The organism is Bacillus sp. 2205SS5-2 (assembly GCF_037024155.1).
In the GTDB taxonomy this organism is placed as follows: Bacteria; Bacillota; Bacilli; order Bacillales; family Bacillaceae_K; genus Bacillus_CI.
Map to the genome: position 1 here is coordinate 1 of NZ_JAYKTS010000027.1, position 57,671 is coordinate 57,671.

Annotated in this window: 51 protein-coding genes and 1 pseudogene; 41 read left to right on the plus strand and 11 right to left on the minus strand. The window is 38.2% G+C overall.

The features are described 5' to 3' along the window. The 5 genes and pseudogenes from U8D43_RS16060 to rarD form a co-directional block, all read left to right on the plus strand. A pseudogene (locus U8D43_RS16060) lies at nt 1–263 on the plus strand (IS1634 family transposase); the annotation flags it as partial. 182 nt (nt 264–445) lie between these two features. Continuing rightward, nucleotides 446–616: a hypothetical protein gene (locus U8D43_RS21180; protein ID WP_503627666.1), complete on the plus strand. Its 171-nt coding sequence runs from the start codon at nt 446–448 to the stop codon at nt 614–616. A 602-nt stretch (nt 617–1,218) separates the two neighbouring features. Continuing rightward, nucleotides 1,219–2,805: an acyl-CoA synthetase MbcS gene (gene mbcS, locus U8D43_RS16065; protein WP_335872203.1), complete on the plus strand. Its 1,587-nt coding sequence runs from the start codon at nt 1,219–1,221 to the stop codon at nt 2,803–2,805. A gap of 71 nt (nt 2,806–2,876) precedes the next feature. Next, complete coding sequence (locus U8D43_RS16070; protein ID WP_335872204.1) at nt 2,877–4,472, plus strand: amidohydrolase; 1,596 nt, start codon at nt 2,877–2,879, stop codon at nt 4,470–4,472. A gap of 125 nt (nt 4,473–4,597) precedes the next feature. Continuing rightward, on the plus strand, nt 4,598–5,500 hold the full coding sequence (rarD, locus tag U8D43_RS16075) for an EamA family transporter RarD (RefSeq protein WP_335872205.1): 903 nt from the start codon (nt 4,598–4,600) through the stop codon (nt 5,498–5,500). A gap of 504 nt (nt 5,501–6,004) precedes the next feature. On the opposite strand, the gene U8D43_RS16080 is transcribed toward rarD, so the two are convergent. Continuing rightward, nucleotides 6,005–6,805, minus strand: coding sequence for an NAD kinase (locus tag U8D43_RS16080; RefSeq protein WP_335872206.1), 801 nt, complete (start codon nt 6,803–6,805; stop codon nt 6,005–6,007). A gap of 189 nt (nt 6,806–6,994) precedes the next feature. Between U8D43_RS16080 and sppA the strand changes: the two genes are divergently transcribed. The 5 genes from sppA to tpx all read left to right on the plus strand — a co-directional run bounded on the left by sppA (nt 6,995) and on the right by tpx (nt 10,985). Beyond that, a complete protein-coding gene (gene sppA / locus U8D43_RS16085) occupies nt 6,995–8,002 on the plus strand; it encodes a signal peptide peptidase SppA (RefSeq protein WP_335872207.1) in 1,008 nt (335 codons plus the stop codon). Nucleotides 8,003–8,015: 13 nt separating this feature from the next. Next, a complete protein-coding gene (locus U8D43_RS16090) occupies nt 8,016–8,561 on the plus strand; it encodes an RDD family protein (RefSeq protein WP_442893620.1) in 546 nt (181 codons plus the stop codon). Between the two features lie 477 nt (nt 8,562–9,038). Then, entirely contained in the window at nt 9,039–9,734 is a 696-nt protein-coding gene (locus tag U8D43_RS16095) for a DUF2953 domain-containing protein (protein ID WP_335872208.1), read from the plus strand. Between the two features lie 16 nt (nt 9,735–9,750). Further along, complete coding sequence (gene ytfJ, locus U8D43_RS16100; RefSeq protein ID WP_335872209.1) at nt 9,751–10,188, plus strand: GerW family sporulation protein; 438 nt, start codon at nt 9,751–9,753, stop codon at nt 10,186–10,188. Between the two features lie 296 nt (nt 10,189–10,484). Further along, nucleotides 10,485–10,985 carry a thiol peroxidase gene (tpx, locus tag U8D43_RS16105; protein WP_335872210.1) on the plus strand — a complete coding sequence of 167 codons (501 nt, stop codon included), beginning with the start codon at nt 10,485–10,487 and terminating at the stop codon, nt 10,983–10,985. 247 nt (nt 10,986–11,232) lie between these two features. On the opposite strand, the gene U8D43_RS16110 is transcribed toward tpx, so the two are convergent. Further along, complete coding sequence (locus tag U8D43_RS16110; protein WP_335872211.1) at nt 11,233–11,400, minus strand: hypothetical protein; 168 nt, start codon at nt 11,398–11,400, stop codon at nt 11,233–11,235. Then, the gene (locus U8D43_RS16115) at nt 11,351–11,635 is read right to left on the minus strand and encodes a hypothetical protein (RefSeq protein ID WP_335872212.1); all 285 of its coding nucleotides are present in this window, start codon (nt 11,633–11,635) and stop codon (nt 11,351–11,353) included. The genes U8D43_RS16110 and U8D43_RS16115 overlap by 50 nt, the downstream gene beginning before the upstream one ends. Nucleotides 11,636–11,731: 96 nt before the next feature. Here U8D43_RS16115 and U8D43_RS16120 point away from each other — a divergent pair, with 96 nt between their 5' ends. The 4 genes from U8D43_RS16120 (at nt 11,732) to U8D43_RS16135 (ending at nt 16,678) form a co-directional block, all read left to right on the plus strand. Further along, a complete protein-coding gene (locus U8D43_RS16120) occupies nt 11,732–12,718 on the plus strand; it encodes a class I SAM-dependent methyltransferase (protein WP_335872213.1) in 987 nt (328 codons plus the stop codon). 252 nt (nt 12,719–12,970) lie between these two features. Then, on the plus strand, nt 12,971–14,158 hold the full coding sequence (locus U8D43_RS16125; RefSeq protein WP_335872214.1) for an acetate kinase: 1,188 nt from the start codon (nt 12,971–12,973) through the stop codon (nt 14,156–14,158). A gap of 357 nt (nt 14,159–14,515) precedes the next feature. Beyond that, on the plus strand, nt 14,516–15,367 hold the full coding sequence (locus U8D43_RS16130; protein WP_335872215.1) for an EcsC family protein: 852 nt from the start codon (nt 14,516–14,518) through the stop codon (nt 15,365–15,367). 756 nt (nt 15,368–16,123) lie between these two features. Continuing rightward, nucleotides 16,124–16,678 (plus strand): hypothetical protein, encoded by a 555-nt coding sequence (locus U8D43_RS16135; RefSeq protein ID WP_335872216.1) that lies wholly within the window; start codon nt 16,124–16,126, stop codon nt 16,676–16,678. Nucleotides 16,679–17,051: 373 nt separating this feature from the next. Here the strand turns inward: U8D43_RS16135 and U8D43_RS16140 are convergent, their stop codons facing one another. Then, complete coding sequence (locus U8D43_RS16140) at nt 17,052–17,378, minus strand: hypothetical protein (protein WP_335872217.1); 327 nt, start codon at nt 17,376–17,378, stop codon at nt 17,052–17,054. Nucleotides 17,379–17,537: 159 nt separating this feature from the next. On the opposite strand from U8D43_RS16140, the gene U8D43_RS16145 reads away from it, so the two are divergent. Together U8D43_RS16145 and argH are read left to right on the plus strand one after the other, a co-directional pair. Continuing rightward, entirely contained in the window at nt 17,538–18,749 is a 1,212-nt protein-coding gene (locus tag U8D43_RS16145) for an argininosuccinate synthase (protein WP_335872218.1), read from the plus strand. Continuing rightward, nucleotides 18,746–20,128, plus strand: coding sequence for an argininosuccinate lyase (gene argH, locus U8D43_RS16150; protein WP_335872219.1), 1,383 nt, complete (start codon nt 18,746–18,748; stop codon nt 20,126–20,128). Before U8D43_RS16145 ends, argH begins: the two co-directional genes overlap by 4 nt. Before the next feature lie 68 nt (nt 20,129–20,196). On the opposite strand, the gene U8D43_RS16155 is transcribed toward argH, so the two are convergent. Further along, a complete protein-coding gene (locus U8D43_RS16155; protein ID WP_335872220.1) occupies nt 20,197–20,643 on the minus strand; it encodes a universal stress protein in 447 nt (148 codons plus the stop codon). A gap of 108 nt (nt 20,644–20,751) precedes the next feature. Between U8D43_RS16155 and U8D43_RS16160 the strand changes: the two genes are divergently transcribed. Next, nucleotides 20,752–20,901, plus strand: a complete 150-nt coding sequence (locus U8D43_RS16160; protein WP_335872221.1) for a hypothetical protein — start codon at nt 20,752–20,754, stop codon at nt 20,899–20,901. A 52-nt stretch (nt 20,902–20,953) separates the two neighbouring features. On the opposite strand, the gene U8D43_RS16165 is transcribed toward U8D43_RS16160, so the two are convergent. Continuing rightward, nucleotides 20,954–22,279, minus strand: a complete 1,326-nt coding sequence (locus U8D43_RS16165) for a purine-cytosine permease family protein (protein WP_335872222.1) — start codon at nt 22,277–22,279, stop codon at nt 20,954–20,956. 222 nt (nt 22,280–22,501) lie between these two features. Between U8D43_RS16165 and ald the strand changes: the two genes are divergently transcribed. The 5 genes from ald to U8D43_RS16190 all read left to right on the plus strand — a co-directional run bounded on the left by ald (nt 22,502) and on the right by U8D43_RS16190 (nt 27,269). Further along, nucleotides 22,502–23,623, plus strand: coding sequence for an alanine dehydrogenase (gene ald / locus U8D43_RS16170; protein ID WP_335872223.1), 1,122 nt, complete (start codon nt 22,502–22,504; stop codon nt 23,621–23,623). Nucleotides 23,624–24,634: 1,011 nt separating this feature from the next. Continuing rightward, entirely contained in the window at nt 24,635–25,318 is a 684-nt protein-coding gene (locus U8D43_RS16175) for a metal-dependent hydrolase (RefSeq protein WP_335872225.1), read from the plus strand. A 109-nt stretch (nt 25,319–25,427) separates the two neighbouring features. Beyond that, nucleotides 25,428–25,667, plus strand: coding sequence for a hypothetical protein (locus U8D43_RS16180; protein ID WP_335872253.1), 240 nt, complete (start codon nt 25,428–25,430; stop codon nt 25,665–25,667). A 77-nt stretch (nt 25,668–25,744) separates the two neighbouring features. After that, nucleotides 25,745–27,052, plus strand: coding sequence for a DRTGG domain-containing protein (locus U8D43_RS16185; protein ID WP_335872226.1), 1,308 nt, complete (start codon nt 25,745–25,747; stop codon nt 27,050–27,052). An 82-nt stretch (nt 27,053–27,134) separates the two neighbouring features. Next, on the plus strand, nt 27,135–27,269 hold the full coding sequence (locus tag U8D43_RS16190; RefSeq protein ID WP_335872227.1) for a hypothetical protein: 135 nt from the start codon (nt 27,135–27,137) through the stop codon (nt 27,267–27,269). A 376-nt stretch (nt 27,270–27,645) separates the two neighbouring features. On the opposite strand, the gene U8D43_RS16195 is transcribed toward U8D43_RS16190, so the two are convergent. Further along, nucleotides 27,646–27,951: a YtpI family protein gene (locus tag U8D43_RS16195; protein ID WP_335872228.1), complete on the minus strand. Its 306-nt coding sequence runs from the start codon at nt 27,949–27,951 to the stop codon at nt 27,646–27,648. A 97-nt stretch (nt 27,952–28,048) separates the two neighbouring features. Between U8D43_RS16195 and U8D43_RS16200 the strand changes: the two genes are divergently transcribed. Beyond that, nucleotides 28,049–28,996, plus strand: coding sequence for a DHH family phosphoesterase (locus U8D43_RS16200; protein ID WP_335872229.1), 948 nt, complete (start codon nt 28,049–28,051; stop codon nt 28,994–28,996). Nucleotides 28,997–29,180: 184 nt separating this feature from the next. Here U8D43_RS16200 and ytrI read toward each other — a convergent pair whose 3' ends face one another. Genes ytrI through U8D43_RS16215 form a run of 3 tightly spaced genes read right to left on the minus strand, consistent with a single transcriptional unit; the run spans nt 29,181 to nt 30,275 of the window. Next, complete coding sequence (gene ytrI, locus U8D43_RS16205) at nt 29,181–29,687, minus strand: sporulation membrane protein YtrI (protein ID WP_335872230.1); 507 nt, start codon at nt 29,685–29,687, stop codon at nt 29,181–29,183. Next, nucleotides 29,687–30,019, minus strand: a complete 333-nt coding sequence (gene ytrH, locus U8D43_RS16210) for a sporulation membrane protein YtrH (protein ID WP_335872231.1) — start codon at nt 30,017–30,019, stop codon at nt 29,687–29,689. The genes ytrI and ytrH overlap by 1 nt, the downstream gene beginning before the upstream one ends. 52 nt (nt 30,020–30,071) lie before the next feature. Beyond that, nucleotides 30,072–30,275, minus strand: a complete 204-nt coding sequence (locus U8D43_RS16215) for a hypothetical protein (RefSeq protein ID WP_335872232.1) — start codon at nt 30,273–30,275, stop codon at nt 30,072–30,074. A 403-nt stretch (nt 30,276–30,678) separates the two neighbouring features. Between U8D43_RS16215 and dnaE the strand changes: the two genes are divergently transcribed. The 8 genes from dnaE to U8D43_RS16255 all read left to right on the plus strand — a co-directional run bounded on the left by dnaE (nt 30,679) and on the right by U8D43_RS16255 (nt 42,009). Next, nucleotides 30,679–34,035, plus strand: a complete 3,357-nt coding sequence (gene dnaE / locus U8D43_RS16220) for a DNA polymerase III subunit alpha (protein WP_335872233.1) — start codon at nt 30,679–30,681, stop codon at nt 34,033–34,035. Between the two features lie 350 nt (nt 34,036–34,385). Beyond that, a complete protein-coding gene (gene ystJ / locus U8D43_RS16225; protein WP_335872234.1) occupies nt 34,386–35,627 on the plus strand; it encodes an NADP-dependent malic enzyme in 1,242 nt (413 codons plus the stop codon). Between the two features lies 1 nt (nt 35,628). Continuing rightward, on the plus strand, nt 35,629–36,243 hold the full coding sequence (locus U8D43_RS16230; protein ID WP_335872235.1) for a FadR/GntR family transcriptional regulator: 615 nt from the start codon (nt 35,629–35,631) through the stop codon (nt 36,241–36,243). Between the two features lie 155 nt (nt 36,244–36,398). Beyond that, on the plus strand, nt 36,399–37,247 hold the full coding sequence (gene accD / locus U8D43_RS16235) for an acetyl-CoA carboxylase, carboxyltransferase subunit beta (protein ID WP_335872236.1): 849 nt from the start codon (nt 36,399–36,401) through the stop codon (nt 37,245–37,247). Nucleotides 37,248–37,261: 14 nt separating this feature from the next. Next, nucleotides 37,262–38,239 carry an acetyl-CoA carboxylase carboxyl transferase subunit alpha gene (accA, locus tag U8D43_RS16240; RefSeq protein ID WP_335872237.1) on the plus strand — a complete coding sequence of 326 codons (978 nt, stop codon included), beginning with the start codon at nt 37,262–37,264 and terminating at the stop codon, nt 38,237–38,239. A 294-nt stretch (nt 38,240–38,533) separates the two neighbouring features. Then, a complete protein-coding gene (gene pfkA / locus U8D43_RS16245) occupies nt 38,534–39,493 on the plus strand; it encodes a 6-phosphofructokinase (protein WP_335872238.1) in 960 nt (319 codons plus the stop codon). A 32-nt stretch (nt 39,494–39,525) separates the two neighbouring features. Continuing rightward, complete coding sequence (pyk, locus tag U8D43_RS16250; RefSeq protein WP_335872239.1) at nt 39,526–41,286, plus strand: pyruvate kinase; 1,761 nt, start codon at nt 39,526–39,528, stop codon at nt 41,284–41,286. A gap of 336 nt (nt 41,287–41,622) precedes the next feature. Then, on the plus strand, nt 41,623–42,009 hold the full coding sequence (locus tag U8D43_RS16255) for an FxsA family protein (RefSeq protein ID WP_335872255.1): 387 nt from the start codon (nt 41,623–41,625) through the stop codon (nt 42,007–42,009). Between the two features lie 407 nt (nt 42,010–42,416). Here the strand turns inward: U8D43_RS16255 and ytvI are convergent, their stop codons facing one another. Further along, a complete protein-coding gene (gene ytvI / locus U8D43_RS16260) occupies nt 42,417–43,535 on the minus strand; it encodes a sporulation integral membrane protein YtvI (protein ID WP_335872240.1) in 1,119 nt (372 codons plus the stop codon). Nucleotides 43,536–44,092: 557 nt separating this feature from the next. On the opposite strand from ytvI, the gene citZ reads away from it, so the two are divergent. From citZ to coaE, 10 genes are all read left to right on the plus strand, one after another. After that, complete coding sequence (gene citZ, locus U8D43_RS16265; protein WP_335872241.1) at nt 44,093–45,211, plus strand: citrate synthase; 1,119 nt, start codon at nt 44,093–44,095, stop codon at nt 45,209–45,211. 212 nt (nt 45,212–45,423) lie between these two features. Continuing rightward, the gene (gene icd / locus U8D43_RS16270; protein ID WP_335872242.1) at nt 45,424–46,692 is read left to right on the plus strand and encodes an NADP-dependent isocitrate dehydrogenase; all 1,269 of its coding nucleotides are present in this window, start codon (nt 45,424–45,426) and stop codon (nt 46,690–46,692) included. 80 nt (nt 46,693–46,772) lie between these two features. Beyond that, on the plus strand, nt 46,773–47,714 hold the full coding sequence (mdh, locus tag U8D43_RS16275) for a malate dehydrogenase (protein WP_335872243.1): 942 nt from the start codon (nt 46,773–46,775) through the stop codon (nt 47,712–47,714). 881 nt (nt 47,715–48,595) lie between these two features. Beyond that, a complete protein-coding gene (locus U8D43_RS16280) occupies nt 48,596–49,072 on the plus strand; it encodes a MaoC/PaaZ C-terminal domain-containing protein (RefSeq protein WP_335872244.1) in 477 nt (158 codons plus the stop codon). A 158-nt stretch (nt 49,073–49,230) separates the two neighbouring features. After that, nucleotides 49,231–49,944: a winged helix-turn-helix domain-containing protein gene (locus U8D43_RS16285; protein WP_335872245.1), complete on the plus strand. Its 714-nt coding sequence runs from the start codon at nt 49,231–49,233 to the stop codon at nt 49,942–49,944. After that, on the plus strand, nt 49,941–51,710 hold the full coding sequence (gene pnpS, locus U8D43_RS16290; RefSeq protein WP_335872246.1) for a two-component system histidine kinase PnpS: 1,770 nt from the start codon (nt 49,941–49,943) through the stop codon (nt 51,708–51,710). Before U8D43_RS16285 ends, pnpS begins: the two co-directional genes overlap by 4 nt. 514 nt (nt 51,711–52,224) lie before the next feature. Further along, nucleotides 52,225–54,852, plus strand: a complete 2,628-nt coding sequence (polA, locus tag U8D43_RS16295) for a DNA polymerase I (protein ID WP_335872247.1) — start codon at nt 52,225–52,227, stop codon at nt 54,850–54,852. 17 nt (nt 54,853–54,869) lie between these two features. Continuing rightward, the gene (mutM, locus tag U8D43_RS16300) at nt 54,870–55,694 is read left to right on the plus strand and encodes a DNA-formamidopyrimidine glycosylase (RefSeq protein WP_335872248.1); all 825 of its coding nucleotides are present in this window, start codon (nt 54,870–54,872) and stop codon (nt 55,692–55,694) included. Nucleotides 55,695–55,772: 78 nt separating this feature from the next. Beyond that, nucleotides 55,773–56,399, plus strand: coding sequence for a sporulation membrane protein YtaF (ytaF, locus tag U8D43_RS16305; protein WP_335872249.1), 627 nt, complete (start codon nt 55,773–55,775; stop codon nt 56,397–56,399). Nucleotides 56,400–56,591: 192 nt separating this feature from the next. Further along, nucleotides 56,592–57,194 (plus strand): dephospho-CoA kinase, encoded by a 603-nt coding sequence (gene coaE / locus U8D43_RS16310; RefSeq protein WP_335872250.1) that lies wholly within the window; start codon nt 56,592–56,594, stop codon nt 57,192–57,194. Nucleotides 57,195–57,671: the final 477 nt, after the last annotated feature.

The following is a 57,671-nucleotide window of genomic DNA, read 5'->3' on the forward strand; positions in this document are numbered from 1 at the left end:
TGCTTGAATATCGAATCCGTGCTGAAATGAAAAAGCAGGAAGAACCCTTGATCCTCATGGGAAAACGGAAACTGTTTGAACCGACCGGACAAGCACTGTTAGAACAATTGAATGACGTTCGTATCATCGTCATCCGACAAGGATTGGAAACCATGAGGTACCTGCCAGACAACATCCAAGAACAAACCAAGCGAATTGTGTGTTTAGCCGGGTATGACCCCTCGATATACGTGTCGAAACAGGAAGAATCAGTAAAGAACTAACGTGAAATTCAGCCAGACCGTTCTGGACATGTCAAATACAGCCGACAATTGAAGAAAAAAAGGAAAATTTGTCGGCTGAATAGAAGAATTAAACGTTTTTAAAAACTTAATCTAAAAAATTGGCTAAGTCTAGATCTGACCTGCGAAATGTGAGATATATGTTATAATTCAAAACAGAACATATGTTTGTTTTGGGAGAATTTGATGATTTCGAGAACCTACCAACTAAATCGATCGTTCCGACTGTCGAAAAATGGATGCATAGCACAAAATCAAACCCTCTACCGAAGTATGAAGAGTTCAATCAACAGTATAATAAGTTCCTTTTTACCTCATCAAGTCGAATTAAATAAAACATCTATACAAGGTCAAAAAGTGTGTCCGGTGGATCTTAAAGGATCACGAACTCTGCCGTTTGTTCAATTATGGAGGCAAAAGGCACTGTCTTAGCACGGAAATTTATTAACCAGTCAACTGAAAAAAACAGCCTGTTTTGCATGACAAATTAACTCCGCAAAGTACAACGAGAATCAGGTTAGGAGCTACACCTAAATTATTGGAGACAAATAATAGGGCTCCAAAAACATGTCATTTACCAGACATCACATGAGATGGGTAATTTCGCTAGAGAACATTGTTGTGAAGTGATTGTCTTTGTGTAGCTCAATAAAATCAGGGTACCTAAAAGGTTTTGGTGAACAAAAAAGCTTCGTTTCAAACTACGCTATTGGCGTAAAACAGTTATCTAAAACAAAGTAGAAGAAATCATTCATTATGCAAGTATGCGAATTTCTAGAGTGAACCCTCGTAATACCAGTGCATTAGCGGTTGATGGAATTGGAGAAGTAGAAGTTATCCATCAAAATCTATTGATTTAGTTGGAGAGGTTCACAAAGTATAAATAATTAGTATAATGAAAAGTGTAAATATTTTCTTTTTGAGGGGGAAGTTAGGGATGAAGAGGGAAGAATTGATTGCTCCAGAAAAGTACAATATTATTCATGCAATAGAGAAATATGCACTTCAAAAAGACAAGGTCGCCGTAAAATGGGAAAATGAACAGGGAGTAAAAAAAGAAGTGACGTATGAAAATCTGTTTTCGAATGTGAATAAGGTTGGAAACATCTTTTTATCATCCGGGCTTCAAAAAGGCGATGTGCTATTAATTATGGTGCCAAAGTTGATTGAAGCGTATGAAATTTATTTGGCAGCATTGAAGACAGGGATGGTCGTTATTCCAAGTTCGGAAATGCTAAAACCAAAAGACTTACAATATAGAATTCAACACGGTGATGTTAAGGGAATCGTTTGTTATGGCCCTTATGCTTCACAATTAGAAGGTGTTGAGGGAATAGAGGGTTTTGAAAAGTTTATCATTGGAGAAGAAAAAAAAGGCTGGCACGACATAGATGCATTAAAAGATAATTCATCTGATACACTCGCTTGTGCAGTAACATCTCGTGAAGATATGGCGTTTTTATCATATACATCTGGAACGACGGGAAATCCAAAGGGTGTCGTACATACTCATGGCTGGGGATATGCTCATCTACGTACAGCTGCAAAAAATTGGCTCAGCATTGATGAAGGAGATACGGTTTGGGCCACAGCGGCACCTGGGTGGCAAAAGTGGATTTGGAGTCCATTTCTATCCGTGCTAGGTTCTGGTGGGACTGGAATCGTTTATCATGGAAGGTTTGAGCCTCGAAAATATTTAGAGCTATTAGACGAATATGAGGTAAATGTTCTTTGTTGTACGCCGACTGAATACCGGCTGATGGCTAAAGTTGACACGTTAGATCGATATAAACTCCCACATTTACAAAGTGCTGTTTCAGCTGGGGAACCCCTAAATCGAGAGGTTATTGATACCTTTCAAACTCATTTTAACGTTCAAGTACGTGATGGATACGGTCAAACCGAAAACACACTACTTGTTGGTATCATGAAAGGCATGGAGATTAAGCCAGGCTCAATGGGAAAGCCGACACCTGGAAATAGTGTCACGATAATAAACGAAGAGGGAATAGAGTGTGGAGTTGGGGAGGTTGGAGATATTGCGGTCCATATAGATACTCCAGCATTATTTAAAAATTATTATAAAGACCCAGAACGAACAGCCATTCAGTTTAGGGGCTCCTATTATATAACCGGAGATAAAGCAAAGCAAGATGAGGAAGGATACTTTTGGTTTGAGGGGCGAGGAGACGATATCATTATTAGCTCTGGCTATACCATTGGTCCTTTTGAGGTGGAAGATGCTCTTGTAAAACATAAATTTGTTAAGGAATGTGCTGTTGTAGGAAGTCCAGATATGATCAGAGGATCAATCGTTAAAGCCTATATTGTCCTACAAGAAGGAATTGATGAGAAAGACGAAACGTTGATCCAAACCCTTCAGAATCATGTGAAGAGTTTGACGGCTCCTTACAAATATCCACGGAAAATTGAATTTGTTAGAGAGCTACCAAAAACAACCTCTGGCAAGATTCGTCGAATTGAATTAAGACAAAAAGAGCAAGCGACTTTCAACAAATCTTAAATTTCGCTACAATAAAGAAAAAAGTGCAGGCAGTGTGAACTGTCTGCCTTTCATCTGTGAGGGATAAAAACATGGGAATACTTTGGCATAACGGGAACATTTACACAATGATACAAGAAGGAGACCGAGTAGAAGCGGTCTTTACCGAGAACGGAAAGATAACGGCAATCGGTTCCAAACAAGAACTTCAACAAGCGTTCAAAAAGCGGATTACAGAAGAAAAAGACTTGCAAAGAGGAACTATGATACCTGGCCTAGTCGATAGTCATATGCATCTTATTGGTTACGGGGAGAAGTTGTTGCGTTTGGATTTATCTCATATGAAATCCAAAAAACAAGTGTTAGCGGCTGTTGCGTATCGTGTATCGAAAACGGAAGGAAATGAGTGGATTATTGGAGAAGGTTGGAATGAAAATCTTTGGGAGGAGGCTGATATAATCGTAAGGTCAGAGTTAGATCGAATTGCACCAAACCATCCTGTCTTATTAAAACGGACATGTCGACATGCCTTAGTAGTGAATTCGAAAGCTTTGGCGATGGCAAAGATAGATGAAAGTGTCGTTGAACCAGAAGGTGGGATCATTGAGCGTGACGGAGCTAACCTGTTGAACGGTCTCTTTAAAGACAAAGCCCAAAATCTAATGATAGATGCCCTTCCCCCGGTATCAAAAGAATATCTCGAAAGAGCCTTAAGAGAGGCTGTTAAGAGTTGTTGGAGTTTTGGATTAGTAGGAGTACATACGGAGGACATGAGCTATTATGGTAGTTTTGATCAAACCTATGGCGCCTTCTGTCAAGTGATTGAAACTGGAGATTACCCTTTTAAAGCTCACTTGCTTGTGCATCATGAAGTGATTGATGAATGGAAAAAAGAAGGACATAGCTTTTTATCGGGTGGAGAGTATTTAGAATGGGGAGCAATGAAAATTTTTGCAGATGGAGCATTAGGAGGTAGAACGGCTTTATTAAGCCACCCTTACCAAGATGATCCTTCCACTAATGGGGTAGCGATTCATTCTTCAGAAGCATTGGCGCAGTTGGTAAAAAAGGCTCGCAACTTAGATCTTCCGATAGCCGTCCATGTTATTGGCGATTTAGCCTTTCAATTATCATTAGAAGCGGTGAAAAAACACCCAACGAATTCTCTCAGGCGAGACCGCTTTATTCACGGACAAATTTTACGAAAAGAATTGATTGAGGAAGCAAAGGAACTGCCTATGATTATTGATATTCAACCTCAATTTGTTTCGTCTGATTTTCCATGGGTCGTTAATCGAGTGGGCGAAGAAAATATGTCCTATAACTATGCTTGGAAAACTCTTCTAGAAGAGGGGATTACTCTTGCTGGAGGATCGGATGCTCCAATAGAAGATAGTAACCCACTTTTAGGAATTCACGCAGCCATTAGTCGAAGTGTTGATGTAGAAGGAAAATCAGTCATCTTTCAACAAGATGAGCAACTTTCACGATATGAAGCAATTAGTCTTTATACTAAAGGGAGTGCATATGCGTCGCATCATGAAAAGGACAGAGGCATGATTTCTGTAGGCTATTCTGCTGATTTTACAGTCTTTGAAAAAAATCCGTTCTGTATCCCTCTCGACGATATTCCAGGTCTTGCATGCAGAATGACGGTTATTAATGAACAGGTTGTGTACAAAAAGTAGTTATGGACTTTCTACTCCCTGCGTAAAATAACACATTTATTTGGATAAGATAACTAGTAGGCTAATAAGTCATAATGATACGCAGGATTGGTAGTTTTTTCGAACGCATTAGGGGGGACCTTTGGGTGAAGAAAGAGAAAATAGGGGTATTGTCTACCGCGTTTTCTTATTTTTTATGGGGGATATTGCCGGTATATTGGAAATGGTTACAGCATGTAGGAGCTGATGAAATTTTAGCAAACCGAGTTTTTTGGTCGTTTTGGTTTATGATTTTATATTTATTCCTATCTAATCGATGGAATGGGTTTAGAAAAATCATTCAAGAATTTCGAGAAAACCGGAGAATGCTATATGCACTAGGGATAGCTTCCATATTAATCAGTATGAATTGGTTTATTTACATATTTGCAGTAAATTCAAATCAAATGGTGGAAGCGAGTTTAGGTTATTATATTAATCCGCTAGTTAGTGTTTTGTTAGGAGTGTTTATTTTAAAGGAAAAGTTAAACAAATTTCATCTTGTTTCTTTTCTTCTTGCTTTAACTGGTGTACTAATCCTTACGATTTCCTATGGATCGTTCCCTTGGATTGCCTTTGGTTTAGCCTTTTCTTTTGGCTTATACGGGTTAGCAAAAAAAGTGATAAAAGTGAACGCCGCAATAGGCCTCACGCTCGAAACGCTAATCATTGTTCCAATTGCCTTTTTATACATGCTATATCTAGGTGTAAGTGGGGAATCATTTTTCATTTCTGATTCTTTTGGCACAACTCTTTTACTTGTTGGTGCGGGAGCGGTTACTGCAATACCCTTACTACTCTTCGGGAAAGGGGCGCAAAGCATCCCTTTATATATGGTAGGTTTTCTACAATACATTGCGCCAACTATTACATTGTTACTAGGGGTAATTGTATATAAGGAAAAGTTCACACAAATTGACTTTATCGCCTTTTTGTTTATATGGTCTGCGTTAATGGTCTTTACGGTTTCGCGATTAAAATGGTTTTCCGTACAAACCGAAAGAGCGTGAAGAGGTTGAAAGAAATAAGGTAATTTTCATTTCCTTTTAGCTTTTTTACTATGAATTTTTAGTTTGAATGGAATAATTTCAAGTAAGTGAAGTAAGGAAGAAAAGACAGAATTTTCGAAGGCGATGCCACAGTTTTTTTCGGTCGTTCACTTGTGGCGTTAAGCTAAGGTAGCTAGGGACTCGGACATTTGTCAGCCCACTGCGTGAATCGAGATTCACTTCGTGTTCTGCCAGATGTCTGCCGTCCCTGAGCAGCCACTTTCGCTTTTGTCCATCCAGCTACAGTGGCTTGAGGCTAGGGGTAAATGCCACAACCCGCCGGAAATCAGGATTTCCTCTGGGTTGCGTCATTTACCTGCCGCCTCAGAGCAGCCACTTTCGCTTTTGTCCATCCAGCTACAGTGGCTTGAGGCTAGGGTTAAATGCCACAACCCGCCGGAAATCAGGATTTCCTCTGGGTTGCGTCATTTACCTGCCGCCTCAGAACAGCCACTTTCGCTTTTGTTATAAAAATGTTCTTTTTACTTTTTCCCAGAAGGAGTTGTCTTTTAGTTTGACGGTTTTGATGATTTTCCCGCTAAGGCCGACTTCGATGTTGTGGACGTGCTGAATGCTTAAGGCTTCGTTGTCCATGCCCATTGTTGGGTAGTCATTGCCGTCTTGGACCACTTTCAGTGTAAGTTTTCTTTTGTCGCTCAAAATAAACGGCGATCCGAGTGTACGGTAGCGATTGTTATTGAGAGAAGCGATTTCGCTCACTTGCATACAAGGGAGCATTGGGTCGACAACAGAGCCATTTAGAGATTTATTATAGGCAGTGCTTCCAGTGGGGGTTGCAATCAACATGCCGTCTCCCCTGAAAGTTTCAAAATGGAGGTTGTCTATGAAAACATCAATCAAAAATGTCTTAATAATGCCAGAACGGAGACTAAATTCGTTTAAACAATAGAAGGATGTTTGATCATCAATCTTAACCTCGATAGTTGGGTAGCGACGCACTTCTATATTTTCTTCAGTCATTGCACTAATCATTTTTTGTTTATCATCAAGGTGAAAATCACAATACATGCTTAAACTTCCTGTTGTAGAAATACCAGCATATAAACAATCTTCTCGAAAGCCGGTTTTGCGAACAGCTTGCAAAAACGTGCCGTCTCCGCCAACACTAACAATAATATTTGCTTCATCTGGGGTGTCCAAAATATTAAAATTGTATTTTTGTGCTAAGTCTCTAAGTGTGTCAAGATGTGCCAGTGTGTGATTATCCCGATTTGTATAAAAATACAAATTTCTTCGATCTGCCATGTTTAGTCCTCCGTCTTTGTAAGATTTCTTTCAAAACGATGTCTAAGTTTGTTAGACTATTGTAGGAGTACTTGAAAATATATGTGGAAATGACATTTTTTTCTCCTACGGTATTATTTTACCACGAAGTTGAAACAGATTCGAAAGGGAAACGTATATGTAGACGATAATAAAAAGGAGGAAATACATATGAATGGAAAGCGTTGGGTGGCATTAGGTTTAGCTCTAGGATTAATGGTTATTTCTACAGGAGTAAGTTTTGTTTCATCTCTATTTTGGGGGGATGTATCAGCAGGGTTTGAAGAAATTTTTTCCATGGAGGAAGAGTTTGGTGAAACGATCATTGAAGAAGGAAATTCTTCAAACAAAATTGCCGTACTAGAAGTTGATGGTGTGATTCAAGATACTGGCGGAGCAACTTCATTTTTTGAAAGTCCAGGGTATAATCATCAATTCTTTTTAGATCAACTTGAGAAAGTAAAAGAAGATTCATATGTGAAGGGAATTGTTTTACGAGTGAATACTCCTGGCGGTGGCACTGCCGAAAGTGCGCAAATTCATGAGATGCTCGTTGAAATTAAAGAAGAAACTGAAAAACCAATTTATGTCTCGATGGGATCGATTGCCGCTTCTGGAGGATATTACATTTCTGCCCCTGCGGATAAAATTTTCGCAAGTCAAGAAACCTTAACGGGTTCATTAGGAGTTATTTTACAAAGTGTTAACTATTCTGGGCTTGCAGAAAAGTACGGAGTTGAATTTGTCACAATTAAAAGTGGTCCTTACAAAGATATTTTAAGCCCATCAAGGCCCGTTTCAAATGAAGAGAGAGAGATTCTTCAAGCAATGATTGATAATTCATATGATGCCTTTGTAGAAGTCATTGCAAATGGAAGAGGAATGAAAGAAGGAAAAGTCAGAGAATTGGCAGATGGTAGAATCTATGACGGTGTGCAGGCGAAAGAAGTCAATTTAATCGATGAGTTTGGATACTTAGATGATGTAATTGATGCGATGAAAGCTGATTTTGATTTAGGAAATGCACAAGTTGTTCAATATGAAGACAGCGCAGGCCTTGGGTCTCTATTTGAAATGTCCGCACAAAAAATAGGTGGTACTGATTTCGAGATGACGGCGCTGATGAAAATGTTAGGAAATCCAAACGCACCTAGACTTTTGTATTTATATTCAGAATAAGGAGGAATGAGACATGTCAGATGAACAAAAATTTGAACAATATGGTACTCGCCCTCTAGAAGAAGGACTTGAAGTAAGGGATGAAATGAGTATGAAGCATACATCAAAACCGTTTAATACCTTCGTGTACGCTGGTTTTTGGATGAGGTTCTGGGCCTATCTTATCGACCTAATTGTGGTAGGTAGTCTTAATAGGATTGTGGTATATCCATTTTTTCGCCTATTGGATTTTCCTCTAATAAAAGAAGGGATGTTCTCAGGAATTGCGTTAGTAACGGCGATTACATTTTACGCATACTTTGTTTTAATGACTAAATATTATCAACAAACGCTTGGTAAAATGGTACTTGGTTTAAGAGTAAAAGCATTAAAAGAAGAAAGCATTACTTGGGGAACAGTTTTGTTTCGAGAAATCGTCGGCCGCTATCTTTCTGTGACAACTTGGATTTTGTATGTTGTAGTTGCCTTCACAACTAAAAAACAAGGGATACATGATTTGCTTGCAGATACGACTGTGATACAAGAAAGGCATTCTTATGTTGTTCAGGGACAATCATAAATCGAAAATAAAACAGCGTTGAACAACTCAACGCTGTTTTATTTTGTCTATCAACGCTAATAGCCTAGTAGAACAAAAGGTGAGAGCGTTTGTTTTCAATTGCCTGTATCATTTTCCTTCATACAGATAGGTGAATATCCACTTTTTTTAGGCTGTTTTCACATTGAATGGTGCTTCTCGCAATTGTATATATTCTGTTTATAGGATAGGTTTCCTTGCATCTTCTCGTTTATTTTTGTACTAATTCCATACTAGAATGGAATATTGCATCGAGAAATAGCTTGAATAATAACCGTGTATAGGAAATGAGCTTTATTTAATGTTCATAAACCTGTAAATATTATTTAATTTTCATAGTACTCGCATTTTTTTTTGGATAACATTCTAAGGTAAAACCCCTTTTATCCACCTCCATTATTATTAATGTTTATATCTTCTTTGATTCGTTCATAATGACTAATTGAAGGAGGGGAGGGCATGTATTGGATTATAGGAATTCTATTGGGATTAATGATATTGATTGTTCTGGTTTTTTGGACGAAGCTAACGATCTATCTTTCGTTTTATCATGGAAATGATAACGATGATTTTTCTATAAATATAAAAGCATGGGGTGGATTAATTCGATATAAAATCGAGATCCCATTAATTAAGGTAGATGACGATTCCCCTTCTATTGTTGTAGAAGAAGTGAAAAGTAAAAATGGTAATGGGGAACATGCGACAAAAAATGAAACGAGTCAAATAACACCGAAGGATCTTCTATCAAGTCTTCATGATATGAGAGAACTATTACTGCACATAGTGGGATTCCATAAAATTGTCAGGAGTTTTTTAGCGAAAATAAAGGTGGATAACTTAGAATGGCAAACGCTTATTGGGACAGGGGATTCCTCCTCAACTGGGATAGCAGTTGGGGGGATTTGGAGTGTTAAGAGCACCATTGTTAGCATTATGAGCAAAGCTATGAAACTCCAGTCGATGCCTGTCTTAACGGTTCATCCTTCGTTTCAACAACCAATTATTCAAACCAAGTTTACATGTATGATTCAATTTCGAATCGGACAAGCTATATTAGGAGGAATAAAGATTATTCGCTATTGGCGGGGTGGAAAAGCTCGTTTTAAGACGAAGCCACTTTCTAAGTTTGCCGATGAAAAACAATCAGTCTAAGCAAGGAGGAAGAGAGATGTCAGATCATCCAATTGAAGGGTTAATGACCACTGCAATGGAAAGCTTAAAAGAGATGATCGATGTAAACACGATTATTGGTGATCCGGTGGAAACACCTGATGGAAGCGTGATTCTCACGGTGTCAAAGGTAGGGTTCGGTTTTGCTGCTGGTGGAAGCGAATTTGTTATTGAGAGTAAAGATAGCAAAAATGGTGGCGGGACTTCCAAGCAACCATTTGGAGGAGGAAGTGGGGGCGGAGTTTCTATTACGCCGATTGCTTTTCTCATTGTGAATGGTCAAGGAGTGAAAATGCTCCATCTTGATGAAAACACGCATCTGCTAGAGAAGATTCTAGATCTTGCTCCTGGTGCATTTGAGAAAATACAAGGTATGATGAAAAAGAAAGATGATCAAGGAAATGAAGGGCACAAAAAACAGGATTTAGATGTTTAAACAAAGAGGTTCTCTTTTTACAAAAGAGAATCTTTTTTTGAGAGGCACTTTACGCATACTTTGCTGCTCTAGTATATAAAAACGGGTGGAAACACTGCTTTCATCCATTCTTTCAGGTGAAAAATGATGCGAAAAGACCCCCGAAGTGTAATTCATCAAAAATTAATCTCTATTGCGAGAACAGCCAATATTAAGAGAGCTTTATTTATTTTGGAATAAAAGCGCGTAATATTTGCAAATGTGTAACATGGTTCAGTAACATAGAAGATGAATAATGAATGAAGGAGGCGGTTCCAATGGCAAACATTACATTTAAAGGGAATAAGGTAACTTTACTAGGAAACGAAGTAAAGGTGGGGGATCATGTACCAGAATTTACGGTATTAGCAAATGACTTATCACCTGTATCATTGAAGGACTCAAAAGGGATGGTTCGTTTAATTTCCGGTGTTCCCTCAATTGATACAGGCGTATGTGATGCGCAAACTCGTCGTTTCAACGAAGCAGCATCTTCAATCGACAATGTTCAAGTGTTAACAATTTCAATGGATTTACCATTTGCTCAAAAGCGCTGGTGTGCTGCAAATGGCCTTGAAAATGTACATGTTTTATCTGATCATCGAGATGCATCTTTTGGAGAAGCTTTTGGGTTACATATTAAAGAGCTTCGCTTATTAGCTAGAGCGGTTTTTGTAATTGATAGCAATGATATTGTTCAATATGTTGAGTATGTGAGTGAAGCAACTGATCACCCAAATTACGATGCTGCAGTAGAAGCGGCTAAAAGCGCTAAGTAAGGCAAGATGATATAGAATATAATGAAAAACCCCGAGTAACCAGGGGTTTTTCTTATTTATAAAGTGTTTCACAACAATACATGTTTCGTATTAAGATAGATTTCTGTCTATCTTATCGTGGTTTTTTGAAAGGCTCTTTACGCATAGATTGTGGCTATTTCATCTTATTTTTGATTAAGTCGCCCATTTCACTGTTGATTTCCATCAAAAATAGACGGATCCAGCTGCAGTGGCTTGCGGCTCGGGGTCAAATGAATAACCCTCCAGTGATGCAGACATCACCTCCGAGTTCTTCATTTGCCTGACGCCGCAGGGCAGCCACTTCCGCTTTTCGTGATCCAGCTACAGTGGCTTGCGGCTCGGGGTCAAATGAATAACCCTCCAGTGATGCAGACATCACCTCCGAGTTCTTCATTTGCCTGGCGCCGCAGAGCAGCCACTTCCGCTTTTCTTGATCCAGCTGCAGTGGCTTGCGGCTCGGGGTCAAATGAATAACCCTCCAGCGATGCAGGCATCACCTCCGAGTTCTTCATTTGCCTGGCGCCGCAGAGCAGCCACTTCCGCTTTTCTTGATCCAGCTGCAGTGGCTTGCGGCTCGGGTCAAATGAATAACCCTCCAGTGATGCAGACATCACCTCCGAGTTCTTCATTTGCCTGACGCCGCAGGGCAGCCACTTCCGCTTTTCTTGACTATTTTCAATTGGCATGTAAAATTATAGATTAACAGGAAATGAAGAAGGGGTGAGATGATGACATCATCAGTAGAAGTATTATTTAGCATTCTAGACGAAACAGCTCACATCATCCAAGAGGAACTATCCATTACATACTTAGAAGCAGTGGCAGAGAGTGCGGAGAACCTATTTCATGATGGAGTTCTTCAAGATGAATTAAGTGATTTGTCAAAGAAGCGATTGGATAAAAAATATCACGAGGTCACTTTAGAACAATTTCATGTAGAAGAAATTAGAAAATCCTACCAACTTGCTATATTAAAAGGAATGAAAGAGAATGTTCAATCTAATCATCAAATGACACCAGACTCCATTGGTCTCATGATGAGCTATTTAATCGGGAAATTCTTTAGTGGGAAACGTTCCTTTTCGATACTTGATCCCGCTGTTGGTACGGGAAATTTATTATCCACCATCCTAAATGGACTTGCCCCAATTGAAATACAGGCAACAGGTGTGGAAGTAGATGATCTTTTAATCAAATTAGCATACTCAGGGGCAAACCTTCAAAAGCAACAAGTCCAATTTTTCAACCAAGATTCAATAGAGGGTTTATTTATAGATCCTGTTGATGCAGTTATTTGTGATTTACCTGTTGGGTATTATCCGAATGACGTTCGAGCTGCCGAGTACGAACTAAAAGCTGAGGAGGGTCATTCCTATGCTCATCATTTATTAATTGAGCAAAGTATTAAACATACGGTACCAGGTGGATATTTGTTCTTTTTAATTCCCAATGGACTTTTTTCTACAGAGTACTCCGAGCAACTTCATTTATTTTTGAAGGAACATGCGCAAATCCAAGGGATTCTCCAGCTACCGCTGTCAATGTTTAGTAGCGAGCAAGCAGCAAAAAGCATTTTTATCCTTCAAAAAAACGAACCGAATATAAAAGCACCCAAACAAGTATTGCTAGCGGATTTACCGAAGCTCTCCAATCACCATGCGATGGAAAATATGCTTGTGAAGTTAGAACAATGGTTTAAAGAGAATAAATAATGAAGTAAAAAAACGCCTCTCTCAACAAAAAGAGGGGTGTTTTTTGTTGAGAAAAAAGGGTAGGAAAGTGAGTATGCAGGCCTATAATAATCAGAATACATTTAATTTTTTAATGTAAACGGTGTCATTGGAGGTAGTAGTTGAAAAACGGTGATTACAGTGATTTAATGAAAAATTGAGAGATATATTCGTGCTTGAATGAACAGACTATTTGTGAATACGTTAGTTTAAATAGAAGGAGCGGTTTAATATATGGCAAAGGTTATCGCAATTAATGCAGGAAGTTCTTCATTAAAGTTTCAATTATTTGAAATGCCTGAAGAAACGGTCATCACTAAAGGAATCATTGAACGAATTGGACTGAAAGAATCAATCTTTACGATTGCAGTTGATGGAGAAAAACAAAAAGAAGTTAAAGATATCCCGGATCACTCTGTTGCGGTCAAAATGTTGCTCGATAAATTAACGAGCTCAGGAATTATTGACTCACTTGATGAGATTGAGGGAATAGGTCACCGGGTTGTACACGGCGGTGAAATTTTCAATGACTCAGCCATTATTACGGATGAGGTTTTAGCAAAAATCGAAGAGTTATCAGATTTAGCTCCTTTGCATAATCCAGCTAATATTACTGGTATTCTCGCATTTCAAGATGTGCTACCAAACGTGTCTGCTGTCGCAGTCTTTGATACCGCTTTTCATCAAACGATGCCAGAGAGCTCATACTTGTATAGTCTTCCTTATAATTATTATAAAGAATTCGGTATACGTAAATATGGTTTCCATGGTACTTCACATATGTATGTGTCACAACGTGCAGCAGAGATGCTTGGACGACCGATTGAACAGCTTCGTTTAATCTCTTGTCACCTTGGGAATGGAGCAAGTATTGCAGCCATTGAAGGTGGAAAATCGATTGATACATCTATGGGCTTCACTCCACTTGCTGGGGTGACAATGGGAACCCGATCAGGAAATATCGATCCAGCGTTAATTCCTTATATTATGGAGAAAACAGGGAAAACAGCGGATGAAGTGTTAGACGTGTTAAACAAAGAATCCGGTATGCTAGGTGTATCAGGCTTCTCAAGTGACTTACGTGATATCGAAATTGAATCAGAGCAAGGAAATGAGCGTGCAGAACTAGCACTTGAAGTGTTCGGTAATCGAATTCATAAATATATCGGTTCTTATGCAGCTCGTATGTGCGGAGTTGATGCGATTATTTTTACCGCAGGAATTGGTGAAAATAGCGATGTGATTCGTGAGCGTGTATTACAAGGACTCGAGTTCATGGGAGTGTACTGGGACCCGGCTCGTAACAAAGTACGTGGAGCAGAAACGTTCGTGAACTACCCACATTCACCTGTCAAAGTTTTGATTATTCCAACAGATGAAGAAGTGATGATTGCACGTGATGTGACACGATTAACGCATTAAACAAGGGTCATTTTGTCTATTTTTCTGTATTTGATATATTTCTAATGTATTAAAGATTTATCTCAGTAATTACGTTTAAATAGATTCAAAAAGAGGAAGCAAAATTTCTCTACTTTAGAGTTTTGGGACTTATACGAATAGCAACACTCTTTGCGAAAATAGACTTTAATCAACAAAAACCTTCCTCAAAAACAGAGGAAGGTTTTTGTTGAAAAGTAAGTAAGAATAAATGATAAAAAGGTTAAATATCTGCCTCGAGGGCTCTTGACAATTCTTATGTTAGTGTTTTAGAAGATGAGGAGAATCTGGTTATTTGTGTTATACTTGACAGTAAATAACATGAATGGGGGAGTCCATATGAGCTTGTCCGAAAGAGAAGAGAGAATTCTTGGAGAACTAGAGCGTTGGGAAGAAAACTTATATGATCATGAAACCAACGATTTAGAGAATACATACGATAAGTGGATTGAATCAACCTTTTCAGCGTTACCACTGGAAATAACGGAGAAGATTTTTAAAAACCTTGATGGATTTCTTTTTCATTTACACTCACTTTTACAAGGATCTCAAATGCAAAATGATGCGAGAGAAAGTATTCTCTCAACAGCAAGAGCCTTTCATGAAGATATTGAAACTATTGAGGACCTACGTTATCTAGCGATTGATCAACTTCATTATATAGCAGAGCAACATGCAGGACGACACCGGGTGTATTCATTTCTTCAAGGAGGTATTACTGGCACGGGAGGGTTTGTTGCATTAGGTAGTGATTTTCCAGCTATGGCCGTCTTAAATTTGAGGAGTATTCAACTAATTTCCATGTCATATGGATACGACGTCCAAACACCATATGAAATGATGACTTCCTTGAAAGTTTTTCATGTAGCCACGCTCCCAAAACGGCTAAAAGGGTATGGTTGGGAAGGATTGGTTGAGGACTTAAACCAAAATGAAAAGTACTTTTTCGATGGACAAGAAACATTTACGGATTACTCTTGGCTAGAAGGGCCGTTGAAGCAATTAACTAAAGGAGTAGCCATTTCATTGTTTCGGAAGAAAAAGTGGTCGGGACTTCCATTACTTAGTATGGCAATAGGTGCTGGAGCCAATTATCAATTAAGCCGAAAAGTGACCGATTTTGCAGAGAGATATTATCAATACCGTTATTTAAATGAAAAAAAAGAGTTGTTAAATCAATCAACTGACTAATTTGAGAATCGCTATTCTGTCTTTCTTTGAGGAGGGGTAGCATCATTATTTTATTCGCAGTATACCATTTCAAAGGATATATTTTGGTAGTAGGCTCTTTGTATGAAAAAAGGCATATTTAGGAATCGCGAAATTAGTAAGTTTGCTCCAAACATATCGGTTTTATACCATTATTGGGGTTGAAATTACTTTTTTTCATGATAGGCGGTGGCGGCGTGACGTAAGCGCTGCCATCGAGTTTTTCGTGTAGCTAGTGGCTATTGAATACAATAGTCAGTTAAATCATCCCTTTTTTCAGTTATTTCTCGCGAAAAAACATGAAGAGATGCACCGAAACCTATCCTTTGAACGGAAAATAAACTGTTGCGATAAGCTTTTTTCATAAACCTTGTTGTTCCTGACGCAAAAAACAGGCAATAAGGTTTTTTGTGTTAGTTCTTATCTTATATTTGAAAAACAATGTATTCGTTAGGATAAGAGCACGAAGTCATAAAACGGAAGAATTTGTTTCTTATCGTGAGGATATATTAAGCACGATTGTTAATATTCTCTATAATTCACTCCTTCACATCTCACTTTTGGGTCTTTTGTTGTCTCATTTTTCTAGCAGCAGGGTCTCGGATTTTTAATCATTAGCGTTAGTAGGAAAATCAATATTACTATGTACCGCAGATTTTCCGTCCGTTCTTATTGACAAATTCGTGTATCTGTCCTAACATCTTTTGATACTAGACATAAAGAAAGAAGAAAAAACACATGACTAAGCAATACTATGTACATGAAGAAAAACGTCAACAATTGAAAAAATATCGATACACCATGCTGACACTTATAAGTATGTATATCCCATTTTTTATATTTATAAATCATTATGAATATACCTTTTGGGGACACATCAGTTTCCCTTTTATGATATTAATTGGAGCTATGATCCTTACTGTTCCTATTATATTAAACCCTATTCTTTTTCAAATTGGAGAGCATAGAGATACAGATCCAAAAACGATAAGAATCGGAGCGATTTTACTATTAACCCTTTGCTTAGTATTTCTAGGGAAATCAACATATGACGGGGTAATGGATATTCCCCTCTATCAAAACAACGAGTATGAAGTAGTTGTTGGTAGAGCAGTTATAGAAGTCACGACAGGACGCTACTCTACTTCAACACTAACCGTTCAAGGAATCGAATTTCGTAACATCCCCTACCATTTTACAGAGGCAGATTCGGGAAGAAAGGTAACCGTTGTCTATTACCCACATAGTAAATATGTAGTTAAATTGATTAAGCACGGGTATGTGGAGAAGTAGAAAGAAATAGGACTAGGCGACGATTAAAAGAAGTTCTTTCAGCAAGCACCTGCTGGATACTGTCGATTTTTAAAAAATCAAGTCTCTGCTAAACGTATTGTTGGTTGGAGCTAAAGTAGGAGACTCTTGCGTAAATCAATAGCTGTGTTTAACAGAACTTTTCGAAGAGTTACATTCTTTGTGAAGGTTTTTTTCTATACATTGTTGCTATTTAATTTAATTTTAGATGGAATCCTCTATATTGCTTGTAATTCACATCAAAAATAAACGAAATGATGCCCCGAAACAGAGCTTTATCATCAATTATAGATTGGTTCGAAAAGCAATAAAGTTTGCCAAAATATCCATATTAATATATTTTCGGTTTGTAGTTTCATTGATCTTGATCTTTTCTGAGACTAATAAAAGGTTGAGTTCGGTACCAGAGCCAGAGATCATTCACTTTAGAAGCTAGACTTGCAATTTCCTCGTTAAGTAGACAAGACTTTTCAAAATCCATCTCATTATTTAATTCTTCTTGTTTTTGATTAATGTCAACTTCAAACTCATTCATTTTATCTGGAATTCTCCCTCGACATTTCTCCCAAAACTCTAAAATTCCTTGTTGTTCAGCAAGTGTAAAATTTGAAAGCATAATCTCCTCATTTGGAAGATTTATTTCTAATTGGTGGTGATACGGAAACAGTTTAGAAATTTTCAATTCATGCACCTCCTCCATCTATTGTAGTATACAAGCCACATAAGGAACAATATATATTAATAGAATAGTTGAATATATTCACCATTCCTGTTATTATCATGGAAAATAAGAATAAAAATACATAATTATTTATTTTTATTCAAAAATAAAGGTGGAGGTATGAGGATGAAAAAGAAGGTTGTGCTTGCCTATTCAGGTGGCCTAGATACGTCAGTGGCAATAAAATGGTTAATCGAACAAAATTTTGATGTCATTTCATGCTGCTTAGATGTAGGCGAAGGAAAAGATTTATTATTTGTAAAAGAAAAAGCCCTCTCCATTGGAGCCAGTAAATCATATGTTTTGGATGTCAAAGAGGAATTTGCCTATGAGTATGTCTTAAAATCCCTTCAAGCACAATGCCTTTATGAGGGTAAATACCCGTTAGTTTCAGCCTTATCAAGACCGTTAATTAGCAAGAAGTTAGTTGAAATTGCTGAAAAAGAAAAAGCTTCTGCCGTTGCTCATGGATGTACGGGAAAAGGAAATGATCAAGTTCGATTTGAAACATGTATTAAGGCCTTAAATCCCGAATTACAAGTGCTAGCCCCCGTAAGAGAGTGGCATTGGTCGAGAGAAGAAGAAATTCAGTATGCTAAAACACAGCAAATTCCGATTCCAATTGACCTAGAAAGTCCCTATTCAATTGACCAGAATTTATGGGGGAGAAGCAATGAATGCGGGGAATTAGAGGATCCGTGGAAAACCCCTCCAGAAAATGCCTATGAATGGACTAAACCACTTGCTGAGACCCCAGACGTTGCAGATGTCATAGAAATACAATTTCAACAAGGAGTGCCTATATCATTGAATAATAAGGTGCTATCATTACCTACCTTACTCGTAGAATTAAATAAAATGGCAGGAATGCACGGTGTAGGAAGAATCGATCTTGTTGAAAATCGACTCGTAGGCATCAAATCTAGAGAAGTGTATGAGTGTCCTGGAGCGATTACACTACTGACTGCGCATAAAGAGCTTGAGGATATTACAGTTGAGAAGGATCTTGCTCATTTTAAGCCAATTATTGGAATGAAATTAAGTGAATTAATTTATAATGGGTTATGGTTTTCTCCTTTACAAGAAGCGTTATCGTCATTCCTCGTGAAGAGTCAACAGCAGGTTACTGGAACTGTTCGGGTGAAGTTATTCAAAGGACACTGCGTCGTTGAAGGGAGAAAATCACCTAATTCGCTATATAACGAAAAGCTTGCAACCTATTCCAAAGGAGATTGTTTCAATCATGAAGCAGCAAAAGGGTTCATTGAGTTATGGAGTCTACCGACCAAAGTATATGCCCAAGTCAATAATAAAGTGGGAGAAAGAATATGAAAAAAATGTGGGGGGGGAGGTTTGAGAAAACACCTGAAGAATGGGTAGAGGAATTTAACGCATCGATTTCCTTTGATCAAACTCTTTGGCAAGAAGACCTTGCTTGTAGTTTGGCTCACGTGAAGATGCTCGCATCGACCGGAATTATCACTACCGATGAAGGAGAAAAAATTCAAGAAGGCCTGCTTCACCTACAGAAAAAAGGAGAACAGAATGAGCTACATTTTTCTGTCTTTCTTGAAGATGTTCATATGAACCTTGAGGATTTACTCATAACCGAAATTGGTGATGTAGGAAAAAAACTTCATACAGCTAGAAGTCGTAACGACCAAGTTGCTACCGATCTGCATTTATATATTAAAAAAATTACGCACGAAACGATGGAGATTATATCAAACTTGCAAAAAGAAATTCTCACATTAGCTCAACAGCATGTATATACGATAATTCCTGGGTACACCCATCTTCAAAGAGCACAGCCAGTTTCGTTGGCACATCATCTTTTGGCATATTTTTGGATGTTTTCAAGAGACCAGGAGAGACTGAACGATTCCTTGAAGAGAGTAGATTGTAGTCCATTAGGGGCAGGAGCATTAGCGGGAACCACTTTCCCCATTGATCGAAATATGACAGCAAGGGAGCTGGGGTTTTCAGCGATTTATCCAAATAGTATAGATGCTGTGAGTGATCGAGATTTTGTAATTGAATTTTTAAGTCATGCAAGTCTCATAATGATGCATTTATCCCGTTTGTCAGAAGAACTTATACTATGGAGTTCTCATGAGTTTCAATTCATCGAATTAGCAGATGCTTTCTGTACAGGAAGTAGCATGATGCCACAGAAGAAAAATCCCGATATGGCAGAGCTTATTCGAGGAAAAGCGGGAAGAACCTATGGAAATCTGTTTACACTATTAACCGTATTCAAGGGACTACCTTTAAGTTATAACAAAGATATGCAAGAAGACAAGGAACCATTATTCGACACAGTTACAACCTTGCAGGGCTGCGTGAAAATTATGACCGGTTTGATTGAAACAGTAAAAGTTCAAAAAGAGAAACTGGCTGCCGAAGTAGAAAAGGATTTTTCAAATGCAACGGAACTGGCCGATTATTTAACAGCAAAGGGAATTCCTTTTCGGGAAGCACACGAAATAGTCGGGGGCATTGTATTATTCTGTGTGAAGGAACAACTTTTCTTACAGGATGTTCCGTTAAAAACTTACCACCTTTTTTCCTTGTGCATTGAAGAGGATATCTATGAAACGCTATCTCCGAACAGTACTGTGGCGCGGCGGAATTGTGTAGGTGGTACAGGATTTGAGGCTGTTCAATGTCAACTAGAAGAAGCGAAAAAAAAGCTAATGAATGGAATCTGATTTTCGAGAGACGTCAAAGAAAAAGGTAGAACCCAAAACGGTTCTACCCTTACCTTTTGAATGATAAACTACTCTTTTTCTGTACGAACGATTAATACGTCACAAGTAGCAGAACGAGTGATATGCTCGGATACACTACCAATAAAGAAACGCTCAACTGCATTTAGACCAGTAGCCCCACAGACAATGAGATCTGCTTCAACTTTATTTTTCGCATCTTTGGCAATAATCACTTTAGGTGAACCGTAGTCCACTAATGCTCCGACTTTGCTAACGCCTGCTTCAGTTGCTTCTTTCTTGTATTGATCCATCAATTCTTGAGCGTATTTTTCTGCACGTTGCCCAATTGTTCGGTCATATGCCTCAATCGTTGCAAAGCTTCGTGTATCAATGACATGAATCAAAGTTAAGGATGCATCATTTCGTTTAGCAATTTCAATGCTCTTTTTAAAAGCCCATTCTGCTTCTCGTGAACCGTCCACCGCGACTAAAATATTCTTGTAGGTTAAATTCATTTTTCATTCCCCCTTCACCTCTATTTTACTATATTTTCCCTCTCATAACTGTTAAGAAATTTCGAATAATAATAATGATTTCAACAAAAAATTCTGGAGGAGACAACTATGAAGAAAAAAGACCCAAAAGAAAATTTTTCATATGACGAACATGCAATTGATCAAGTGAGTCAACAAATTATGAGTGCGTATACGAGCGGAGTAGTAGGCGAGCCCAATGCCAACTTTGAACAAGAGGAACAGGAAAAATATGAATAAAATTATTGGAACCCGCTAAAGGACAGCGGTTCTGAACAAAAAACATCATGTCTTAGAGAGATGATGTTTTTTGTTTACTTGAAGCAAGAATGAAGTAGAGTCCACATGCGACAAAAAACGCAAAGAATCCAGGTGACCAGCCTTCTGGTAATACTAAATAAAGAAGAAAGGCAAAAATAACGGTTACAAGTGCAGATATATTCCAATGATAGGACCCATTTTGTAACACGTTCAAATCAGTTGCAGAAATTTGTTGCTTTTTAACAAATAGATAATTAATAATGATAACGGCTGAAATCGGAATAACAAGCGCTCCTAATAGTGAGATAAAGATTTTTGCCTCATCAACTAAAACAGGAAAACAGCTGATTGTAATGCCGGTTACCCCAAACAGAAGGGATGCTTTTACTCTTCCAAGGGAAGGAATTGCGTTTAATAAGCTAAACCCACCCGTATATGCATTACTAAGATTAATTGAAATCATGGAAACGACACTACATAAAGAAATAAGTAAAAGGAAAAATGAAGAGCTTGTAATTTCACTACTGGCAATGAAGGGGTTGCTACTTTCAAACAGAGTAGCAGAAAAAGAAGCTAAAACTGCAGTCATCGTGAAACCAATCATATTACCTGAAAACAGTCCCCAAAATGCATGTTGTTCTGATTTAGCATAACGAGCAACATCAGCAGAAGCACTAACGCCTGACACATATTGAACGAAAGCTAAGCTAGCAAAAAAGAAAAAAGCTGGGATTGATAAAGCTTGTTCCTTTGGGAAGATAGATAAAGGTTGTTGAATTCCTTTTTGAATAAAAAGAAAGAGCATCAAGAATTGACCAATAATTAAGATCGGCATAAACCATTTTGTAGCTTTTTTGACTGCATCAAATCCAACTAAAGCTAGGACGGTCATAATAAAGGCTAATAAAAGTGCTAGTGGAACAAAAGGAAGAGTATTCCCTGTCATTAAGTGATAAAGAGATTGAAGAACGAACGTGCCCCCAATTGTTTGGACACTAAACCAATAGAGAGAAGTAACGGCTCGAACGGGTGAAGCGATGAATCGAGTGAATCTTGTACCAAGCATTGTACGAATCACATACTGTGCTGGTAAGCCATATTTCACTCCTGGTAGAGATAAAAGTGAAACGAAAAAGAAGGCTGAACCTGCCCCGAGAATAGTGGCGGAAACTGCCCCAAAAAAGGAGAGTCCACCTTCTAGCACAGCGAGTGCAGGAACGAGAAAATTTCCAGAGTTCACTGAAAACGCAAGTTGAATGATGAAATACTCAAGCCATGTCGTTTGTTTCATATGCTGGGGAACGGATTCTAAACCAAATCGTTCAAACATTTGTTTTTCTACTTGTGAAGTCGGCATGATATTCTGTCCTTTCCGAACGGATCCTCTTTATTTTACCTATGATTAGAAAGAAACTAAACTATTTTCATATTTTAGAGGATATTTGTGAATGAATCTGATAGAATGTAAGTGCTTACAATAAAGGATTAATAATTATTCCTTAACTCGAACAAGAGTGGTATAGCATGGTTGACATTTTATTTTTTTTATTAAATGGTAGATTTATAGGAGGTTTCAATTATGCGAATTGGTGTACCGAAAGAGGTAAAAAATAACGAAAATCGAGTGGCTATGACACCATCAGGTGTGATGAACTTATTGCAATATGGTCACGAAGTATATATAGAGACAGGTGCAGGGGAAGGCTCTGGATTTACCGATGAGGACTATTTGCTAGCAGGGGGAAGTATTGTAGATTCCCCAACAGAAGCATGGGCTATGGAGATGGTAATGAAAGTGAAAGAACCACTTCCAAGTGAGTATGGATATTTCAGAGAAGGACTAATTTTATTTACGTACCTCCACCTTGCGCCAGAACCTGAATTAACAAAAGCCTTAATTGATAATAAAGTAGTGGGAATTGCATATGAAACCGTTCAACTTCCAAACCAATCTCTTCCATTATTAACTCCGATGAGTGAAGTTGCCGGTAGAATGGCCTCGCAAATTGGAGCACAATTTTTAGAGAAACCCCATGGTGGAAAAGGAATTCTTTTATCAGGTGTACCTGGTGTTCAACGTGGGAAAGTTACCATCATTGGAGGCGGAGTCGCAGGAACAAATGCAGCTAAAATGGCTATAGGATTAGGGGCTCAAGTAAGTATTATTGATTTAAATCCTGAACGCTTACGTCAGCTAGATGATATATTTGGTACTGATGTAACGACATTAATGTCCAATCCGTTTAACATCGAACGAGCAGTAGCAGAATCTGATCTTGTCATTGGAGCAGTTTTGATTCCAGGTGCAAAAGCACCGAAGCTCGTATCAGGTGACATGATTAAACAAATGAATCCTGGATCAGTTGTGGTTGACATCGCCATCGATCAAGGGGGGATTTTCGAAACGACTGATCGAATAACAACACATGATGATCCTACCTATGTTAAAGATGAAGTAGTCCACTATGCCGTGGCTAATATGCCTGGAGCTGTCCCAAGAACATCTACAATTGCTCTAACAAATGTAACAGTACCTTATGCTGTACAAATTGCAAATAAAGGATACAAGCAAGCGTGCTTAGATAATGTAGCACTTTTAAAAGGTATCAATACACTTAGTGGGTACGTTACGTATCAAGCTGTTGCAGAATCACATGATCTAGTGTATTCAGATGCGAAGACATTATTAAATCAACAATAGTAAAAAAGCCACTTCAAAATTGAAGTGGCTTTTTGTGCTTTAAAGGTGGAGAGAGGATCTGATTTGAGTCACCATCGCTAAGAAAATACTAGAATTTCTCTCTTTCAATAAGGCTCTTTTCGTATACAATGTTGCTCTTGACACTAAGAAAAAACAGGCAGTAGGGTTTTTTTGATTGATTTCTTCTTTTTTATCTAGAAATGAAGAATTTTTTTATTAGGAAAAGAGCACGATATCATACTAGTCAAGGGATTCCTTTTTATTCGAAAAGCCAAAATCTTTGCGGAAACAGCCTTCAATAAGGCTCTTTTCGTATACAATGTTGCTCTTGACACTAAGAAAAAACAGGCAGTAGGGTTTTTTTGATTGAATTCTTCTTTTTTATCTAAAAATGAAGAATTTTTTTATTAGGAAAAGAGCACGATATCATACTAGTCAAGGGATTCCTTTTTATTCGAAAAGCCAAAATATTTGCGAAAAAAGCCTTCAATAATGGTCTCTCCTTCACGAGCACAGATAGTATCCAAGAGCAAACGTGGAAACTAATTTTCGAGAATCCCCTTCATCACCTCTTCTGTTGTTAGTGGAATACGGTGTAGTGATTATCTTTTTAATTAAATTCCTGCTAAAATTAAGGATTCCATAAACGGTAAAAGCCAATAGCAATGATGGATACCAAACATTCATAATTTAGCGCTCCTCACCAATGCATTAATATATCATTTTTACAGAAGGCTGTTTTCGCAAAGATTGTGGCTTTTCGCACCGAACTATAAACGTTTATATAGCTTTGTTTCGGGCATCAGTTCGTCTATTTTTAATGGAAATCAACAGTGAAATGGGTGATTTAATCAAAAATTAGATGAAATAGCCACAATGTATACGAAAAGAGCCTTACAGAAAGAGAGCATTTTTTTGATGACACTGAGGAAAATAACGCTAATGAAAGGCAGGAATATTAAGAAAAAAAATGAAATACTCTTTGTAGGGAAAAATAGGAGGTTGAATGTATTGAAAATTTCGTACCATGGTCATGCGGTTGTGAAAATTGAAACAGCTGGAATGAGCATCATAATCGATCCGTTTATTCGAGGAAATGATTTAACAGACTTAAAGGCAGAAAGGGAAGCTCCCAATTTCATATTGTTAACCCATGGTCATAATGATCACATTGGCGACACCGTGGAATTAGCTGAAAGAGCCTATGCGCTTGTGATTGCTAATCATGAAATTGCGACTTATTTAGGCACTCAAGGAGTGAAAAATACCCACGGAATGCATATAGGTGGGGCGTATAATTTTGAATTTGGAAAAATAAAATTAACCCAAGCATTTCATGGTTCCACTTATATAACGGAAAAACAAGAAATGATTCCACTCGGAATGCCAGCTGGGATTTTATTTATGGCTGAAGGAAAAACCATTTACCATGCTGGAGACACAGGGTTATTTTCTGATATGAAATTAATTGGAGAACAGCATAAAATTGATCTAGCATTTTTACCAATCGGAGATAATTATACGATGGGTCCAGAAGATGCAGCCTTAGCAGCTGAGTTTCTTCAAGCTAAAAAAGTCGTCCCAATTCACTACAACACTTTTCCTCCCATTAAACAAGATCCACATGCCTTCCTTGAATTATTAAAGGAGAAGAATGGTCGAGTAATGAATCCGGGAGATGTCCATTACCTCTAATCAATCTGAGAGATTCCTACTTGGGGATTTCTCTTTTTTTATTTCATATGAAAAAAAACAAAAGACGAGCATACATATAATAACAGAAGGAAAGGAGTAGATTTATTTGATGCAGCGCTATTTATTATGTTTGTTGCTAGCGGGGGTCATGATGTATTATGCGGCCCCAAGGTTAACGTTAAGCACAACGAATACTGAAGGGATATTTTCCATCACCTGGATCGCGTTTGCCTTGCTCGTCATTGCTGGCAATTTATCTGCCTTGCTCTTTAGCAGCACCAATAGCGAACATGTTAAAAAAACGACTCGTCGGAACAGACGCGAACAAAAAATGAAATCACTAGGATGATAACGAGAAATTGAATCCTCAGGCTTTTCACTTTATAATAGGAGTAATTCATAAGCTCGGTTTGGAAGGTGAGAAGTTTGGCAACAAAACACGAACAGATTTTACAATATATTGATTCACTTCCGGTAGGAGAAAAGATCTCTGTAAGGCAGATCGCCAAAAATTTAACGGTTAGTGAAGGAACAGCGTACCGAGCCATAAAAGATGCTGAAACGAAAGGTTACGTGAGTACGATTGAACGGGTAGGAACTATTCGGATTGAACGCAAGAAAAAAGAAAACATAGAAAAGCTTACGTATGCTGAGGTCATTAAAATTGTTGAAGGACAAGTACTAGGTGGCAGAGCGGGTTTGCACAAAACCTTAAATAAATTTGTCATTGGAGCGATGAAGCTAGATGCGATGATGAGGTACACTGGGACTGATAATCTATTGATCATCGGAAATCGAACGAAAGCACATGAACAAGCGTTACTTGCCGGTGCAGCGGTCTTAATCACAGGTGGTTTTGATACAGAAGATAATGTAAAGCGTTTAGCGGATGAATTAGAGCTTCCGGTTATTTCGACAAGTTATGATACTTTTACTGTCGCAACCATGATTAACCGTGCCATTTATGACCAGTTGATAAAAAAAGAAATTGTCTTAGTTGAAGATATATTAACACCGATAGAGGAAACGGCATTTTTAGCTTTAGAAGACGATGTGGCCAAATGGCATCAGCTCAAATTGACCACTTCACATAGCCGTTATCCAGTAGTCGATAGAAATAAGAAAATCCTCGGAATGGTTACTTCCAAAGATATATTAGGGAAAGCCCATGAACTCAAGATTGAAAAAGTAATGACAAAGCCTCCTATTACAATCAATATGAAGACAAGCGTAGCTTCAACTGCTCATATGATGATATGGGAAGGAATTGAAGTTCTTCCCGTTGTCAATGATCAACATAGACTGCAAGGGATTATTAGTCGACAAGACGTATTAAAAGCATTACAAATGATTCAGCGTCAACCACAAGTAGGTGAGACAATCGATGATACGATTACAAACTCTTTACGAGTGAAGGATGATAATAATTCAGAAGAGTGTTATACGTTTCAAGTGTCCCCGCAAATGACAAATGGACTTGGAACAGTATCGTATGGAGTGCTAACAACCCTCTTAACAGAAGCGGCGAATCGTGTATTGAAGTCATTAAAAAAAGGAGATTTAGTCGTTGAAAATATCACGATTTATTTTATTAAACCAGTACAAATGGAAAGCAGCATTGAGATTCATCCAAAAGTCTTAGAAGCCGGAAGAAAATTTGGAAAAGTAGACGTAGAAGTATTCAACGAAGGAACCATAGTAGGAAAAGCCCTAATGACCTGCCAATTTATATAAGAAAAGCGAAAGTGGCTGCCCAGGGACGGCAGGCATCTGGCAGAACACGCAGTGAAGCCAGCTTCACGTAGTGGGCTGACAAATGCCCGAGTCCCTAGCCACAGTAGCTGGATCAAGAAAAGCGAAAGTGGCTCGCCCAGCAGCGGCGGGCAAATGTTATCCAACGGAGAAGGTCCTGACCTTTGGAGTTGGATGTTATTTGTCCCATAGCTGCTAGCCACAGTAGCTGGATCAAGAAAAGCGAAAGTGGCTGCCCAGGGACGGCAGGCATCTGGCAGAACACGCAGTGAAGCCAGCTTCACGTAGTGGGCTGACAAATGCCCGAGTCCCTAGCCACAGTAGCTGGATCAAGAAAAGCGAAAGTGGCTGCCCAGCAGTGGCGGGCAAATGTTATCCAACGGAGAAGGTCCTGACCTTTGGAGTTGGATGTTATTTGTCCCATAGCTGCTAGCCACAGCAGCTGGATCAAGAAAAGCGAAAGTGGCTCGCCCTGAGGAGGATAAAACCACCATATCTGCTATCTACACCATTCAATTCAAAAATAAAGCAGAAATGCTCTCAAAAAAAGAGCAATCATTGATTGCCCTTGGTGGTTAGGAAAGTCTGTTTTTCTCATACTCTTGAATATAAAGGGGTAAGTAATGTTGATACAATTTCCAGCCACCCCAAATGCTAATCGCACCTGTGATAAAAAATAAAGCCGCAATGAAATAGGTAACTGTTGTTTGGTAAAGGTAAATTTGGTTCAAGCCGAATAGCGCAACAAATACCCCTAAAGCCATACTCGATTTACCTGAAATAAATTTCTTCTCCATTGGTAAATTTGATCGGATACTTTTTATTTTATAATATACATAAAAAGATAAAGAGAAAATAATAAAAATAACAAGCACTTGCATATCTGAATCCTCCATTTTCGCACTAATATTCGTCCTTATTGTAAACCTTTAGGACCAGAATGCCAAACAGAAACTAAAAAGATTAAAGGAGAATACAATGAAATCTCAAATCTTAGATACTATTAAACAGTACGATACGATCATTGTTCATCGTCATGTTCGACCAGATCCTGATGCTTACGGGTCACAAGGAGGGTTGGTAGAAATATTAACTTCGTCATTTCCAGATAAAACCATTTACGCCGTAGGAAGAGAAGAGGAATCTCTTCAATATTTAAGAAGGCTGGATAATATATCTGATGAAGTGTTTTCTGGGGCTTTAGTTATTGTTTGTGACACCGCCAATGCAGAACGAATTTGTGATGAACGATATACGATGGCCGACAAAGTAATTAAGATTGATCATCATCCAAATGAAGATCCTTATGGAGATGTTTTATGGGTTGACACATCGGCAAGCTCATGCAGCGAAATGATTTATGAGTTTTATTTGTTTGGTCAAGAACAAGGCTTGGTGCTGACAGATGAAGGTGCAAGATTGCTTTTTGCTGGAATCGTTGGTGATACAGGACGCTTCTTATATCCAAGTACAACTCAAAAAACCTTTGATGTCGCCGGTGAGCTTATCCGTTATAATTTTAATCGAAATGAACTATTTGATGAGATGTATGAAATGGATGCGAAGGTGTTAAAGCTTCAAGGTTATATTCTCCAGAACTTCAAGATGAAAGAAAGTGGAGCAGCTTCTGTCACGTTAACAAAAGAGCTTCTAAATGAATTTGATGTAGTTCCGGCTCAAGCGTCGTTGCTAGTGAGTACGCTTGGGAGTGTAAAAGGGGTTCGTGCCTGGATTTGCTTTATTGAAGAAGAGGATCAAATACGAGTTCGACTTCGTTCAAAAGGTCCTGTTATTAACTCAATCGCAAAAAAATACAACGGGGGTGGCCATCCATTGGCAGCTGGAGCCTCCATTTATTCTTGGAATGAAGCGCAAGATGTTATGAATGATTTAGAGGTTGCCTTAAAGGAATATCGACCTTCTTGATTAGTTAACGCATTAAAATGACCAAACTGTCGACAGTTTGGTCATTTTATCTTTTTATTTGGCCATTTTCTCATACTTTGTTGCTCTAGAATATAAAAATGGATGGAAACTCTCTATTCTTTCCGCATATCGAGATAAAAATAATGCGAAAAGATGCACGTAGTCAATCTTCAGGCAGCTAAACTTAGTCAAGCTTTAGTTCAATTACAATTTCAACAGTAGTAAAAAAATAAATTTCTTTTATCATCAATCGATAGCGTTTGTCGTTTATTCTTAAGGTTTTATTTTCAATCATGGTCCTGACTAGTTGTTTATTAGAAAAAACGGTTTCGAGGTTTTTAGCGACAAGAGAATGTAAATCTTTTTTTATGGCTTCCTCAGCTTGATTAATCGTTAAGGATTCATTCTCAAATCCATATTTGGAACCATTTGAAATTGTAACGAGTACATCTTGAACCATTAAGGCGTTTTGATTCTGTTCATTTAATTTATTTACATCCTCCTGCCAAATCAAGATATGAGTATTTAATTCTTTGATTTCCCCCTTCTGATCGATAATAAGTTTGGATTGTTTTTCTTGTAGCGTTCCAAACATATATAAAAATATGACCCAGCTTAAGATACCCCCAATGATGACACCAGAGAAGAATTTCTGCCAAAGAGGAGAGTGATATAAAGGTGGGATACGCATTAAGAAATATGCTCCTGAGTAAACCATTCAATGATTTTTATACCAGCTTGGGCACCACCTAGTGCAGATAAAATGAAAAAAAATTGTTTTAGTAAATCTTTTGTTTCTCCATCCATAAATCCCCGTTCAAAACTGTAAACAGTATCAAACGTTCCTCCAATGGCTGCAATGATGGCCCAAATCCTCAAAATTTTTGACAATCTTTCCATTTCTGTTAAGGGAGGCTGTCCCATAAGAAAGTAACTAAATGCCCCTAAAAAAGACCCTCCTAAAATTACACCAAAGGCAATGAAAAAACTTTTGAAAAATTCTGGGAAAAAAGCTTCAGACATTCCTATCACCCTTTTTTTCGTGATACTACACTATATGGGACTAGACAAACATTTATGATGTATCAAAAAGGAGAACATATTTTCTTTTTTCTCTCCTACACTCTATAATTAAACTATGCTCTTTTCGTAAGGCTCTTTTCGTATCCATTGTGGCTAATTCATTTGATGTTTGATTAAATTGCCCATTTCCCTGTCGCCTCAGGGCAGCCACTTCCGCATTTCGTGGTCTAGCTGCATTGGCTAGGGACTCGGGCATTTGTCAGCCCACTACGTGAAGCAGACTTCACTGCGTGTACTGCCAGATGCCTGCCGTCCCTGGGCAGCCACTTCCGCATTTCGTGGTCTAGCTGCATTGGCTTGAGGCTCGGGTCAAATGAATAACTCTTCAGTGATGCGGGCATCACCTACGAGCTCTTCATTTGCCTGTCGCCTCAGGGCAGCCACTTCCGCATTTCGTAAACTATGTTTCTCCTGTCACAATGAAAAAACAGGCAGTAAGGTTTTTTCGTGTGAATTCCTGCTATTTGTCTAGCAAAAAAAAATTCTCGTTAGAAAAAGAGCACGAAGTCAAACCAATAAAAGATTCCACTCCTATTCGAAAAGCCACAATCTAAACGAAAACAGCCTTAAACTAAAATAGGAAAAGGATGTGAGTGATCATGTCGTTTGTTCACTTACAAGTGTCAAGCGCTTATAGTTTATTGACCAGTACAATTGACATACATACATTAGTATCGAAGACAAAAGAAAAAAAATTTACTGCCGTAGCGTTAACGGATCGTAATGTGATGTACGGGGCCGTGACGTTTTATCAGGAATGTATCAAACAAGGAATTAAGCCTATTATTGGAATGACTGCCGATGTGAAATTAACAGAAGAGGAACCTGCATTTCCTTTAGTTCTTTTGGCAAAGTCAATGGAAGGCTATCAAAATTTATTGAAAATATCCTCAGTAATTGGTACGAAGTCGAAGGAAGGTATTTCTGCGCGTTGGCTTAAGGCATACGGCCGAGGGTTATTTGCTCTTTCTCCTGGTTTAGAGGGGAAAATAGAATCACTTTTGCTTTCAGAGAAGAAAAAGGAAGCGGAAGAGACAGTTGTGAGATATAAACAATTATTTGATCAGAATTCGTTCTTTCTCACCTTACAGCGACATTCGCTTTCTGAGGAGGACACCGTCACTCCATGGATCAAGCAGCTTGCCGAAGAGACCGACACCCCCCTTGCGATAACGAATAATGTATTTTATCTTGAACAAAGTGACTCCTTCGCTCAAGAGTGCTTATTAGCTATTCGAGATGGAGTGAAGCTTTCAGAAGAGAATAGAACGACTTTATTATCCGAAGAATACTATTTGAAAACAAAGGAACAAATGATTGAGCTATTCTCTGAAGAAGTAGATGCTCTTGAAAATACCATATCCATAGCTAGAGCCTGTCATGTAACGATGGAATTTCAACAAACTCTCTTGCCCAAATACCCGTTGCCGGGGGATGTGAATCGAGCAGAAGAATTACAAAGACTTTGCAGGGAAGGTCTGCACCAACGAATAAAAGATGTAACCACTAACTATATAGAGCGGCTTAATTATGAATTGAACATCATTGAGAAAATGGGTTTTTTAGATTATTTTTTGATTGTATGGGACTTTATGAAATATGCAAGAGATCAAAATATTTTAACTGGTCCTGGTCGTGGATCGGCAGCAGGCTCCCTAGTAGCCTATTCTTTGTTTATAACTGATGTGGATCCGATCGAACATGACTTGTTGTTCGAGCGGTTTTTAAACCCTGATCGAGTCACGATGCCGGATATTGATATCGATTTTCCTGACCATAGACGAGATGAAGTGATAGCCTATGTTGTGCATAAATACGGAGAGCGACATGTCGCACAAATCATCACATTCGGCACGTTTGGTGCAAAAGCAGCTCTACGCGATACTGCTAGAGTTTTTGGGTTAAATTCAAAGGAATTAGATGGCTTGTCTCGATTAGTGCCCACTAAAATAGGGATTTCCTTGAAGGAATCCATTCAAGAATCAAGTGGTTTGAAACAGTTTGGAAGAGAATCACCTCATCATCGTCGCCTTTTGGAAACTGCTTTACATATAGAAGGACTACCAAGACATACTTCCACTCATGCAGCAGGGGTCATTATTAGTGATCAATCGCTCGTAAATTGGGTCCCTCTTCAACAAGGTTCACAAGAAGCTTATTTAACCCAATACCCAATGGATATACTAGAAAATATCGGCTTATTGAAGATGGATTTTTTAGGGTTGAGAAACTTGTCTCTGCTTGAGCGTATTTTGGAAACAGTGAATCGATTGAGTCAAAAAAAAATAAGTTTACAAGATATCCCTCTAGGAGATCCTAAAACATTTTCTTTACTAAGTAGAGGAGAAACAACGGGGATTTTTCAACTTGAATCAGAGGGTATGAGGAAAGTACTAAAAGAATTAAAACCAAATTCATTTGAAGATATTGTGGCAGTAAATGCCCTCTTTAGACCGGGTCCTATGGAAAATATCCCTACATATGTCGGACGTAAACATGGAAAAGAACCGGTTCACTATCCTCATCAAGACCTTGAGCCTATTCTGGAGCGAACATATGGGGTTATCGTGTATCAGGAGCAAATTATGCAAATTGCCTCAAAATTGGCCGGATTCTCATTAGGAGAAGCCGATTTACTTCGAAGAGCTGTAAGCAAGAAAAAGAAAGACGTGCTAGCTCAAGAGCGGCAACACTTTGTTGCAGGCTCCTTAAATAAGGGATATGACAAAAAGGTAGCAGAGTCAGTATATGACTTAATTGTCAAGTTTGCCAATTATGGATTTAACCGAAGTCATGCAGTTGCGTACAGTATGATTTCATATCAACTCGCCTATTTAAAAGCCAATTACTCTACCTTCTTTATGTCTTCTTTACTAACGTCCGCTATTGGAAATGAAGAAAAAATCTCTAGCTATGCACAGGAAGTGAGGCAAATGGGAATTGAAATTTTGCCTCCCTCCATCAATAATAGTCACTTTTTTTTCAAAGTAGAAAAAAACAAGATACGTTTCAGTTTAGGTGCTATCAAAGGGATTGGGAAAACGGCACTTCAACAAATTCTCCAAGCTAGAAAGGAAAAGCCTTTTCAAGATCTATTTGATTTTTGCTTAAGAACTTCTGGAAAAGCTGTGAATCGAAAAATATTAGAAGCCCTCGTTTTTTCAGGTGCCCTTGATGAATTCGGCGAAGATCGTGCAACCCTACTAGCAACTTTGGATGTAGCATTAGATCATGTTGAACTTGTGAGTCCAAAAGAGAGTGAGTTTGCATTATATGATGAAGAGGAAGCATTAATGCTAAAACCCAAATACGTTGAAGTTGATGCTATGACGATTGAAGATAAATTGACTTTTGAGAATCAAGCGACCGGTTTGTTTTTATCAGCTCATCCTGTTTCAATTTACGATCAACTGGCCTTATCACTTCAGACAGAATCTCTATTTCATGCACCAATTAGCAAGAAGCAAATAGGTGTTATTGTATACCTAGCAGAAGCGAAAACGATTCGCACAAAAAAAGGTGATGTTATGGCGTTTATTGGGATAAGTGATAAAACAGCGATTATGGAAGGCGTGGTTTTTCCAGATGCTTACCGAACATATGGTCATTTATTGAAGGAAGGAATCTCCTTATTTTTAAAGGGACATGTGGATCAGCGTCATGACAAAAAACAATTTATCGTTCAAACTGTCACGAATATGGAAGAGGCAACAGCTCTTGTTCAGCACCAGCAGAAACTTTTTATTAGAATTCCTTCAACTTTGGATGAAAAGTCGGTAGCAGAAGAACTTCAATCCGTTTTATTGAAGTTCAAAGGAAATACACCTGTAGTGATTTATTATGAAAAAGAAGAACGGACAGTTCAGTTGTCCAAGCAGAACTTTGTCAAATTACTACCGAGTTTATCAGATGAACTAATTGGCATGATTGGCAAAGATAATATAGTAATTAAGTAGGACTTTTTTCGAATTAATCTTTAATCCATTAAAAATAGAAGTCCAGGAATTCCATTGACTAGTAATTTCATTAACAACTATGTAAACCAAAAGACCATCAAGTAAATCCTTCAAAGTGTAAGAGAAAATTTGGGATAATTTCAATATTGACGCAGCGGTGAGCCCTCTAAAATACGACAATGTAAACGTGTCACTTTACGGAGGGAAAGCGGTGCATGCTTGATGGTAGAAATTTATTTTTTTCTTTACTTGTGAATAAGTTTTGTTATACTTTGGTAGAGAACTGCGTGGTCAGACCACTATGTAAAAGAAGAATGAGCAACTAGGGAATGGACAAAGGAGTGAATGTATTGTCACTAAGAGAAGAAGCGCTGCATATGCATCGAGTGAATCGCGGCAAGCTAGAATCCAAATCAAAAGTCGAAGTGAAAAATGCAAAGGATTTGAGCTTAGCTTATTCACCAGGTGTTGCAGAGCCTTGTAAAGCAATCTATGATAAGCCGGAAACGGTTTATGAATATACAATGAAAGGCAATATGGTGGCTGTTGTTTCAGACGGAACTGCTGTACTTGGTCTTGGAAATATTGGTCCCGAAGCTGCACTTCCTGTGATGGAAGGAAAAGCTGTTTTATTCAAAAGTTTTGCCGGGGTAGATGCATTTCCTATATGTTTGAATACGACGAATGTCGAGAAAATTATTGAAACAGTCAAATTATTGGAACCTAATTTCGGAGGAATAAACCTAGAAGATATCGCTGCTCCCAGTTGTTTTGAAATTGAAGAGCGCTTAAAAAAAGAAACAAATATTCCTGTTTTTCATGATGACCAGCACGGTACGGCCATTGTGACAGTTGCAGGTCTACTTAATGCCTTAAAACTTGTGAACAAAAAAATGTCAGAAATCAAAGTAGTAGCTAACGGTGCTGGTGCGGCTGGAATTGCTATTATTAAACTTTTATATAGCTATGGTGTGCGAGATATTATTATGTGTGATTCAAATGGCGCAATTTTTGAAGGACGCTCAATTGGCATGAACAAGATTAAAGAAGAAGTTGCTAAGTTTACAAACCTAGGAAAACAAGAGGGATCGTTAACGGATGTTATCAAACAAGCCGATGTTTTTATTGGTGTCTCTGTCGCAGGTGCATTAACTAAAGAGATGGTGACCACTATGAATTCCGATTCCATTATTTTTGCTATGGCAAATCCCGTTCCTGAGATCATGCCGCATGAAGCAAAGGAAGCGGGCGCAATGGTTGTAGGGACAGGACGTTCTGACTTTGCAAACCAAGTGAATAATGTACTAGCTTTTCCTGGAATTTTCAGAGGTGCATTAGACGTACGTGCCACTCATATTAATGAAAAAATGAAACAAGCTGCTGTTGGAGCAATCGCTGGATTAATCACAGAAGAAGAGCTTGATAGTGATTTTGTTATTCCTGCCCCGTTTGATGCAAGAGTTGCACCAGCAGTCGCTGCAGCTGTTGCTAAAGTTGCAATGGAAACAGGGGTTGCACGAATCAAAGCAGATCCAGAGGATGTGTATAATCGAACAATGGACCTAGCCGTTATTGGTAAGGATGATCAGTAACTTGACTAATAAAATCTATTTAGATATTGTCCAAAAGATTAAAGAAATTATTTCGGACGAACATCTGCAACCAGGAGATAAGTTACCATCAGAACGAGTGTTAACGGAGCGCCTACAAGTTGGGCGTTCCTCTGTTAGAGAAGCACTTCGAGCATTAGAACTTTTAGGGCTGATAGAAACTCGTAGAGGTGAAGGCACGTTTTTAAGAGATTTCCGAGATCATCACTTAGTTGAATTGTTGGGGATGTTTATTCTACAAGACGAGCAAGCTCAAAAGGATGTTCAACAAACCAAGTTTTTTTTAGAATTTGAATGTATACATTCCTTACAAAAACGTGCTGTGAATGAACCCCTATCAGATGAATTTAACGAATTGATTGATAAGGTCGAAAAAAATCAAATGAGTGGAAATGAAGTCATGCAATGCCTTTTCTCTTTTCATCATAACCGCCTATTATTTAAAATTTGGTTGGTCTTGCAGGATTATGCAAACAAAGAAGATGAATCGATGAATGAGAAAGAAAAAACACATTGGATTATCTTATTACAGGAACTCCTGAATCAAAACTCAGAAAAAATATTAACTGAATTTTCAGCGATAAAAAATTTGTCGTAAGAGTACTGACAGTTTGCAACATTATTTTATGTACCTTTCCGTTACATTGTAAAGGCAGGCCTATTCGGAAAAGCCAGTTGATAGTTGACAGGCTATCAGGAGGTTAACTGTTTTTAACCTATTTGTTGAATATTACTGGACAAGGGGGATTCACATTGCTCAAGGAATTATTTTCGAAAAGTAAGAAGAAAAAGTATGCCACAATACCATCAGAATCGGCAAAGCAAGATGTGCCAGAAGGTATTATGACTAAATGTCCAAGTTGTCGCAAAATTATGTATAGGAAAGAATTACAAAAAAATTGTAAGGTTTGCTTGCATTGTCATTATCATCATCCGATGAGTAGTGATGAAAGGATTAAAAGTTTTATTGATGTCGGGTCCTTTAGCCAATTAGATAAAGAGCTAATTTCAGAAAATCCCTTACAATTCCCAGGGTATATTGAAAAAATTGAAAAAGACCGTGAAAAAACAAATTTAAATGAAGCTGTTGTAACGGGGGTTGGCAAAGTGAGTGACCATGAAGTTGTGGTTGCAATCATGGATTCTCGCTTTCGCATGGGAAGTATGGGATCCGTAGTAGGTGAGAAAATCACTAGAGCTATTGAAGAAGCAAGTCATCGTGGGTGTCCTTTTATTATATTTACAGCAAGCGGTGGTGCCCGTATGCAAGAAGGAGTACTTTCACTGATGCAAATGGCTAAAACAAGTGCAGCATTGAAGCATTTTAGCGAAAAAGGCGGCTTGTTCATTTCCATCATGACCCACCCGACGACAGGAGGAGTTTCAGCCAGTTTTGCCTCTCTCGGAGACTATAATTTTGCTGAGCCAGGGGCTCTTATTGGATTTGCCGGACGGAGAATCATTGAACAAACGATTCGAGAAGATTTGCCTGAAGATTTTCAAACAGCGGAGTTTTTATTGAAGCATGGTCAACTTGATGGAGTAATCTCTAGACAAGAGCTTAAGGAAAAAATGACCATCATACTAGACATTCATTCTTAAGGGAGGGTTCAAAGTTGGCTAATGAATTAGAATTTGAGAAACCGGTTTTAGAATTGAAAAAGAAAATCAAAGAATTAAAAGAGTTTACCAACCAATCAGATGTTGACTTTACCTTAGAGATTGAGAAATTAGAGGAAAGGCTTCAAAAGCTTGAAAGTGAAGTCTATTCGAATATGAAACCATGGGAACGGGTTCAAGTGGCTCGCCATCCGAACAGACCCACAACGCTAGACTATATTAAGTTTCTGTTTTCTGATTTTTTTGAGGTTCATGGAGATCGACTTTTTGGTGATGATGCCGCTATTGTAGGTGGAATTGCCAAATTCGAAGAACAGCCTGTCACGGTAATCGGTCATCAACGCGGCAAAGACACGAAGGAAAATATTCGCCGGAATTTTGGAATGCCACATCCTGAAGGATACAGAAAGGCATTGCGGTTAATGAAACAAGCAGAAAAATTTAATCGACCAATCGTTTGTTTTATTGATACGAAAGGAGCCTACCCAGGGAAAGCTGCAGAAGAGAGAGGTCAAAGCGAAGCAATCGCCAGAAACCTATTTGAGATGGCAGGTTTAACCGTTCCCATCATTTGCATCGTCATTGGTGAAGGTGGTAGTGGTGGGGCTCTAGGGCTAGGGGTTGGAGATCGAATTCATATGCTCGAGAATTCAACCTACTCCGTTATTTCTCCAGAAGGAGCTGCGGCGATTCTGTGGAAAGATGCATCTAAAGCCAAGCATGCGGCAGAGACGATGAAAATAACAGCTCCAGATTTAAAGGAACTTGGTGTGATTGATGAAATCATTACTGAAGTTCAAGGGGGAGCACATAAAGATGTGAAAGAGCAAGCAGATAATATCCGGAAGGTTTTACATTATTCCTTGAAGGAATTATCTGAACTTGACTCAGCCCAAATCATTCAAAAAAGATACGAAAAATATAAAGCTATTGGTAAGTATACCGTTTTAAATGACTTAACAGGGGTAAACTGAAAACGTGCACCAGTGCACGTTTTTTACTATTGCAATAGGTGAAAATAATACATATTAAGGCATACTACCTTAATATGGGTATATAAAACGCTTCCATTTAACGGACTATTTCGTCTTTTTGTTTTCGTCACATCCTTGTATTGAGAAGGTTGATTCTTCGTGTTATTTTAGATTTAATAAATATTTTTATGACCATAATAATATTGTCATCTAACTAATATTCCTTGCATTATGTGAAGTCAGTAACATGGTCATGTATAGATACATACTAACGAATTGGTAGAGGTGATTTCCTTGAAGAAAATCGGTGTATTAACAAGTGGAGGGGACGCTCCAGGAATGAATGCGGCCGTACGTGCCGTCGTTCGAAAAGCAATTTATCACGGAATGGAAGTATACGGAATTTATCAAGGTTATAACGGCTTAATTAGTGGAAATATTAAGAAGTTGGAACTTGGTTCTGTTGGAGATATCATTCATCGTGGGGGGACAACCCTTTACACGGCTCGCTGTGAAGAGTTTAAAACACGTGAAGGACAACAAAAGGGCATTGAGCAATTAAAAGCACTAGGGATCGAAGGTATAGTGGTAATTGGTGGAGATGGATCTTACCGAGGTGCAAGAGCACTAACAGAACAAGGTTTTCCTTGTATTGGAGTACCTGGCACAATTGACAATGACATTCCCGGAACTGAGTTGACAATCGGATTTGATACGGCCTTGAATACGGTTATTGATGCGGTTGATAAAATTCGGGATACAGCAACTTCTCATGAGCGAACATTTATCATTGAAGTAATGGGTCGTAACGCAGGGGATATTGCATTATGGTCGGGGTTAGCCGGTGGTGCAGAAACCATTTTAATTCCTGAAGACCCTTTTGATATGGAGGATATTGCGGAACGTTTAAAAAAAGGTCAACTCCGTGGGAAAAAACACAGTATTATTATTGTTGCAGAAGGTGTAATGTCAGGCAATGAATTTGCACAACAGTTAAAAGATAAGACGAATTTAGAAACGCGCGTATCCGTCTTGGGTCATATACAGCGTGGTGGCACACCAACCGCTGCAGACCGAGTACTTGCAAGTCGTTTAGGCGCAAAAGCAGTTGAGCTTTTAAAGGAAAATAAAGGCGGTAGAGCTGTAGGAATTGAAAAAAATATGCTAGTTGATTACGACATTATTGAAGCTCTTGCTAAACCACATGTTGTGGATATGGAGATGTTTCAACTATCTAAAGAGCTCTCAATTTAATATAATTATTCAACTACCTGGAGGTAAAAATGATGAGAAAAACGAAAATTGTTTGTACAATTGGTCCTGCAAGTGAAAGTGTAGAAATGTTAACCAAGTTAGTAGATGCCGGTTTAAACGTAACACGTTTAAATTTTTCACATGGTAACTTTGAAGAACATGGTGAGCGAATCAAAAATATTCGTGAAGTATCCGAAACTACTGGGAAAACTATTGGGATCCTTCTTGATACCAAAGGTCCTGAAATTCGCACACATACAATGCAAGATGGTGCAATTGAGCTTGAAACAGGCGATGAAATTATACTCTCCATGACAGAAGTTGTTGGGACAAATGAAAAATTCTCTATAACTTATGAAGGATTAATGGATGATGTACATGTTGGTTCTCGTATCCTTCTTGATGATGGATTGATTGGATTAGAAGTGCTTGAAATTGACCAGACGGCTAAAGAAATCCGCACTAAAATTTTAAATGGCGGAACACTTAAAAATAAAAAAGGTGTCAATGTGCCAGGTGTGTCGGTGAAACTTCCGGGAATCACAGACAAGGATGCAAGCGATATTCGTTTCGGAATCGAGCAAGGTGTCGATTACATTGCAGCTTCGTTTGTGCGACGTGCCTCAGATGTATTAGAGATTCGCCAATTATTAGAAGAAAATAATGCACCACATATTCAAATCATTCCAAAAATCGAAAATCAAGAAGGTGTTGACAACATCGATGAAATTTTGGAAGTGTCTGATGGATTGATGGTCGCTCGTGGAGACTTAGGTGTTGAAATTCCAGCAGAAGAAGTACCACTAGTTCAAAAAGAGCTTATTCGCAAGTGTAATGCACTTGGAAAGCCAGTTATTACAGCAACCCAAATGTTAGATTCCATGCAAAGAAATCCACGCCCAACAAGAGCAGAAGCAAGTGACGTTGCAAATGCAATTTTTGACGGAACAGATGCGATTATGCTTTCAGGAGAAACAGCTGCTGGATCTTACCCAGTTGAAGCTGTTCAAACCATGCATAATATAGCTTCACGTGCCGAAGATGCTCTAGATTATAATGAAATTCTTTCAAACTGTAGCAAGAATTCTGAGCGCAATATGACGGATGCAATTGGACAATCAGTTGCTCACACAGCAATTAACTTAGAAGTGAATGCTATTGTTGCTCCAACAGAAAGTGGTCATACGGCTAAAATGATCTCTAAATACCGTCCAAAAGCTCCAATCATTGCGGTTACAGGAAATGCTTCTGTATCACGTGGATTAGCACTTGTATGGGGAGTTCACCCACTTGTTGGCTCTACGGTTACTACTACTGATGAAATGCTAGATATGGCTGTAGAAACTAGTTTAAACCATAATAAAATTAAACACGGTGATTTAGTCGTGATCACAGCCGGAGTACCAATTGGTGAATCTGGTACAACCAACTTAATGAAGATTCATATCGTTGGGGATGTGTTAGTGAAAGGTCAAGGAATTGGACGTAAATCAGCATACGGGAAAGCAATTATTGCTAAAAATGCAAGTGAAGCTATTGAAAAGGTTCAACCTGGCTCCGTCCTTGTGACCTTAGGTTCCGATAAAGAGATGGTTCCAGCGATTGAAAAATGTTCTGCTCTTATTACTGAAGAGGGTGGTTTAACAAGCCATGCAGCCGTTGTGGGCATTTCTCTGGGGATTCCAGTTATAGTCGGCGTTGAAAATGCTACGACGCTAATTGAAGATAATCAAGAAATCACTGTAGATGCTACTCGTGGTGTCATCTACAACGGACATGCATCCGTCCTATAATTTAGTAACACTGCTTGTCGGTGAGGATTATGTAACTTATCTTTAATAAAGGGAATCCTTTTCCTGGTATATAAAAAAACCAACTCCCTACATTTCATAGGGAGTTGGTTTTTTGCTCTTTACGCCAGCATAAATCATTCATATCTTGCAATTCATTTAGGTTTTTTATTCAAAAAACCTAAATGAATCCTAGAAACCTACCAACATAAAGAAGTATTGTCTAGTACAATAACAACCTTCATTTTAGGGCGAATTGTAGGTGGCCCACATTTTTGTTGTAGAAATGGAGGGTATGGTATACTAATGTAACGATAACAAAGGAGGAGCTTGGCCATGATGAGGTATTTATTATTTTTTCTAATTATCGTTCCTGCATTAGAAATTGGTTTGCTTATCTATTCTGGACAAACCTTAGGTGCTCCGGCAACGATTTTACTAATCATATTGACTGGAATATTTGGCGCATATCTTGCTAAAAAACAGGGCTTAGAAACGTTGAAATCCGCACAATCACAGCTTCAATTTGGTCAACTTCCAGGTATGGCTATAGTGGACGGATTGTGTATTTTAGTCGGTGGGGTGGTGCTATTGACTCCAGGGTTTATCACGGATGCAATTGGCTTCTTTCTACTCATTCCAACAACAAGGAAATTTGTCAAGCCCCTTATTTTTAAGATTTTTAAACGTTGGATCAATAATAAATCAATTATAATACACAGATAAAAACGAAAGGCATCCGCCTTTCGTTTTTTTATGGCTCTTTTCGTATCCATTGTGGATATTTCATCTGATTTTTGACTAAAACCTCCATTTTTCTGTTGATTTCCATCAAAAACAGACGAAATGAGGTCTGGATCAAAGCTATATCATAGATTATTAATGTATACGAAAAGCAACAAACTTTGTGAAAACAGCCTTTTTTTATAGGTTCTTTTAGAATTCATTGTGGATATTGAATTTCGCAGCCGAGGAAATCCCACAATATTATCAGTAAAATCGTCCGGAAAGAATTGAAAAAAGTTCCCTGAAATCTTTTTTACGATACATATAACCGTGCGAAATGTGATTTTCTTAGAGGAACCAGCCTATAAAAAAATTGGACGTAGAGCTCTAGGCACATTGAGCTCATCTTATGGGGTGGAATCTCCTTTTATAAAAATCCATAAATCATGGAAAATCCCTGCCCTTTTCAAAGTAGTCAAGATGACAAGCGTAACCGGGCCCACAATAAGTCCTAAAAATCCAATGAGTTTAAAACCAACAAATAGCGCAATTAAAGTAGCTAATGGATCCATACCAATGGAAGATGAAAGTATTTTTGGTTCCATAATTTGACGTTGGATTGCCACAACAACATACAAAACGCCCAGACCGACGCCCAGCTTAATATTCCCTGTAATCAATTCAAACACCATCCAAGGGATTAATACTGCAGCCGTTCCTAAATAGGGAATAACATCGACTAATCCGGTAACGAGGGCAATTGTTATTGCGTAATCGACTCTTAAAATAATTAATCCTATTAATATTATAATAGTTGTTATAGAGATGAGAGTGACTTGAGCACGTAGGAATCCCAACAGAGCTTTTTTTAAATCGATAAAAACCGTTTTTCCACTTGCTTTTGCTTTAATAGGAAGGTAGTGAGCGGCAAGAGATCTGAGTTTATCCCAATCCTTGCTGATGAAAAAAGTGGCAAGGGCGGTAAAGACAATCACTGTTGCTGCATTCGGAATCCAAGAGAATAATGTTGGTAGAAACTGAAAGAAAGTTTGCAAGAAATCCCCAGCTGAGCTTGCAATTTTTTCACCAGCATTTTGAATGTTTGCTATAATCGTACCTTGTTGACCTGTTTCAAGGCTATTAAACAAGGAAGACATTCTCTCGTAAAATGGAATGACTTGTGCTGCAATAAAGTCTTCAGCAAACTCAACTAATGTGCGCACATGTGACGGTAGCACATTTGATAAGTAATCTGCACCCGAGACAATTTCAGTAATTAATAATGTTATTAATCCTGCAAAAATTGCTAATATAAAGAGGATGGATATAAAAACAGCTAATGTCCTAGGCAGACGTATTTTTATTTCTAGAAAGTTGACGAGAGGATTCATCAGAAACGCGATTATGATAGCGATGATAAAGGGATAAGTTATCGTAGATACATAGTAAGCAGCTATCATACCTGAGACAATGGAAAAAATAACAAATAAAAAGCGCAAGAACCTATGTAAGTACACTATGTTCAATCTAATTCCTCCTTTCTTCATATTTTACATGGAAATAGTAAAAAAAGGAATATCATTTCTTGCCTCATTACAGGGATATAGAACCCTAGTTTGCAATAACTCACAAGAGTAAGTGGTATCTATTCTAATTCCCAATAATGGAATTTAACTTTTTTGAAATAATAATTAATCGTGTAGATTTGCAATTTTACTAATTTTCATTTATCTATAAAACAAAGAGAATAGCTATGTATGAATCTTTAATAGAATTCTATCATTCTTTAGGAAGAGATTCAGTTGAAATCCCTTTCGGACAAAAATAATGCTTTTTTAGAAAAATATTTGTCTAAATTAAGACGTTTCCATTCACAAATGTCAGATAATTGTTTATAATAGAAAATGTAAGCGTATCCTAAAGAAGGACGAGTCTAGCTGAACTTTCTGAAGATGAATTGAGCGAACGCTCGACAGGGTTTTATTTTAGGGAAACAGGGAATATTTATTGAATCAAGCCGAAAGGCATAATTGCTTAATTGCATTGGGAAACCTGAATAAATCGAAGTAAAGGGGAGATTATGATGACTGCAACACGCGGACTTGAAGGAATAGTTGCTACCACTTCTTCAATCAGTTCCATTATCGAAGACACACTTACATATGTGGGGTACAACATTGATGACCTTGCTAATCATGCTAGTTTTGAAGAGGTTATTTACTTATTATGGCATTTGCGTCTTCCGAATCAAGCAGAATTAGAGGAATTTAGAACACAATTAGCAGATGAGTACGAATTACCTACACAAGTGCTTGAACATTTTAAAGCATATCCCATTGATTCAGTTCATCCTATGGGCGCACTTCGTACAGCGGTATCACTTTTAGGATTGTATGATGAAGAAGCAGATGTAATGGATGAAGAGGCAAATTATCGCAAAGCAATTCGATTGCAAGCAAAAATGCCAGCCATTGTGACGGCATTCTCTCGTATTCGCAATGGTCAAGAGCCTGTTGCACCGCGCAAAGATCTAAGTTTTGCGGCTAACTTCTTATACATGTTAACAGGAAAAGAGCCTGAACCAATCGAAGTAGAAGCTTTTAATAAGGCATTAGTCCTGCACGCTGACCACGAATTAAATGCGTCAACTTTCACAGCTCGTGTATGTGTAGCAACACTTTCAGACGTGTACTCAGGAGTAACAGCTGCGATTGGAGCACTCAAAGGACCTCTTCACGGAGGGGCAAATGAGCAAGTCATGAAGATGTTAACCGAAATTGATTCTGTAGCGAATGTAGATACTTTCATTCGAGAAAAGTTAGACCGTAAAGAAAAAATCATGGGCTTTGGCCACCGTGTATATCGTGAAGGAGATCCAAGAGCAAAACATCTTCGTGATATGTCCAAAAAATTAACTGAAATTAGTGGAGAGAAAAAATGGTATGAGATGTCGATAAAGATTGAAGAAATCGTTACGTCTGAAAAAAATCTTCCACCTAATGTAGATTTCTATTCTGCGTCTGTTTATCACAGCTTAAATATTGATCATGACTTGTTCACGCCAATATTTGCAGTAAGCCGTGTATCTGGATGGCTTGCTCATATTCTTGAACAATATTCGAACAACCGTCTTATTCGTCCGCGTGCAGATTACACAGGTCCTGGTAAACAAGAATATACACCAATTGATCAAAGAGGCTAGGATTTTACAAATGGAAAAAATATTGGTGTAATGGATAAGTAATAAAATACAGGTTTTGCAGATTTTCAGCTAACCATATTGTTTGTTAAAACACGCAGTAAAGTATGCTGTCTGTTGGAAGCCCTTAAATGTAGGGTCGATGGATTGCGTCCGCTGTTTAGAGTTAGAAGAAAACTCTTCTAACTTTTTATCATGAATTGGAGGGAATTAGCATGTCACAAGGCGAAAAAATCACAGTACAAAATGGAGTACTTAACGTACCCAATCATCCAGTTGTCCCATTTATTGAAGGTGATGGAATTGGACCAGATATTTGGGCAGCAGCTTCTCGTGTCTTGGACGCAGCGGTTGAAAAGGCCTATAAAGGCGAGCGTAAAATTTCTTGGAAAGAAGTTTATGCAGGAGAGAAAGCATTCAATAAAACAGGTGAATGGCTACCTGCTGAAACTTTAGATACTATTCGTGAATACTTTATCGCAATCAAAGGGCCACTTACTACCCCAGTAGGTGGAGGTATTCGTTCTCTAAACGTAGCTCTTCGTCAAGAATTAGATCTTTTCGTATGTTTACGTCCTGTACGTTATTTTGACGGTGTTCCATCTCCAATTAAGCGCCCTGAAGATACCGATATGGTGATTTTTCGTGAAAACACGGAAGATATTTATGCAGGTATTGAATATGCGGAAGGTTCAGATGAAGTGAAAAAACTGATCAACTTCCTGCAACAAGAAATGGGCGTTTCAAAAATCCGTTTCCCAGAAACATCTGGAATCGGAATCAAGCCCGTTTCTGAAGAGGGAACAAGTAGACTAGTTCGTGCAGCAATTAACTATGCCATTAAAGAGGGTCGTAAATCTGTCACACTAGTTCACAAAGGAAACATCATGAAGTTTACTGAAGGTGCCTTCAAAAATTGGGGTTATGAGCTAGCTGAGAAGGAATTTGGGGACAAAGTCTTTACTTGGGCTCAATACGATAAAATTAAAGAAGCACAAGGTGCGGATGCAGCTAACAAAGCTCAAGCAGAAGCAGAGGCAGCAGGTAAGATCATTGTCAAAGATTCAATTGCTGATATCTTCTTACAACAAATTTTAACTCGTCCGAAAGAGTTCGATGTTGTGGCTACCATGAACCTAAACGGAGACTACATTTCTGACGCCTTAGCTGCACAAGTTGGTGGAATTGGGATTGCTCCAGGAGCAAACATAAACTACGAAACGGGACATGCAATCTTTGAAGCTACGCATGGTACAGCTCCGAAGTATGCTGGTTTAGATAAAGTTAATCCGTCTTCAGTAATTCTTTCAGGTGTATTACTTCTTGAACACTTAGGTTGGACGGAAGCGGCGAGTTTAATTACTGCATCGATGGAAAAAACAATTGCCTCAAAAGTGGTCACTTATGATTTTGCTCGATTAATGGATGGTGCAACGGAAGTTAAAGCATCTGAGTTTGGAACTGCACTTATCGAAAACCTATAAAAATATAACAAAAGCTGCTCTGTACTAGTAGATGTGCGGGCAGCTACTACATATTTAACGAAAATAAGGGGGAGATACTTGTGACAATCAAACGTAAAAAGGTTTCAGTCATTGGTGGAGGATTTACGGGAGCCACAACGGCATTCATGCTAGCACAAAAAGAGCTTGGGGATGTTGTTTTAGTTGATATTCCTCAGATGGAAAACCCTACTAAGGGTAAAGCTCTGGATATGTTAGAGGCTGCCCCTGTTCAAGGATTTGATGCTAATATTATTGGAACTTCTAACTATGAAGACACAAAAGATTCCGATATTGTTGTGATTACAGCTGGTATTGCACGTAAACCAGGAATGAGCCGGGATGACTTGGTTCAAACAAATCAAAAAATTATGCGATCTGTTGCGCAAGAAATCGTTAAATATTCTCCAGAATGTTATATTATCGTGTTAACGAATCCCGTAGATGCGATGACCTATACAGTTTTTCAAGAATCTGGATTTCCTAAACATCGCGTAATTGGTCAATCTGGCGTATTAGATACAGCTCGTTTCCGTACGTTTGTTGCACAAGAGTTAAACCTATCTGTCAAAGATGTGACAGGATTCGTTTTAGGTGGACATGGTGACGATATGGTCCCACTTGTACGGTATTCTTATGCAGGTGGAATTCCCCTAGAGAAATTAATCTCTGAAGAACGTTTAAAGGCTATTGTTGAGCGTACAAGAAAAGGTGGTGGTGAAATCGTAGGCCTACTAGGAAACGGTAGTGCCTACTACGCACCAGCAGCTTCCATTGTTGAAATGTGTGAAGCTATTCTAAAAGATCAACGTCGTGTGATACCTGCAATTGCTTACCTTGAAGGAGAATATGGTTTTGATGGAATATATTTAGGCGTTCCGACCATTCTTGGTGGAAACGGAATTGAAGAAATTATTGAACTTGAGCTAACTGACGAAGAGAAAGTTGCTCTTCAACGTTCCGCAGATTCGGTGAAAAATGTAATGGAAACTCTTGCCCAATAAATAAAAAAGCTGCTCCACGTCTATCGTGGAGCAGCTTTTTTAAAATCTCTATTTTAGAAACCTTGTTGTTAACGCCAGGAAAGCTATGAATAAGAATTTTTCATCTCTGTCTCCAATCTATGAATGGTAGAGCATTAAATCGTCAATACCATCTCTTATTTTGGCAGTGCATAGTCCCGAAAAATATGAAATGTTGCTCCAAAATCTATCGCTGTTACCGTTTATGGACTTCACTGAAAAGCAAAACTCTTTGCGAAAACAGTCTTAATTATTAGTAAAGTCTTCTTGTTACAAGCAATTGTATAATGCATGAATAAAAATAAACTTCTTCGTTTATCTTATTGTATAGAAAGGCTGTTTTCGTAAAGTTTGTTGCTTTTCGAATCAGGTTATAATCTATGATATAGCTTAGTTTCGAGCATCATTTCGTCTGTTTTTGATGGGAATCAACAGTGGGAAGGATTATTTAGTCAAAAATCAGATGAAATAACCACAATGTATACGAAAAGATCCTACATAAAAGAATCCCTTATCGAATTTTTAAAGCCCGATAGTAGGCGGTTAGGGACTCGGGCATTTGTCAACCCACTACGTGAATCAAGATTCACTGCGTGTTTTGCCAGATGCCTGCCGTCCCTAAACAGCCGTTTTCGCTTTTCGTGTCCAGCTACAGTGGCTTGAGGCTCGGGTCAAATGAATAACTCTCCAGTGATGCAGGCATCACCTACGAGCTCTTCATTTGCCTGTCGCCTCAGGGCGAGCCACTTTCGCTTTTCGTTGAATAGTGGCGGGTTTCGTGGTATGATAGTGAAAAGTCAGAATAATACAGATATTCACTATAGATATTTGTAAACGTTTACATAATGTTAGGGGTGCGTTCAATGTTACTTGGGAAGAAAAAAAAACTAGGTAGAATGATAAGTGAAATGGGTGTAGGAGAAAAATTAACTCTTACAGAAAAAATGGAAGATAGAGATTTACTTCTCTACCTTGGATTAACAAATGATGCGAACCCATTATACATTCAACATGACTATGCATCGCAAACTCCGTTTAAGAAACCGATTGTACCTTCTATAATGCTAAATGGAATCATTCATTCAGCTGTATCAAAGTACCTGCCTGGTCCAGGAGCGCACGTTATGGGAATGGACATGGATTATCCCGTACCAGTCTATCATTATGGGACGGTTCATTTCTTATTTACGGTAAGTGCAATTGACATTGAATCTCATCTTATTACGATAGATGTTCAAGGGGAAAATGAAGACGAAGAGGTAGTTGTTAGAGGGAATATACGAGTATGCCCTCCTCACAAGAAACAGAAAATGAGTGCCCATATATTAGAAAATTTTTAGGAGAATGCCTAGGCATTCTCTTTTATTTTTGTTGAAAACGAACTGGTGTAGAATGTAAGAGGATCTAGGCATGCGGTGTAAAATAGGTGTAGTATAATAAGTGATGGATAGAAGGTTAAGTGAACTATGGGGTTAAATCTATTTTAATGGAGGACCTTATGAGTAAAAAGGTATTAGTAGTTGATGATGAGAAATCGATTGTGACGCTTCTTCAGTACAATTTAGTACAAGCAGGCTACGAGGTGATTACCGCCTTTGACGGAGAAGAAGGCAAAAACAGGGCTATCGAAGACAAACCTGATATGATTTTGTTAGATTTAATGTTGCCAAAATTAGACGGAATAGAAGTGTGTAAACAACTTCGTCAATTTAAAGTGATGACACCAGTACTAATGTTGACAGCTAAAGACGATGAATTTGATAAAGTGCTAGGACTTGAGCTAGGGGCTGATGATTATATGACCAAACCATTTAGTCCACGTGAAGTGGTAGCGAGAGTCAAAGCAATTTTAAGAAGAAGTCAAGCCGTCATAGAAATAGCGCAACAAGAAGAACAGCTGGATTTTCTAAAGATTGGTGAACTAAAGGTGTATCCCGAGCAATATGAAGCCTATTTTCGAGATCAGTTACTTGAACTAACGCCAAAAGAATTTGAGCTTCTTATGTTTTTAGTTAAGAACAAAGGAAGAGTGTTGACGAGAGATCAATTATTAAGCGCTGTGTGGAAATATGATTTTGCTGGAGATTCAAGGATTGTCGATGTACATATAAGTCACTTACGAGATAAAATTGAGTCTAACACGAAGAAACCCCTCTATATAAAAACGATTCGTGGTCTAGGATACAAAATGGAGGAGCCAAAAAAAGCATGACGAAGTTTCGCTCTCGCTTATTGTTTGCCCTGATCACATTAATTATGGTCGTATTAGTTGCAGTTGGAGTTTTATTAGGGCAGGTATTTAAAGGCTATTATGTGAGCACCTTCAATTCTCGTTTAGAAATAGAAAGTGAATGGCTAGCTTCTGAGATTGAGGAAGCGGGAGGCATTGATCAATTACGTAATGTTCCGTTAAGAGAAAGAAGTAAGCTCCTTGATGCGCGAATTTCGATACTAGATGACGAAGGTAAGATTCTATTTGATCAAAATGATTCTAGTTTGGAGTCAAATGAAAAAGTGTTACAGGAAATTTATCTCGGCTGGAAACGTAGTGAAGATGGTTATGAAATAAGCCAAACGGATATTAATATGCGTAATTATTGGGTGGCTATCAAGGCTTCAAATGGAACGACAGAGGGCATATTAGTACTTAGTACTTCGATTGAAGTGTTGAAAACCGCATATGGTCAAATTTGGCTTGTTCTAGCTGTTTCGTTAGGGCTCTCGCTTATTGTCATTATTCTCTTAGCCAGTAAAATTACCGCACAATACACGAAGCCAATTGAATCGGCTACTACTGTTGCGATAGAGTTAGCGAAGGGGAATTATCGTGCCAGGACGTTTGAAGACTATATTGACGAAACAAGTATGCTGAGTTCCTCAATAAATATTTTAGCAAGAAATCTACAAGAAATGGTTTCCACTCAGGAAATGCAGCAAGATCGGTTGATGACCCTTATCGAGAACATGGGAAGCGGGTTGCTTCTTATTGATCCTAAAGGATATATTGTTCTCATTAACAAGGCCTATAAAGAACAGTTTCATATAAAACCATTTGATTTATTGCGAAAAAGATACTATGAAGCTATATCCAATAATGAAATCAACAAAATAGTTGAAGAAGTATTTATGACAGAGCAGAAGGTGAGAAAGCAGCTGTTAATCCCCGTAAACATTGAGATTCGTCATTTTGAAGTGTATGGTGCACCCATAATTGGAAACAGTGATGAATGGAAGGGGATATTACTCGTTTTTCATGACATTACAGAGTTGAAAAAACTGGAGCAGATGCGAAAAGATTTTGTAGCGAATGTCTCTCATGAATTGAAAACGCCTATTACGTCGATAAAGGGATTCTCAGAAACTCTTCTAGATGGTGCAATGAACGACCGGGATACTCTTCAATCTTTTTTACACATCATTCTTAAAGAAAGCGATCGTTTGCAGTCGTTGATACAAGATCTACTCGATTTATCCAAAATCGAAAAGCAAGGTTTTCATCTGTCCGTTTATGAAGTGAATGTCAATGATTTAGCGGAAGATGTTTTAATGATGCTTCAAAGTAAAGCGGATGAAAAACAGGTTACGTTACAATTCAAACCAGGTTCTCAAGCGATTATAGAAGGAGACGCCCCTCGGTTAAAACAGATTTTAATAAATTTAATTAGCAATGGTATCTCCTATACTCCTGAAAAGGGGAGGGTAAGTATTGGGATTGTCTCTGAAAATGAAGAAGTGAATATAACAGTTCAAGATACAGGGGTTGGAATGGAGAGGTCTGAGATTCCACGTATTTTCGAACGTTTTTACCGTGTTGATAAAGCGCGAAGTCGTAATTCAGGTGGCACCGGGCTCGGGTTAGCAATAGTTAAACATTTAGTTGAAGCTCATCATGGAACCATTGAAGTGTCAAGCGAAGAAGGGATGGGTACAATGTTTACCCTTACGTTTCAAAAGAAAATCAGGCATTTTTTTGAATAACCTTCCTGAATTTACATCTCCTTTACATTCGGTTTATGTTTCCTTAACAGTTGATTGCTATAATCATAAGTGAAAACCCCTTCATCCAAAGAATCAAAAAGAAAAGACGAGGACAGACCCCGTTCTCGTCTTTTCTTTTTGGTCTATTTTTGAAAGAGAGATCAAGGATGGAATAGCGAATTCCATCGAAATGTAAATCTAATAGCCATTATGTGTACGAAAAGAGCTTCTGAAAAAGAAAGAAATGAAAAATTCATTACTGATTTCGACGTCTTTCTAGAGGATTCTTACGCATATCATTATTAATGTTATAGATACTTCATCATAGCTGTATGATTTTTCTTGGTGTAAAAAAAGATAATCAAAAAAGAGCTTAACCAATAAAAGTCAAAGTGAATTCTCAAAAGGCCGTCGTTTTTTCCTTTCCCTATCGGACATGATAGAATAAAGGAGAGAATAACGGTTTTTGTATGGGTAAAATATGTGGAATGGAAGATTATTGGGAGGTTACATAATGAGTAAGAAGCTAGTTCTAATAGATGGTAATAGTATTGCCTATCGAGCATTTTTTGCTTTGCCATTATTAAACAATGATAAAGGCATACACACGAATGCAGTCTATGGTTTTACAACCATGTTGATGAAGATTTTGGAAGATGAAAAACCGTCTCATATTCTTGTCGCGTTCGATGCTGGGAAAACAACTTTTCGTCACACAGCCTTTAAAGAATATAAAGGTGGACGGCAAAAGACTCCACCGGAACTTTCGGAGCAATTTCCATTTGTAAGGGAACTGTTAGATGCGTATGGAATTTCGCATTACGAATTACCGAATTATGAAGCGGATGATATTATTGGAACCCTTTCTCTTCAGGCAGAACAAGATGGATTTGAAGTAACCGTCATTTCAGGAGATAAAGATTTAACACAACTTTCGTCAGATAAAACAACTGTTATGATTACGAAAAAAGGCATTACTGATATGGAAAAATATACGCCTGCTCATATTCAAGAGAAATATGGCCTGACAGTTAAGCAAATTGTTGATATGAAAGGATTAATGGGTGATAGTTCGGATAACATTCCTGGTGTGCCAGGTGTTGGAGAGAAAACAGCCATTAAATTATTAAAGCAATTTACGACCGTTGAAGAATTATTACAGTCAATCGATGAAGTGAGTGGAAAAAAATTAAAGGAAAAATTAGAAGAAAATAAAGAACAGGCAATAATGAGTAAAGAATTGGCGACCATTATGCGCGAAGCACCAGTGGAGGTAGGAGTGAAAGATCTTAGCTATGAGGGGAATCATCCAGCTAAACTTCATTCGCTTTTTAAAGAATTAGGCTTTAATTCACTATTAGAAAAATTTTCTACTGAAGACAGTGAGGAAGCAGAATTAGACGATATTTCGGTGATGATCTTGAATGAAGTCAAAAAATCACACTTAACGACGGACAGCTATCTTTATGTTGAGATGCTTGAAGAGAATTATCATCGAGGATCGATTATCGGGATAGGTTTACATAATGATACAGGAACCTACTTTATCCCTGCTGACATTGCTTTTTCATCACCTGCTTTTAAAGAATGGTTAGTAGATGAGTCGAAAGTAAAAGCGGTATATGATGCAAAACAATCCATCATTGCCTTCAGGCGACAGAACATTGACATAAAAGGCATTGATTTTGATGTGCTCATTTCTGCGTATATATTAAATCCATCGGCGAATCATGATGATTTTGCTTCTTTAGCTAAAGAGCATCATTTTAATACGGTACAAAGGGATGAAGCGGTATATGGAAAGGGAGCTAAGCAGAAAGTCCCGGACCTAGAAATTGTGGCGGATCATGTCGGAAGAAAAGTATATACCCTTCAAATGTTGGTTGATAAGCTACAAAAAGAATTGGAAGAAAACAGTCAATTAGCTTTATTGAAAGAGCTTGAATTGCCATTAGCATTTATTTTAGCGGATATGGAATCAAAAGGTGTAAAAGTGGACAAAGCTCGTCTTCAACGAATGGGAGAAGAGTTGAATGAACAACTGCGCGCACTCGAAACAAGGATTCATGAGTTGGCGGGTGAAACATTTAATATTAACTCCCCAAAGCAGCTAGGAGTAATATTATTTGAAAAGCTAGAATTGCCTCCCATCAAAAAGACAAAAACGGGCTACTCGACTTCAGCGGATGTGTTAGAAAAGCTGCAATCGAAGCATGACATCATTCAGTATATTCTTCACTATCGTCAATTAGGAAAATTGAATTCTACTTATATAGAAGGGCTACTGAAAGTTATCACTGCGGATACAGATAAAATTCATACACGCTTCAACCAAGCCCTCACGCAAACCGGTCGATTAAGTTCAATTGATCCTAATCTGCAGAATATCCCCATTCGTTTAGAAGAAGGAAGAAAAATTCGTCAAGCTTTTGTCGCGTCCGTTGATGGATGGTACATGTTTGCAGCAGATTATTCTCAAATTGAACTTCGTGTATTAGCCCATATTGCTCAGGATGAGAAATTAATTCAAGCTTTTAAAGAAGGGCTAGATGTTCACACGAAAACGGCAATGGATGTGTTTGGTGTGAACAAAGATGAGGTAACATCGAATATGAGAAGACACGCAAAAGCGGTCAACTTTGGGATTGTCTATGGAATCAGTGATTACGGTCTATCACAAAGCCTGAATATTACACGGAAAGAAGCAGGAGAGTTTATTCAAACGTATTTGGAAAGTTATCCAGGTGTGAAGGAATATATGGATGATATTATTCAAGAAGCCAAACTGAAAGGGTATGTGACCACTCTTCTTAATAGACGACGTTATATTCCTGAAATCACCAGTCGAAATTTCAATTTGAAAAGTTTTGGTGAACGTACGGCTATGAATACACCTATTCAAGGAAGTGCTGCTGACATAATAAAAAAAGCAATGATTCATATGGCTGCTGCATTGAAAGAAAGAGGATTAAAAACACGACTTCTTCTTCAAGTCCATGATGAATTAATTTTTGAAACACCAGAAGAAGAGATTGAAATATTAAAAGAACTCGTTCCGGAGGTAATGGAACAAGCAATCGAACTTTCAGTCCCACTTAAAGTAGATTATTCTTATGGGAAATCATGGTATGATGCTAAATAATCATAGAGGTGAGGGTATTGCCTGAGTTACCAGAAGTAGAAACGGTCAAACGAACGCTAAAGGAATTGGTAGTAGGAAAGACCATTCATTCGGTCTCCGTTTTCTGGCCGAAAATCATCAAGAAACCCGAAGAAATTGAGCAATTTAAAGAAGCGTTAGTTGAAGAGCGAATTGAAAATGTCAGAAGAAGAGGGAAGTTTCTTTTGATAGATACGGATCATTACACACTTGTTTCACATTTAAGAATGGAAGGTAAGTATGGCGTGTACCAAGAAGAGGAAGAACTTGCTCCACATACACATATTATTTTTCATTTCACGGATGCTACAGCTCTACGATATAGAGACGTCAGGAAATTTGGCACAATGCACTTGTTCGTCAAAGGCAAAGAGCAAGAGAGTTTGCCGTTATCTAAGCTAGGTCCTGAGCCCTTCTCCTCTGAATTCACTAGTGAATTTCTTGCAGAGAAATTAAGCAAAACAGAAAGAGCGGTTAAAGCTGCCTTGCTTGATCAATCGATTTTTGTGGGGCTAGGAAATATTTATGTGGACGAAGCGTTGTTTCGTGCAGGAATTCACCCGGATCGAAAAGGAAAATCCATTCATAATCAGGAAGTTCCAACCCTTCATAAAGCCATTGTTGAAACACTTGGAGAAGCTGTTGAGAAGGGTGGAAGCACGATAAGGTCTTATGTGAATAGTCAAGGAAAAATAGGTACCTTTCAAAATGAACTGTATGTTTACGGTCGAAAAGATGAATCTTGCAGGCAGTGCGGAAATTCAATTGAGAAAAAAGTTACCGCTGGCCGTGGGACGCATTTTTGCCCTCATTGCCAAGAGTAAATAAAGATTTTTTTTAACAAGAGGATAGCTCCTTCCATATACTATCGTAGCAATTTTTTTGGAAGGGGCTATTCGTATATGAGCAGCTATGTCTCCTTGTTGTTACTTGCCTTTGCCGTTAGTTTAGATAGCTTTAGCACGGGACTTACGTATGGACTGCGTAAAATGGGAATGCCACTGAAGTCTATTTTAATTATCTCCTTTTGTTCTGCGGGCTCATTATTAGCTGCGATGTCACTGGGACAAATGCTCCAAGATGTATTGTCGATAGAGTGGGCAGGTCGAATTGGGGGGTTCATATTAATTCTTTTGGGAATTTGGGTGATTTATCAATTCTTTCAGCCGGAAAAAAAAGTCGATCAAGATGACACAATTTTAAATGTGGAGATTAAATCGTTAGGAGTAGTCATTCAAATCTTGCGGCGACCTCTATCCGCCGATATTGACCGTTCTGGAACGATTACAGGTATAGAAGCCTTATTGTTGGGAGTCGCGCTCTCTCTTGATGCATTCGGAGCAGGAATTGGGGCCGCTTTGCTCGGTTTTTCACCGTTTTTTCTCGCTATATGTGTCGTTTTCATGAGTGTGACGTTTTTGTCCTCAGGCCTAAAATTGGGAAAACTATTTTCGCATCTTCAATGGATTCAGCGGATGTCTTTTTTACCTGGTTTAATCTTAATATTTATTGGATTATTACGCTTTTAGCTAGGCTATTTTTGCAAAAATTGTTGCTTTTCAAACTAGATCATACATTGTGATGTAGAGAGAATATGGGTCAACTTTTCGGATTATTTTGAATGAAAATCTGACAACAATAAATGATCTCATTCAAAATTTGATTTAAGGGCAATTAATTTTACGATGAGAGACTTTAGCTAAGTAGAAAGGGTGCTTAGGGTGGGAATTATTATTGGATTAACAGGTGGAATCGCTAGTGGAAAAAGCACGGTGTCTACTATTTTGAAAGAACGACAATTCACTATCATTGACGCAGATGTTGCAGCAAGAAAAGTGGCGCAGCCAGGTGAAGAAGCGTATAACGAAATTGTGAAAGAATTTGGGAGTGAAATTCTTCTAGCAAATCAAGAAATAGATCGCCAAATGCTTGGAGAAGTGATCTTTCATGATGAAGAAAAAAGAAGAAAGCTTAACTCCATTGTTCATCCTGCGGTTAGGAAGGAAATGCTAAAAGACAAAGAGGAAGCTATTGAAAATGGGAAAAATACGATTTTCATGGACATTCCACTCCTTTTTGAAAGTAATCTTTCGTGGATGGTGGAAAAGGTTATTGTTGTATATGTCGATCAAGAGACACAGCTTTCTAGATTAATGAAGCGAAATTACCTCTCTGAAGAAGAAGCGAATGCGAGAATAGCCTCACAAATGTCATTAGAGGACAAAGTAGAGAAAGCAGATGCTATCATCAATAATATTTTCTCTTTGGAGAGAACAGAAGAGCAGGTGAAAGAACTGATTTCATCTTGGGGATTGTCTCCTTAAAGTAAAAATTGAGCTGAAAGGATGCTCAGTTTTTTTTGAATGACAGTGTTCAAAAAGTACTTAAGCGGTTAGAAAAATAGGAGTAGGGGGAATTTTTCGTTTGATGTAAACGAAATTAACACAAAATGGAGGATTTCATAATAATGAAATTTAATCGTAACAGCGGTGTATACGAAAAAGGGTCTATAGCTCAGTGTTTTAATGGCCAAATTCATTAACTAGGATTCAATGTAGGAGCTTGTCACTACGCTGTCAATAAAAACTAGTGACTCTCTGTGGGTAACAGAAGGGTGAAAGTTTGTCTTCGTACAAAATCTTGACGATGAGAGCTTTGGTTCACTTAAATTCTGCCCACATTTTTCTGAATTGTTAAACATTTATAAAAGTGAAAAAACAGTCTCCTGCCTAAATGTAAATATGTTATACTAATCGTAAGAATACAACATAAAAGTATAACACTTATATTAGGGGGAACCA

Coding starts and splice junctions, on each gene's coding strand:
- U8D43_RS21180 (WP_503627666.1), top strand. CDS start 446: ATGTTTGTTTTGGGAGAATTTGATGATTTCGAGAACCTACCAACTAAA.
- mbcS (WP_335872203.1), top strand. CDS start 1,219: ATGAAGAGGGAAGAATTGATTGCTCCAGAAAAGTACAATATTATTCAT.
- U8D43_RS16070 (WP_335872204.1), top strand. CDS start 2,877: ATGGGAATACTTTGGCATAACGGGAACATTTACACAATGATACAAGAA.
- U8D43_RS16080 (WP_335872206.1), bottom strand. CDS start 6,805: ATGGCAGATCGAAGAAATTTGTATTTTTATACAAATCGGGATAATCAC.
- sppA (WP_335872207.1), top strand. CDS start 6,995: ATGAATGGAAAGCGTTGGGTGGCATTAGGTTTAGCTCTAGGATTAATG.
- U8D43_RS16090 (WP_442893620.1), top strand. CDS start 8,016: ATGTCAGATGAACAAAAATTTGAACAATATGGTACTCGCCCTCTAGAA.
- U8D43_RS16095 (WP_335872208.1), top strand. CDS start 9,039: ATGTATTGGATTATAGGAATTCTATTGGGATTAATGATATTGATTGTT.
- ytfJ (WP_335872209.1), top strand. CDS start 9,751: ATGTCAGATCATCCAATTGAAGGGTTAATGACCACTGCAATGGAAAGC.
- tpx (WP_335872210.1), top strand. CDS start 10,485: ATGGCAAACATTACATTTAAAGGGAATAAGGTAACTTTACTAGGAAAC.
- U8D43_RS16110 (WP_335872211.1), bottom strand. CDS start 11,400: ATGAAGAACTCGGAGGTGATGTCTGCATCACTGGAGGGTTATTCATTT.
- U8D43_RS16115 (WP_335872212.1), bottom strand. CDS start 11,635: ATGAAGAACTCGGAGGTGATGTCTGCATCACTGGAGGGTTATTCATTT.
- U8D43_RS16120 (WP_335872213.1), top strand. CDS start 11,732: ATGATGACATCATCAGTAGAAGTATTATTTAGCATTCTAGACGAAACA.
- U8D43_RS16125 (WP_335872214.1), top strand. CDS start 12,971: ATGGCAAAGGTTATCGCAATTAATGCAGGAAGTTCTTCATTAAAGTTT.
- U8D43_RS16130 (WP_335872215.1), top strand. CDS start 14,516: ATGAGCTTGTCCGAAAGAGAAGAGAGAATTCTTGGAGAACTAGAGCGT.
- U8D43_RS16135 (WP_335872216.1), top strand. CDS start 16,124: ATGACTAAGCAATACTATGTACATGAAGAAAAACGTCAACAATTGAAA.
- U8D43_RS16145 (WP_335872218.1), top strand. CDS start 17,538: ATGAGGATGAAAAAGAAGGTTGTGCTTGCCTATTCAGGTGGCCTAGAT.
- argH (WP_335872219.1), top strand. CDS start 18,746: ATGAAAAAAATGTGGGGGGGGAGGTTTGAGAAAACACCTGAAGAATGG.
- U8D43_RS16155 (WP_335872220.1), bottom strand. CDS start 20,643: ATGAATTTAACCTACAAGAATATTTTAGTCGCGGTGGACGGTTCACGA.
- U8D43_RS16160 (WP_335872221.1), top strand. CDS start 20,752: ATGAAGAAAAAAGACCCAAAAGAAAATTTTTCATATGACGAACATGCA.
- U8D43_RS16165 (WP_335872222.1), bottom strand. CDS start 22,279: ATGCCGACTTCACAAGTAGAAAAACAAATGTTTGAACGATTTGGTTTA.
- ald (WP_335872223.1), top strand. CDS start 22,502: ATGCGAATTGGTGTACCGAAAGAGGTAAAAAATAACGAAAATCGAGTG.
- U8D43_RS16180 (WP_335872253.1), top strand. CDS start 25,428: ATGCAGCGCTATTTATTATGTTTGTTGCTAGCGGGGGTCATGATGTAT.
- U8D43_RS16190 (WP_335872227.1), top strand. CDS start 27,135: ATGCCCGAGTCCCTAGCCACAGTAGCTGGATCAAGAAAAGCGAAAGTG.
- U8D43_RS16195 (WP_335872228.1), bottom strand. CDS start 27,951: ATGCAAGTGCTTGTTATTTTTATTATTTTCTCTTTATCTTTTTATGTA.
- U8D43_RS16200 (WP_335872229.1), top strand. CDS start 28,049: ATGAAATCTCAAATCTTAGATACTATTAAACAGTACGATACGATCATT.
- ytrI (WP_335872230.1), bottom strand. CDS start 29,687: ATGCGTATCCCACCTTTATATCACTCTCCTCTTTGGCAGAAATTCTTC.
- ytrH (WP_335872231.1), bottom strand. CDS start 30,019: ATGTCTGAAGCTTTTTTCCCAGAATTTTTCAAAAGTTTTTTCATTGCC.
- U8D43_RS16215 (WP_335872232.1), bottom strand. CDS start 30,275: ATGCCCGAGTCCCTAGCCAATGCAGCTAGACCACGAAATGCGGAAGTG.
- dnaE (WP_335872233.1), top strand. CDS start 30,679: ATGTCGTTTGTTCACTTACAAGTGTCAAGCGCTTATAGTTTATTGACC.
- pyk (WP_335872239.1), top strand. CDS start 39,526: ATGAGAAAAACGAAAATTGTTTGTACAATTGGTCCTGCAAGTGAAAGT.
- U8D43_RS16255 (WP_335872255.1), top strand. CDS start 41,623: ATGAGGTATTTATTATTTTTTCTAATTATCGTTCCTGCATTAGAAATT.
- citZ (WP_335872241.1), top strand. CDS start 44,093: ATGACTGCAACACGCGGACTTGAAGGAATAGTTGCTACCACTTCTTCA.
- icd (WP_335872242.1), top strand. CDS start 45,424: ATGTCACAAGGCGAAAAAATCACAGTACAAAATGGAGTACTTAACGTA.
- U8D43_RS16280 (WP_335872244.1), top strand. CDS start 48,596: ATGTTACTTGGGAAGAAAAAAAAACTAGGTAGAATGATAAGTGAAATG.
- U8D43_RS16285 (WP_335872245.1), top strand. CDS start 49,231: ATGAGTAAAAAGGTATTAGTAGTTGATGATGAGAAATCGATTGTGACG.
- pnpS (WP_335872246.1), top strand. CDS start 49,941: ATGACGAAGTTTCGCTCTCGCTTATTGTTTGCCCTGATCACATTAATT.
- polA (WP_335872247.1), top strand. CDS start 52,225: ATGAGTAAGAAGCTAGTTCTAATAGATGGTAATAGTATTGCCTATCGA.
- ytaF (WP_335872249.1), top strand. CDS start 55,773: ATGAGCAGCTATGTCTCCTTGTTGTTACTTGCCTTTGCCGTTAGTTTA.